This window comes from Tepidiphilus olei (genome assembly GCF_006980705.1).
GTDB lineage: Bacteria > Pseudomonadota > Gammaproteobacteria > Burkholderiales > Rhodocyclaceae > Tepidiphilus > Tepidiphilus olei.
On record NZ_SBHO01000001.1, the window covers coordinates 559,210 to 616,880 of the forward strand.

The window sequence follows — 57,671 nt, forward strand, 5'->3', positions numbered from 1 at the left end:
CGAAGCAGACACTTTTCGCCGATCTTACTGCAAAACCCGATACGGCAAACCCGCCGCCCTTCAGGGTTTCCAGGTCCGAGGATGATTCCAGACATCGAGCATTGCCGAGAACGTCTCGCCCGCCGTCCCAACGCCCGCTACTACAGCCTGCTGCTTCTGAAGGGCCCCCGGCGGGAGGCGCTTTTCGTACTCTACGCCCTCATCGACGCGCTCGAAGACGTCGTGCATTCCTGCCGTGAAACTCAGGTGACCCTTACGACCCTTGCCTGGTGGGCGAACGAAGTCGAAGCCGCCTTTGCCGGAACACCGACCCACCCCATCACGCGAGCGTTGCGCCTCGTGCTGGCGGACATGCCTTGGGAACGGGCTTTCTTCGACGAGCTGGTGCTCGCCGCGAGGCTGAGGGCGACGACGATGCGCTGCGCCTCCAGCGCCGAGCTGCAGCAACTGACCTATCGCCTGGGCGCGGTGCCCGCCTTGCTCACGGTGCGCGCCTTGGGCGGCATGGAGCGCGAGGCGCAACAGGCGGCCCAGGAATTGGGCATGGGACTGTCGCTTGCCGAACTCTTGCTCGGCGTCGGCGCGGACGCGCGCGCCGGCCGCATTCTGTTACCCGTGGAACAACTGCAGCGCCACGACGTGCCCGCGGAGCAGATCCTCGAGGGGCGCTGGAGCGAAGCCTTTGCGGCGCTGATGCGAGCCCAGGCCGAGCGGGTGCGGCACCACTTCCGTGCCGTCGACGAAATGGCCTCGCCGGGAATGCGCGAGGCGCTGCGCCCGCTGATGGCACGGCGTACGGTGACCGAAGCCCTGCTCGCCGAAGCCGAGGCTCTCGACTATCGGCTGCTCGATCGTCGCCTCGAGCTGCCTCCGCTGCGGCAGTTGTGGCTGACCTGGCGCGGCTGGCGGCGAAAGCCCGGCCGATGAGCGCTGGTGAAGAAATCGTCGCGAGCGGTTCGCGCGGGCGGCGCCCGGAGCGCGGCGACGAGACCTATCGGGCAGATCCGCAAGGAACACGCACCGCGCAACGAAGCAATCGGGCTGCGCGACGGAGTGATTCACAGGCTCTGCAGGTGGCGGTTATCGGCGCAGGGGTGGCAGGGCTGGTATGTGCACTGCGCCTGGCAGAAGCCGGAGCCAAGGTGGCGGTCTTCGAGCGCGCGCCGCGGTTGGACGCGGGAACGTCCTGCCTGAGCGCGGAGATTCTGCCCCTGTGGGGGGCGAGCCTTCATCTCTTTGCTTGTGCCCGCCGGCTGGGCCTGTCACCACGCCGCTTGAGGACGATCGCGCCGACATGGTCGGTGGCCGGTGCCGGGACGGTCATCCTGCGCACGCGCTGGAGCGGACTGGAAGTATGGGTCGAGCCAGAGGGGATGCTCTCTGGCGCGGCACGGCGCGCGGCCGGCCGAGCCCTGAGGCGGCTGCTGCGCGCCGGCCGGCACGGCGCAAGCACCCTGCCCGACGTGCCGCTTGCCCAGGCGGCGCTGCCTTGGGGCGGCGAGGAGGGACTTCGTCTGCTGTGGCGCCCATTGTGTCGTCTTCTGTGTCTCACGGCGGCCGAAGAAACCCCCCTGCCCCGCCTCGCCCGCCTTCTCGCCGCTGTGCTGGGTACGAGGCTCCAACGCCAATGGGTCCAGTTACCCGATTCCTTCGTCGAATGGTTCTCCGTACCGCTCACTCGTACTTTGGGGCGTTGCGGCAGCGAGGTGGCGATCGCCGCGCCGGTGCACACCCTGGAGCCCTGTGACGGCGGATGGCGCCTGCCTCAGACCGACGGCCGACGATTCGATCACGTCGTCCTCGCCGTCGCTCCTTGGGATGCGGCAGTTCTGCTCCGAGAAATCCAGGGGCTCGGTGCACTACGCCACCGGCTCTCGAACTGGCCGAAAACCTCACTCTGGAGCACGATCCTGTCACGCCCTTCCGGCGAATGGCGTTTCACCCCGGCAGCCGATGCCTGGTGTGCGCCAGCCGGAGGCGCCCGCACGGGATGGGCTAGCCTTGATCGGCCCTCTGCGGAACGTCTCGCACCCCTGGGTACGGCAGCGATCGAGGAACCCTGGCATGATTTCCTCCTGCCTCTGCCAGAGTCCTCTTCCCTGACCCCGGACATCGCTCCAGGTCTCTGGCTTGCTGGTGGATGGCTGGCGTCAGCGCCGACTTTTGCAGGGCCGGAAGCGTCGGCCGCGAGCGGCTGGCATACCGCCGATGCAATCTTGAACGCAGAAACGGTGGCAGGATAGCAAGCGGATGTTGATTCCTACTACCCCATGATGCGATTTTCCCGCGACCATTTCCTGCTCCTGCTCGTTGCCGCCATCTGGGGCAGTACCTTCGTTGCCCAGCGCCAGGCCATGACCACCATGGAGCCATTTTCCTTCAACATGGCCCGTTTTGCGCTGGCGGCGTCCTTTCTCCTGCCGATGTGGTGGTGGTATGAACGCCCTTGGGGCCGCGTACCCTTGCGACGCTGGATTCGGGCCTCGACGATCACGGGAACCCTACTCTTTGGTGGATTTGCCTTACAACAGATCGGTTTGCTCGAAACGACCGCCTCGAATGCAGCCTTCATCACCGCGAGCTACATCGTCTTCGTCCCCTTGTTCGGTTTGCTGCAAGGGATCCGCCCGCCAAAACTATTCTGGTATGCCCTATCCGCATGCATCCTCGGGCTCTATTTACTCTCGACCCAAGGAGGGTTGAAAATTCACCGTGGGGATGCGTTCGAATTGGCCGGTTCCTTTTTCTGGGCAGCTCACGTCATTGCCCTCAGCCGCTACGGCCGACATTTGTCCCCCATTGGCCTGACGGCGGGACAATTCCTCGTGGCAACGCTGCTGTCCGCGCCGGTGGCCCTTTTTTGGGAGCGTCCAACCATCGAGGACGTGACGGCAACCCTAGGCCCCATCCTTTGGGCGGGGATCCTCTCCAGTGCTCTGGCCTTTACCTTACAGGTGGTCGCTCTGCGCACCGTACGCCCGACACACGCGGTGCTGATCCTCTCGCTCGAGAGCGTATTTGCGGCACTAGCCGGTGCGCTCTGGCTCGGCGAGACGTTGAGCGCACGCCAATGGCTGGGGGCCGCCATTTTGCTGATGGGTATTTTTTTGGCTCAATGGCACGAAACGTCCCGCGAGGAAGCTCTGAAGCGTGCCGAGACGCGCATACCTCATTGAACGAGTCGTCCCGCGTGCATTTTCAGGACACGATCGCATCGTGCTGCCAAGCTGGGATCATGCGTGACGAGCACGAGCGTGGTGCCTTCCCGCGCCCGCAAGGAGAACATCAGTTCGATCACCGCCTCTCCCGTGGCCGTGTCGAGGTTACCCGTCGGCTCATCGGCGAGAATCACCTTGGGCGAAGTGACGAACGCGCGCGCCAGAGCCACACGCTGCTGCTCGCCGCCCGAGAGCGTGCGTGGGTCGTGATGCAACCGGTGCGCCAAGCCGACGCGTTCCAGCCATTCCCGGGCTTTCTCCTGCGCAGCCGCAACACCACCGAGTTCCAGCGGCAACGCGACGTTTTCCAGGGCGCTCAGGGTCGGCAGGAGCTGAAAATCCTGAAAAACGAAGCCGATCGTACGCCCCCGCAGAGCCGCGCGTTCGTCTTCGTCCAGTGCGAAGATCGACGCTCCAGCGAGTCGAACCTCGCCGCTGGTCGGCGAATCCAGTCCCGCGAGCAAGCCGAGTAAGGTAGACTTCCCCGAACCGGAGGAGCCGACGATCGCCACTGCCTCGCCCTGCGAGACGCTGAGATCGACGTCGTCGAGAATGACGAGAGGGGGGTCGTCCCGACGGGACACGACTTTACGGAGTTTTTCGGCGCTCAAGATCACGTTCTTCGTTTGCGGAGTTTGTTCACCCATGCCTTCCTTTCCTTCCTTGTCTCGAATTAGACGTCTTGTTGCCCACACGATTTTCCTGGCACTCGTCTGCGTCACTTCCCCCGTTGCCGCGGCCACCCTCCTCGTGTTCGGCGACAGCCTCTCGGCCGGTTATGGTCTACCCCCAAAGAGCGGCTGGCCACATTTGCTGCAGGACAAGCTCGATACCCTCGAACCCGGGATGCACCGGGTCATCGACGCGAGTGTCTCCGGGGAAACGAGCGCCGGAGGGGCTGCCCGCTTGCCGGCGCTCCTTGAGCGACACCGACCCGATGTGCTCGTCCTCGCACTGGGCGCCAATGATGGCCTGAGGGGGCTTCCCCCTGCAGCCATGGAGGCGAACTTAGAGCGCATGATCCGCATGGCGCGCCAAGCCGGCTGCGAAGTCGTGCTCGTAGGTATGAGGCTACCTCCCAACCTCGGGCCGGATTACACGGCCGAATTCGAAGCGGTCTATTCGCGCCTCGCGGCCCGCCATCCCGTGCATTTCGTCCCTTTCTTGCTCGAGGCGATCGCGCTCGACCCTGACGCGTTCCAGGAAGACGGACTGCATCCCGTGCTGGAGGCCGTGCCCAAGTTGCTCGAGACGGTGTGGCCGGCGATCGCCACGGCGCTGGAGGCGGTGCGCAAACGCAGCGCCACCTCCGGGCGTTGAAACACGGTGCATTTCAGCGCAGCATGACGCGCGGCACGGGCGCTTCGACGATCTCGCCGATCTTCCACCCGCCCAGCGCCTGATGGGCGCGGATCTCGGCGATCACTCCCTCGGCTGCCTCGGGCGAACAGGCGATCAGCAGCCCTCCGCTCGTTTGCGGATCGGTGAGCAAGGTACGCCACAGCGCTTCCTCGGATTCCTCTTCGGCGAGCGGCGACAGATCGACCTCCTCGCCGTAACTCGCCCAGTTGCGCTTGGAAGCCCCCGTGGCTACCCCCTCTGCGGCATATCGCCGGGCGCTGGCGAGCACGGGAATCGCCTCCCGGTCGAGCACCGCCGACGCGCCGCTCGCACGGCAGATTTCCAAGAGATGTCCTGCCAGGCCGAAGCCGGTGACGTCGGTCATGGCGTGCACCGCCTCGCGACTGGCGAGCGCCTGCCCGGCGCGGTTGAGCGTCATCGTCCACAGCCGCATCTCGGCGTATTCGCTGCCGGAGAGCCGACCCTGCTTGAGCGCCGCCGAGAGGATGCCGATGCCCAAGGGTTTGCTCAGGATCAGCACGTCGCCCGGCTGCGCCCCGCCGTTGGTCTTCACCTGCTCGGGATGCACCACGCCCAACGCCACCAGGCCGTAGATGGGTTCAACGGTGTCGATCGAATGCCCGCCGGCGAGCGGAATGCCCGCCTCGCGGCACACGCTCGCGCCGCCTTCCAGAATGCGCGTGATCGCCTCCTCGGGCAACTTGCCGACCGGCATGCCGACGATCGCCAGCGCCAAAATCGGCCGCCCCCCCATGGCATAGACGTCGGAGAGCGCATTGGTGGCAGCGATGCGGCCGAAATCGTAGGGGTCGTCGACCACGGGCGTGAAGAAATCGGTGGTGGCGACGATCGCCAAATCCTCGCGCACGCGGTAGACTGCCGCATCGTCGCTCGCCTCGGTGCCCACGAGCAGCTCCGGCGGACACAGCCCCGGTGGCAGCGAACCGAGCAGGCGCTGCAGCACCGCCGGCGCAATCTTGCAACCGCAGCCGCCGCCGTGGGCCCATTCGGTGAGCCGGATGCCGTGCACCGCCGCCTTCGTTCCTTCCGCTCGTTCCATATCGACCTCCTCGCTATCCATGGCCGCCAAAGACAAAGACAGGATTGTACCGCTCGAACGAATCGAGGAATTCGACACGATCATCGACGCGCGCTCCCCGTCCGAATTCCTCGAAGACCACCTCCCCGGTGCGATCAATCTGCCGGTGCTCGACGACACCGAACGGCGGATCGTCGGCACCATTTACAAGCAACGCTCGGCTTTCGAGGCACGCCGGCTCGGCGCCGCCTGGGTGGCCAAGAATCTCGCGCGCCACTTGCAGGAGCGCCTGCAGCAGTACCCTCCTTCATGGCGCCCCCTCATCTACTGCTGGCGCGGCGGGCAGCGCAGCGCCGCCTTCGTCACCTGGTTGCGCCTGATCGGCTGGCCAGCGGCACAACTGGCCGGCGGCTACAAGACCTATCGCCGCTGGGTGTTGGAGCGGCTCGTCGATCTGCCGGGGCGCTTTGCCTGGCGGGTGCTCGCCGGGCCCACCGGTTCGGGCAAGACGCGCGTGCTGCAGGCGCTCGCCCAACGAGGTCACCAGGTGCTCGATCTGGAGGCGCTCGCGCGCCATCGCGGCTCCATCCTCGGCACCTGGCCCGGAGGAGAATCACAGCCCTCGCAGAAAGCCTTCGACACGGCGCTCGTGGCGGCGCTGCGTCGGTTCGACCCACAAAAACCCGTCTTCGTCGAAGCCGAGAGCAAGCGCATCGGCCTGCTGCAGCTCCCCGATGCGCTCCACGAGGCGATCCGGCTCGCCCCGATGATCGTGCTCGACACCCCCCACGAGTGCCGCATGCAGCTCCTGCTCGAAGACTATGCCTGGCTGGGCGACAAGCCCGAGGCGCTCGCGCGGCGGCTCGAACGATTCAAAGGCTTCGTCCCGAACGAGACCTTGCGCCGCTGGCAGGAACTCGCCCTTCGCCGTGATCTGGCGACGCTCTTTGCCGAGCTCATCGCCCGGCATTACGACCCACTCTACCGCCGCTCGCTTGCCCGCCACCCCGAGCTTGGGCAAGCTCCAAAAGTGCGACTCGTCGGACTGAATGCCAGCGCACTGGATACTGCTTGCAGGGAGATCGAGATCTGGGGGGTGGATTTCAACCTCGCTGGATATCACCCAGCTTCCTGTCTCTGCGCTCCATCTGATCGATGAAAGTACGCTACACCCGCCCGCTCTGCAACGGCTTCTCTCCGGTTCTTGTCCATCGGCTCGCAGTTGCGCTTTGCTTCGTTCGCTGTGATCAACTTACGGAAGGACTTTCACCTCCAAGAGTGCGCCCGTGCCGGGCGCACACACATGAATAACCCGCGGATTACTCCGCGGGTTATTCTCGATTCAACGAAGCGCCAGCGTCAGCTTCATCGGAAAGGCGTATCAGCCGTTTTACTCATTCCACTTCCAGTCCTTGAACTGCTCGCGCAATTTAGTTTTTTGGAATTTGCCGACACTGGTTTTTGGTACTTCGTCGACAAAAACGATGGCATCAGGAATCCACCACTTGGCAAACTTCCTGCCTAGAAACTCTTGTAGCTCTTCGGGAGTGACCTTGCCGTGGTATTCCTCCTTCAGCACGACCGCTGCCAGAGGACGTTCCTGCCACTTCGGATGAGGAATGGCAACGACAGCCGCTTCGGCTACTGCTGGATGTGCCATCAGCGTATTCTCGAGGTCGACCGAACTGATCCACTCGCCACCGGACTTGATCAGATCTTTCGTGCGGTCGCGAATTTCGATGTAACCCTCGGGATCAATGCAGGCCACATCCCCTGTCTTGAACCATCCGTCTTCGGTCCAGCGATCCGTCGCATCGGGGTTGTTGTAATAGGAAGCTGCAACCCACGGGCCACGCACCTGCAGTTCGCCCATGGTTTGTCCATCCCAAGCCCCCTCTTCACCCGAGTCGGTCATGATGCGCGCCTCGACGAAAGGTGAGGGAAGCCCCTGTTTAGCGCGATAGGCGTACTTTTTGTCCTCGGGCCAATCCAACATATAACTCTTGAGTCGGCTTACCGAACCGAGCGGTGTGGTCTCGGTCATCCCCCAGGCGTGGATGATCTCGATACCATGGCGGTCCATCGACCGGATCAATGCTTCCGGCGTGGGTGCCCCTCCTACGGTCAGGCGCAACCCAGGAGCGAGCTTCCAACGCCCGGGGTTCTTTTCGAGCAACTGCTGCGCGCCCAGCCAAATCGTCGGCACGCCGGCGGCAAAGGTAACCTGCTCTTTTTCGAAGAGGTCGAGCAGACTCTGAGGATCGAGATGTGGCCCGGGGAAAACTTGTTTGGTTCCGACCATGGTGGCAACGAAAGGCACCCCCCAAGCATTGGCATGAAACATCGGGACCACCGGCAAGGCCACGTCATGTTGAGTCAAACCCATCGCTCCAGCCAAGCCTGCAGCGAAGGAATGCAGCACGACTGCTCGGTGAGAATAGGCAACTCCCTTGGGCTTTCCCGTCGTGCCCGACGTATAGCACATGCCCAGAGTATCGTGTTCGTCTAGGGCAGGATACTGGAAATCCCCCATCGCCGTTTTTAAGAAATCTTCATAATTTTCGTAGCCTTCAGGAATCGGTTTTCCTGTGAGTGGAACAACGAAGACGCGCTCGATCTTCACCCGATCCTTGAATTTTTCATACAGCGGCAACAGAACGTCGTCGACGATGAGGAAACGATCGTCCGCATGAGTAACAATATAGGTCAAATCGTCCGGATGCAGGCGCAGATTCAAGGTATGCAAAACCCCTCCAGCCACGGGGATGCCGAAATAAGCCTCGAGGTGGGCATAGTGGTTCCACATCAAGGTTGCGACACGATCGCCTTTCTTGAGGCCAGCACGATGAAGCGCTTCGGCCAAGGCCCGCGCACGCCGGTAAAAATCGGCATACGTGTGGCGATGTAGTGTCTTGTCGGGCAAGTTCGAGACAATCTCGACCTTACCAAACAATTTACCCGCCCGCTCAAGGATGGGAACCAAGGTCAAGGGATAATGATCCATCATCGTGCTACGCATAGGTCTCCTCCTTGTTGATAGGTCGAACCAAACAAAATTCATTATAAAACTCATTAGCTCTTATCGACAAGGGCGTTAGCCAAAAAGCGTTTCTGACTCGCAAAACCGCTACAAACGGCCATAGAACCAAGCCCCCAGCATAAAGTTGGGGGCTACTCGAAGAGAAGAGATACTCCTCCTATCCTCAAAAATTGCATCCTATGGCCGTGCGGCCCTTGCCCTTATGACTGAAAGCGGATCATTCCCCCCGCAACGCCCGTTTGTTGATCTTGCCAACGCTCGTCTTAGGAATCTCCTCGACGAGCCGAATCTGCTCCGGAACGGCGTATTTCGAGATGTGTCCCTCATCAGCTGCATGCTGTAAGGCCGCACGTACCGCTTCGGCCGTGACCGCACCTGGGCTAGTGGGTACGACGAAGGCCATCGGCCGCTCGCCCCAGCGCGCGTCGGGCACTCCGATCACGGCCGCTTCGGCCACCCCTGGCACTTTCAAGATCAAGCTTTCCAGTTCGAGCGAACTGATCCATTCTCCGCCCGACTTGATCACGTCCTTCAGCCGGTCGGTGATGCGCAGATACCCATCCGGATCGATGACGCCAATATCGCCCGTATGTAACCACCCGCCCCGCCACAGCCGCTCCGAGTTCTCTGGATCGTGTAAGTAGCCTTGCGTGAGCCAAGGGGCGCGCACGACGACCTCACCGGCGCTCTTGCCATCATGGGGCAAATCATTCATATCTGCATCGACGACGCGCAATTGCACCAGGGGGATGGGACGCCCCGTTTTCGAGCGCTGCGTTGCTTGACGGTCCAAATCCCATGAGAGCATCTCCTTGCGCAAGAAGGAGATCGTCAGCACGGGGCAAGTCTCGGACATGCCATAGCCGGTCACGACGTCGATGCCACGCTCCAGAGCCGCCTTGGCCAGCGCCTGCGGCAAGGCCGAACCTCCGATGATGATTTTCCAGCGCGATAGATCCACTGTCTTTGCGGCTGGGCTCATCAGCAGCATCTGCAAGATCGTCGGCACGCAGTGCGAAAAGGTGACGCCTTCCTCCGCATAGAGGCGCAGCAAACGGTCGGGCAAATAGCGGCCGGGATAGACCTGGCGCAAGCCAAGACTCGTCGCCACATAAGGCATCCCCCATGCATGAACATGGAACATCGGCGTGATCGGCATATAGACGTCGTCGGCATCGAGCCGACAGTGTGCCGCCTGTCCTAATGCGATCTGGCAGGCGAGGGTATGCAACACCAGCTGGCGATGGCTGAAGAATACCCCTTTGGGCAAGCCCGTCGTTCCGGTGGTGTAGAAGGTTGTCGCTCGTGTATCTTCCGAAAAATCAGGGAAGGCAAACTCCGGAGAAGCCTGCTGCAGCAAATCCTCGTATTCACCGACCAGCGTGAGCTTCGTCGTCGGCCTCGTGGACGCATCGTTGAGGAGGATGATTTTTTTGACGGTCGTGAGCTTGTCGGCAATGCTCTCCAAGATCGGCAAGAACTCGCCGTTGACAAGCAGCACGTCGTCGCGGGCATGATTGATGGTATAGAGAATCTGGTCTGCGGACAGACGGACGTTGATCATGTGCAAGACGGCGCCCATCATCGGTACGGCATAGAAGCATTCCAGGTACCGATGGGTATCCCAGTCCATCACGCCGACCGTGCATCCGGGCTCGACGCCGAGGCTGGCCAACACCCCGGCCAGACGGCCGACACGCTCGCGCATTTGCCGATAGCTCAGACAATGATCGGCATAGGCGATTTGTTGCTGGGGGGAATCTTCCACGGCGCGATCGAGCAGGTGCTTGATCAGGAGAGGATAAGGATAGGCGGACGCTGTCCGTTCGACGAGGCCAGTCTCAGTCATGACATTCCTTTTGAATTATTGGGATCGCCAAGAAAAAACAGAATTCAAGTATAAAGAGGCACCGACGGCAAAGCAACTACCGTCGGCGCTTCTTTCAGGAGAGATACATCCAGCGATACGCCCCTCAGTTGTCGCGCAGGAGGAAGGAAGCGCGCCCGAGCGCGGCCAGGCGCCCTTCGCTGTCGCTTACGCTGCCGGTACATACGGCAATGTTACGTCCCTTCTTGACGAGCTCCGCCGCCGCCGTGAGGCGACCGACTCCACTTGGCCGCAGAAAACTGACATTGAGATCGATCGTATTGGGTCGCACGTCGCGCTGATAACCTGCGCGTACGCTCGTACCCATGACAGTGTCTAGTAAAACACAATAGACGCCTCCATGTACCATGCCATAGGCTTGGAGCAAATGGGCATCGACTTCAAGCGAAACCACGGCATTTCCTTTATCGTCGAGCGCAGTAATCTCCATGCCAATGAAATTACGGAAGGGGTTGTTACGACTCCAGGCGATCTCGTCTTCCAAGGTCCAACTCATGGCTATTTCCCTTTTCGGCATATTCAACGGGGTAGATGAAGCACGTTCGTTGCCAGAATGTTGCGCTGGATCTCGTTGCTCCCTCCGTAAATCGTAGCCGGCCGCGCGTTGTAGAACGTCGAGAGCACGTCGACTTCACCTGCGGCCGTCGGCAAGGGCTCGGCGCTCGCCCCGGCTGTGCCGGCAATCTCGACCAGAAGATCAGCCAGACGCGAGAAAGTCTCCGTGGCGAAAATTTTCAGCATCGAGACATCCGGGCCGAGTGGCTCACCACGGCGTACCTGCTCGACGAACCGGCCATAGAGTGCGCTCAGATCTTCGACGTCGAGCGCGAGCTTGACATAGCGATCGACGAAGCCTTGATCAGCAAAGAGCCCCAAGCCCACCGCGGCATCGCGTAAGCGTTGCAGGGCATATTGGCTCTGTTTGGGACTACCAAGGAAGAGGCGCTCGAAGCCTAAAAGCGCCTTGGCGATGCCCCATCCCTGGTTGAGTTCGCCGACGAGGTTTTCCTTGGGCACGCGTACTTCGTCGAAGAAGACTTCGCAAAATTCCTCATGGCCCGCCAAGGTCCGGATGGGGCGCACACGAATGCCCGGCGTGTTCATGTCAGCCAAGAGAAAGCTGATCCCCTCTTGTTTTTTTGCCTGTTTATCGGTTCGCACCAACAAAAAAATGTGAGTGGCATCCTGGGCAAGCGTCGTCCAGATCTTCTGACCATTGACGACGAAATGATCCCCCTCCAATCTAGCCTCAGTCCGCAGACTGGCCAAGTCTGAACCGGCATTGGGTTCGGAATACCCTTGGCACCAGATATGCTCGCCCGCCAAAATCTTGGGAAGGTAATAGTCTTTTTGTGCCTGGGTACCATGGCGGATGAGCAGTGGTCCAACCATGACGATGCCCATGTCCGGAGCGCGTCCTACGCCATAGCGCTCCTGCTCTTCGATGAAAATGATGAGCTTGTTGGGCTCCAAACCCATGCCGCCGTATTCCACTGGCCAGTTGGGCGCAACCCAACCCTGCCGGTACAAAGTGAGGTACCAATCCTTGATCTCGTGCCAGCGCAGACGCCGCTTGGGATAACGCAAGTGCTGGGGATAGTGTTGTTCGAAGAAACGGCGCACGGTGAGGCGAAACGTTTCGTCATCGAGCGCATTCCAATCCGTGCTCATCTCATCGCTCTCCAGTCGGGACCAGTTCGTTATCCAAAGTCGCATAGCGCCGCCGTTGCTGCGCTGCATTACCCAACCAGGCAGACAGCACCAAGGCGCGTTGCACATAGAGACTCAAGTCGTATTCGTCGGTAAAACCGATGGCCCCATGCATCTGCACCGCTTCGCGCGCGACGTGTAAGGCCGCGTCGCTGGCCCTGGCCTTGGCGCGCGCCGCCAGTCGCGAACGCACCGATGGCGGCACCCCTTCAGCGAGCGCCTTGAGCGCCTCCGCCACCACGGCCTCGGTCAGCGAGCGCTGGATCCACAGATCCACCGCTCGATGTTGCAGGGCTTGAAAGCTGCCGATGGGACGGTCGAATTGGCGGCGAGTACATAGATACTCTAAAGTCATCGACACCATATTCCGAACGAGCGCAAGCAATTCTACGGCAGTCATTACCATGGCTACATCGTATGCGTAGGCAAACGCTCGTTGGGCCGCTTCACCACGGGCAAGTATCTGCCCATCGCTCACAGACACACGAGGGAAATTAACCCTGCCTTCAAAGGTTCCATCTGCCATGGGTACAGAGAAAACCTCGATTCCAGGGGTTTCACACGGCAAAAGGACGATCGCTGGTGTGCCATCATCAAAACGGGCTGTCACGATCAACGAAGTGGCTCCTGCCCCAGGTCGTACGTGATATTTAGTACCAGCAACCAAGAAGCCTGAATCATCGGAAGACAGAATCCGGGCAGATCCATCAAATGGATCTAAATTTCCAGTACGATCGTTTTGCCAAGCAACGACTGGCAGAGACTGCCCGGTAATCAAACGTTCGAGTTCCTTACGCGCCAATTCCACATCTGCGCTGTTTTGCAAAAGGGAAGCAGAAAAAATACCCACAGAGACATAAGGTTCTGGAGCTACATGTTCGGCTAAAGCGTCAACAACGCACGCCGTTTCAATTGGTCCCAACCCAAGTCCACCTAATGATTCAGGAACAAATAAACCTATCCATCCTTGTTCAGCTATGGAGGTCCATAATTCCATATCAAAACCAGGAACGACTGAACGCAAAGCTCTGACACGTGCCCTAGGCATATTTTTGATTGCAAAATCATGAACCGTATCATATATCAAGCGAGCTTGATCATCGCCCGAAGCATTTTTGGTTCCTAAGATTGAATCCACTTTCCCCCCCTTTAAAATCAACCAGATTTATAAATGCTTTTACCATTAATGCGTAAAAAACCACCTATTAAAAAAAGCACAAACAGGAAAATAGCAATAATATCAGTTTTCCAACCTGGCACCAAGAAACAAAGACCAGAAATACCTAAAATCAATCGTGACACATAACCCAATAATCCCACACGCCAGAAAAAACCTTCAACGGCAGCCGAAAGAAGAAAGACGGCCAGCGTTGTAGTCAATACAGCTTGAATCAAGGCAGACCAAGATCCACGCAGCAATAGAGCCGGCTCTAAAATAAAGATTACAGGAAGCAGGAACAATAGAGAACCGACACGTAAAGCATAAAAACCAGTGACTATAGGATTGGCTTTGGCTATAGTAGAGGCAGCAATGGCAGCTAAAGCAACCGGTGGCGTAATAAAAGAAACCATCCCCCAATAGAAAATATATAAATGAGCAGCCATGGGATCAATCCCAATTTGAACCAATGCTGGAGCAAGAACTATGGCTAAAAATATATAGCAAGCCGAAGCAGTCATTCCAATACCAAGCACAAAACTAGTAAACGCTCCTACAAGAAGCAATAACCATAAATTATCCCCTGCGATTTGCACGAGTTCACGAGAAAAAGAGTTGGCTACACCAGTGATCGACATCGAACCAATGATAAGCCCAATTCCTGCAATCAAACCCACAATTTGAGCAATTGATTGGCCAATCTCAACAACGAGAGTTACAAATCTCCTCATATCAAATCGCAGAGAATGTCGACGAAATAGAGCAATCACAATGAGAAAGAGGCTTACCCAATAAGGAACTTCGTTCTGAGCCGGCATCATCAACAACATGAAGGTCAAGATAATTAATGCTACTAAATAGTACCAACCACCCAACAAAGTGGTGCGCAAAGACGGCAATTCTTCAGTAGGTAAGCCGCGCAACCCCTTTCTTGCAGCATAGCAATCAGTTTGTAATATCAAAAAAACGTAATAAAATACTGCAGGGATAAACGCGGAAACAACCACGTGGCTATAAGGAACATTGAGGAAACTGGCCATGATAAAGGCTGCAGTTCCCATTACCGGGGGCATAATAGTGCCACCAGTCGAAGCACATGCTTCCACGGCAGCAGCATAAGTTGGCGAGTACCCGCACCGAATCATGGCCGGTATGGTGAGCGAACCAGTAGTCATCACGTTTGACGTGGGACTACCTGAAAGTGAACCAAACAAACCTGAGGAGACAATGGCTACCTTAGCCGGACCTCCCCTGCGACTACCCATCAATGAATTAGCAAAATCCATGAAGAATGCGCCACCTCCAGTACCTGCCAAAACGACACCAAAAACCAAGAATCCAATGAGAGTATCACAAACTACCTGCATAGGAACACCGATGATCCCCTCCATCCCAAAAACATGTTCACTAACGGTCTGGGAAAAAGTTAATTCAACACCCCAGAGAAAGCCAGGCATTTTCCCTGCATAAAGCGGAAAAGTAGCAAAGAGAAGACAAAATATAAAAAGAAATTTGCCGCCTGTACGCCTTAGCGCTTCGAGTGAAAGCGCAACGTAAATCGTTGCTATAACAACAGCTTCAATTGGAGCGCCTTGATTCCATCCGCGGTCTATTATGTATTGTGCTTTTATGGAAATCCATACGGAACAAAAAAACCACACAAATGTCATTAACCAGTCATAAATTTGAGGTCGATCTTGATTCTTTCTTGCCGGAAAGAAAAGAAAAACCAACCCTCCGAAAATACCAATCATCAAATAATAATAAGCTGTGCTAATAAGCTGAAATCCAGCAAAGCGTAAGTTGAAAACTTGATTGATGGTCAACAATAATCCAAAAATTGTCACAAAAAAAACCCACCAAAATGATAACCCACTCAACCTCCCAGACTTATAAATCTCTGCATTGATTATCCTTTCTCTGAATCGTTCCATCTCCCCCCCCCCGCTCAAACATCAAGTAATTTCAAGTTATGCTGTCAATTCTTGAATCATTAAAACGACATCAGAATGAATTTCATAATTAATGCATCTGCAGACAAAAATGGATGGAAGTATTTCAATCATTCAAGATCAAATTACCTTAAATGAAACAATACTTTCATGCAAAATCTGATCAAGTCAATTTTTTTCGATCGATCAATCAAATGAGAGAAAATAAATCAAAATCATAATTTTTATAAACATTAAATACTTTTTATTATTTCATTTCTACGGACCTGCCAAACCTGCGAAACACGTTCAGGATCTGCCGAGCGACTAAATTCTTTTTCCATCATTTCGCGCCACGCAGCCTGCAATGCGCGATGGCGTTCGATACGTTGTTCATTCCAAAGCTGGTATTCATTGGTCCAAATTCCTTTTTCACGAAAATAACGAACTGCGCCTTCGTGGAAAGCCGCCCCTGTTGGAGGCGTCCCACTCGTTTCTATAGCCCAACGCTTCATAATAGGGGCCGTTTCTTTGTATAAGTCATAAGTTTTATCAATCGCCTTGACAAGACTATATACGATACTCGGATCTACATCCGCGCGAGTAGAAATTTGCGGGTAACGGTATCCTACCAACCAAACCGGTGCGTCCTCTGACAAACCCGCTCCAATTGTTTCACGAATCGGCGCACAATACGGTACGATTTCTTGGAGTTTACGCCAACCTTCGGCATGATTGGGATCGAGTTCGATCCATTGCAAACCATAAGGACTAGCTTCGAGCTCCCGCAGCAACGGCGCTTGTGGCACTACACCAGTCACGTCAGCTCGCCCTTCTATCAAGGCTTTGTACGTGGCTGAATAACTCGGCACTTCCACTAATTCCAAGTCGTCCCATGTCAATCCCGCAAAAGCCAATATTCCTTCTGTTTTTGCATTTGCCGAAGTATTCGCTTTGGCAATAGCAAAGCGTTTTCCTTTTATATCTTCCAGTTTTTTTACATTGCTACGTTTTGTTGCAGCCAAACCATAAGAATGTGGTCTGCCCAGCAGCACTCTCACATCCTGAGGGCCAACATCAGGTGCAGCATATTCATATAACCCCTCTGAAGCGAAAAAAAGCTCGTCGGCCAGCCATGCAAAATCAAGCCTTCTTTCCAGAAGAGGTTTGATTCGTCCCAAAGAAGTACCAGATGGTTGGAGACGTACTCTGGTACCATAAACTTTGCCCAAAGCATCGGCCATGGCTGATGCTTCGACATAGCCTGTCGATCCCAGATCATATGTACTCCAAATCATCGTCGTAGGCAAAGTGGCATCACTCGCCGCAGATGCCGACCGAGCATAAAGCAATAAATTTGTCGAACCCAATGCAGTCGCTATGGACATCGTTTTGAGAAAATCCCTTCGATTCATGCTCATTACATTCTCCGAGAATTTCGTGACTAGCTCCAGAATTTTATGATTGTTCCTCTACCTTTCTGAATGAGTCCTCGCATCACACCGGATCCCAAGAAAACACGTCCGCGCTGCGCTCAAGGGGAACGAAGGAAGCCTGCAGCGCAGGCATACCGTGCTCGGCAATGAGGGATGGCGTCCAACCCTCGCCGCGGTGGATCGAGCGAATCGGTCGGTTTTGGCTGATGAGGAAGATCTCGTTCATGCGCGTGGCGAAGATCTGCCCCGTTACGTTTGCCGCTTTGTCGGAGGCGAGATAGACGGCAAGCGGTGCATTCTTGTCCGGCGTCATGCGTTGCAGTTTCTCCACCCGCGCTTTTTGCTCCGGCGTGTCCGTCGGAATCGAACTCGTCATGCGGCTCCAAGCAAAAGGAGCGATGCAGTTGGAGCGCACGTTGTAGCGCGCCATGTCAAGCGCGATGGATTTGGACAGGGCCGCGATGCCGAGCTTGGCTGCCGCATAGTTCGCCTGGCCGAAGTTGCCGATCAACCCCGAGGTACTCGTCATATGCACGTAGGCGCCGCTTTCTTGTTTGCGGAAATGCTCGGCCGCGGCGCGGCTGATGTAGAAACTGCCGTTCAGATGCACATTGATGACAGCGAGCCAATCCTCCGGCGACATCTTGTGAAAGATCATGTCGCGCAGAATGCCCGCATTATTGACCACGACGTCGATGTGTCCGAAGTGATCGAGCGCAGCCTCGACGCTACGCTTGGCCGCAGCCCATTCGGCAACGCTCTCCGTGCTGATCGCAGCCCGCCCCCCTTTTTCCTCGATGAGGCGTTTCGTCTCTTCGGCCGGCGTCTCAGAGCCGCCTTCGCCAGTCAAAGACACACCGATATCGTTGATCAGTACGTCCGCCCCTGCTTCGGCCATCGCCAGGGCGATCGCCCGTCCGATGCCGCCGCCCGCCCCCGTGACCAGCGCGACTTTCCCTTGCAGTAGTTTCTCTGTATTGCTTTGCATGATACTTCTCTCCTCGTCGTCAACGTCCCATGAATTTCGCGGTTCTTTTTTCCAGAAATGCTGCGCGCCCTTCGCGGTGATCTTCCGTGAGCATCAAGGCTGCTTGTACTTCACGCTCCCAGTCGAGTACCTCTTCCAGTCCGCGCAGAAAGTGCTGCTTCGTAAGCTGAAATGGCAGAGGGGCCACTTCACTGAGGCGGCGCGCGCACGCGCAGGCCACGGTCAAGACCGCGTCGTCCTCGACCATCCGATCGATCAAGCCGATCGCCAAGGCGTCCTGCGCCTCAATCGGTTCACCATAGAGCAGCATCTGTCGTGCCCGCCCATCGCCGATGCGCCGCGCAAGCGTGTGGAGTAATCCAAGATCGGCGATCAAGCCGACCCGACCGAAGGGCGCAGAGAATTTTGCTCCTCGACCTGCCACCACCGTGTCGCACAAAAGCGCCAAAGAAAGCCCGGCGCCCGCGGCCCACCCCTGGACGGCGGCAACGATCGGCTTGGAATAGGCGGCCAATGTGCGCACCAAGGCATGCGTCTCGGCGAAACGCGCCCGTGCCTGGGCCCAGGTTTCGACCTGCATCTGGGCAAGATTGCCGCCGGCACAGAAATGCCCCCCTGCCCCTGTGAGTACGAGGGCGCGGACTGCGGCATCGGCCACGTTGCGTTGCAGCGCTTCCTGTAGCTGCGCCCGCACCACCGGCGAGAAGGCGTTCCGGCTCGTGGGATCGTCCAGCGTCAACACGGCGATCCCTTCTTCGATCGTCTCATGGAGCATGTCAGGCAAACTCCGCTTTGCCATTGTTGATCACCACCACGTCCCGCTCGAGGACGCGGGCGCGGAAGGAACCATCGCGCCACATCTCGGTGCGAATCGTCTCCCCGGGAAATACGGGCGCAGAGAAGCGCAGGTCGAGCGCGCGCAAGCGTGTGGCGTCATAGTCGGCAAAGGTGCGGATGAGCGCGTGTGTTACCACGCCCAAAGTGCACAACCCGTGCAGAATGGGACGAGGAAATCCCGCTTTCGCCGCCACCGACGGATCCGAATGCAAGGGGTTGTCGTCCCCGTTGAGGCGATAATAGAGTGCCTGTTCCGGCCGAGTGGACAGATCGAGATGCAGCTCGGGTGCCGTGTCGGGCAAAGGATGCGGCTCTTTGACTGGCCCCGAGGGGCCACCAAATCCCCCGTCGCCGCGCAGGAAGGTCGTGGAAGTGGCCGTGGCATACAATGTGCCATCCGAGCCGCGCACCTCTTTCTCCGAATAGAGCAGTGCGCCTTTGCCCGCGCCTTTGTCGACGAGGCCGGTAACGCGGGTCTTGCCCACGAACTCCCCTTCGACCGGCAAGGGGCGATGGATGCGAAAACCTTGTTCCCCGTGCACCAAGCGCACTGCGTCCACCCCCGTTTCGGGGTTGCGCAACCAGAAACCCGGATGACCGATGACCACGACCATGGAAGGCATTGTCTTCATTTGCGGGCGCAAGGGGTCGACGAAATCGAGCTGTCGCTCGTCCAACGGATCCTGACCAAGACCAATGGAGAGGGCATAAAAGGCGGAATCGCGCTTGGTACGCCGTTCCCGCACTTCGGGAATGGGGAAATTGAGGAGCTTGTGATAATCAATGGCCATGGTTCTCTCCGATTTCGATCAAGGCATCGACCGCATAGGCCCCCTGCCCCGCAGGAAGCACGATCACGGGGTTGAGATCGATCGAGGCAAGCCGAGGTCCGGCTTGATGGGCAAACACCGACAGCCTGGCCAACATTTCAGCCAGCGCCTGAATATCGGCAGGCGGCCGACCACGCGCGCCTTCGAGAAGCGGCGCCCCTTGTAAACCACGAATCAATTCGAGCGCCACATCCACCCCAAAAGGACAGCGGCGGAAGGCGACGTCTTTGACGATCTCGACGAAGATTCCCCCCAAACCCACCATGGCCACCGGTCCGAACACGGGATCGCAATGGACTCCGAGGATGCATTCGACCCCATCACGCAACTGCTTGGCTACCAACACTCCTTCGATCCGTGCCTCGGGATGATGGGCTCTGGCCCGCTCCAACAAGGTCGAGAACCCCTGGCGCACGGCCTGGGCGTCCTCGACATCGAGCAACACTCCTCCGATTTCCGATTTATGGAGAATATCGGGCGAGGCGATTTTGAGGACGACGGGATAGCCGATGTGTTCGGCGGCTGCGACCGCTTCATCGGCACTGGTACATAGCCGCTCGGGCACGGTCGCGATCCCGATCTGCTGCAAGAGCGCCTTGGCAGCAGCCTCGCTGGGCGTCGCACCAGGAAGTGCGATGGAAGGGACCGACGGCGGGGCAGCGCGCGGTTTTTCTGCAAAGGCTTCGCCATAGCGCCCCATGGCTGCAATCGCGAGCGTTGCTTGCGCTGGATCGGCGAAGACAGTAAACCCTGCCGCTTCAAAAGGCCTGATACTCGCGTTGTCACCCACTGCACACAAGACATAGAGACGATCGGGATAAGTCTCTCGCAGCCGCTTCAATTCCTCGAGCAAGACGGCAGCCAGCTGCGGAGAGGAGATGGTGTAAGTCAGGAAGAAAATGATTGAGGGATAACCCCCTTCGGCCAGCACCGCCTGTGAGAAATTGCGCAAAATCGAGAGATCATTGACGAACTGCGCCGTACAATCGACCGGATTGCGCGGCGATGCGATCGGCAGCAGCGCTTTGAGCCGGCGCTGCGTCTCCTCGGGCATCGGGGGCATGGGCAGACCACATTCTTCGGCGGTGTCGGAGATGACGGCCCCACCTCCCCCGCTCACCGTGATGACGCCTAGGGAATTATTGACCGGGAAGATACGGCGTGTGGCCAAATGGGCGACGTCGAGCAGATCCGTGCTCGTATGGGCGCGATAGGCCCCCAGCTCGGCCAGCACCGCGCTCATCACCTTATCGTCGCCCGCGATCGAAGCCGTATGAGAGCGTACCGCCGCACTTCCGACTTGACTGCGACCGACTTTCATTACGGCCACGGGTTTTTTTGCCTGGCGCGCGGCCTCGAGGGCGGCGATGAACCCTTCGCCGTCATTGATCGCTTCGGCGTAGACCACGATGACGTCGATTCCATCGTCCTCGACCATGTAGGAGACGACGTCGGACACCGTAATGTCGCTCTCATTGCCGGTCATCACCGCGGCCGCCACGCCGATTTCTCGCTCTCGCAGCATCGCTACCAAGTGACAGCAATACGCTCCCGATTGGCTCGCAAAACCGATTCGTCCCAACGGGGGGAAACCCGAAATGAAGAGAGAAGGGAATGTGCCGAAAAAACCGCTGCGCAGATCGAAGACACCAAAGGCGTTGGGTCCGAGCAGACGCATACCATGCTCACGCGCTACGGCGACTAGTCGGCTCTGAGATGCCTCATCGCCGACTTCGGCGAATCCCGAGCTGAAGAGGATGGCGACTTTCGTTCCCCTCTTGGCCAGTTTTTCTACCGCTTTTTGGACTTGGACTGCCGGTACGGCGATAATGGCTGCTTCCGGCACCTCGGGCAGATCGTCGATACTCGGGTATGCGCGCAAGCCCTGGATCTCAGCGCGATTCGGATTGATGGGATAGATTTTTCCTTGGTACCCCATGGCCAAGGTCGACGCGATGGGTCGCCCTCCGATGCGGGTAGGATCGGCGGACGCACCGATGATGGCCACTGAACGCGGGGCCAACAATGCTCTGAGGTCTTGCTTGTTTATCTTTGGGATCACCCTACCCTCCTTGAACGTTTTCCAGCACCTATCAGCGTGAGAAATAAAGATCGTGCAACACGGCGAGGTCGACATCTCGGGCGGGAGCAGACCAGGCTACCTTGCCCGATAACATGAGGTACACCTCGTCGGCGACGCCGACCGCCTTGTGAGTATTCTGCTCGACCAAAACGATGGTCCTTCCTTCTGCCTTCAAATCGGCGATGATCTCGAACAGCTCATTGACGATGACCGGCGCAAGTCCCAACGAAGGCTCGTCGATCAACAGGAGCTGAGGCTCCGACATCAAACCGCGCGCCATGGCCAACATTTGACCCTCTCCACCCGAGAGGGTACCCGCCAGCTGACGGCGGCGCTCACGCAGGCGGGGAAACAGGGTATAGGCTCGTTCGAGGTTGCGCGCTACCCCTGCGCGCCGTGCCTTGGGAAACGCCCCAAGGATGAGATTGTCTTCCACGGTCATGTCGCGAAAGATCATCCGTCCTTCAGGAATCATCGCGATGCCGGCTTCGAGCAAATGCCACGGCGCCATCCCATGGATAGGACGATCCCGAAAAAGAATTTCTCCCTTGCGCGGCTGCAACAATCCCACGATGGCGCGCAACAGGGTGGTTTTCCCCGCACCGTTGGGGCCAATGATGGTGGTGACACGACCTTCGGCAATCGACAAGGAAACATCCCACAGGACATTGATCGGGCCGTATCCGGCTTCGAGGTTGCGTATTTCAAGCATGCTCGGCTCCGGTGTAACTTCGGATCACCTCCGGATCACGAAATACGTTCTCCGGGGTACCGTCGGCGATCACCTCGCCGAAATTGAGCACCACGACCCGATGACAAAGAGATGCGATCGTCTCGAGATCATGCTCGATGATGAGAATCCCCAAAGAAAAGCGCTCGTGCAACGATTTGAGCAGCGTCATGAAGTGCCGTTTCCCCACGCTTTCCAGACCCGCGAGTACCTCATCCAAGAGCAGAAGCGACGGAGCCGTGGCCAACGCCTTCGCCACCTCCAAGGACTTGAGCTCGGTGAGCGACAACTCACTGGATGCATCCCGTTCGGATTTGTCGTCCAAGCCCGTGATTTCCAGGATTTCGTCGATTTTCACGCTATCGAGCTTCCCGGCGCCGAAGCGCTGTGCGACGACCAGATTTTCTCGCACCGTCAGTTCATGCATTGGCTGAGGAATCTGAAAAGTTCGTCCGATTCCCAATCGAGCTCGCCGATAAACCGGCATACTTCCAAGATCGTGGGTGTCGAAGAGGATGCGTCCGCTCGTTGGTTTCACCAAGCCTGAGATCACGTTGAACAAAGTCGTCTTACCCGCCCCGTTCGGGCCAACCAGACCGACGATCTCGTTGGTACCCACACTCAGACTCACGTTATTCAGGGCAACCAACCCCCCAAAGCGAACGCTCACGTCTTCGAGTTTCAGCATGTCCGCTTCCTCGTCCGTACCGTCAGCAAAGGGAGCAATCCACCGGGGCTGAACAGGATCATTACCACCAAAATGATGCCGAGTATGATTTGATGGCCGCTCGGAAAGATGTTTTTGAAAAGCAGCTGATCGACGAGGTAGACCACGACCGCACCCACAAGGGGCCCCCAGATCGTACGGTAGCCGCCGAAAATCGCCGCCACGATGGGAATCACGATCCACACGCCGCCGAAGGCGTAATCTGGTTCGAGAAAATTGATGTAGTGGGCATTGAAGGCTCCTATCATCCCGGTCATGCAAGCCGACAACAGCAGCATTGCCGCCTTGAGGAGCGTACTATTGACGCCGACCACCCTCGTCGCGTCTTCGCTTTCGTGCATCGCCCGCAAAGCCAAGCCATAATGACTGTTCGCAACCCATCGATATACGAGAATGAACGCAAAAACGAGTGTCACCACGATCAGATAACTCGATATTTTGCTCCCCGACTCCCACCATAGAACGGCAGGAAGACTAGGAATGCTCGACAAACCAGCCACACCATTGGTGAGCGAGCGCCATTCCGTGGCGATGATGCGGAAAATCTGGGCATAGGCGAGGATGGCGATCGCAAAATAGGGGCCCTTCAAGCGCAAAGTCGGCAGCATGAGCACGGAGACAAGGAGGGCGCCGATCCCGCCGCAAACCATCGCCAGCCATATGGGAAAATCGGCGTTGATCGCCAACAAAGCCGACACATAAGCCCCTACTCCGAAGAAAGCGCTATGGCCGAAGCTGATCATCCCTCCGAGATTACCGAGCAAGGCCCAAGCCAAAGCAACCCCGCCGATCACCAAAGAGGCCACGATCAAACTCATCAGGTAGGCATTGGCACCGAAGAGCCAGGGAACGAAAAAGTAAGCCAATAGAACGACCACAGCCCATCTTAATAGCATGACCTTCATCCTCTTCCTCCTGTTACACCGAACAAACCGTTGGGTAACACGAACAAAACGATCAGCAATAGGATCATGCCCACCAAATCTTGGAGCGCAGAGCTGGCGAAAGTCACCGTCAAGGCCTCGGCGAGGCCAAGCAGAATCGAACCCAACATCACCCCTGGTATGGAACCCAACCCCGCCAGTACCGTGATCGTGAACGCTTTCAAGGTCAAGGCTTCGCCAAGGGGTGGGTGGATCACGCCATAGCTAAACAAGGCCACCCCAGCGAATGATGCCAAGATGCCGGCGACGACGAACGAGAGGATTTCAGTCAACCGCGGATCGATTCCCATCAATTTGGCCGCTTCCCGGTTGCTCGCCACGGCCCGCACGGCCCGTCCATACCAACTACGCGCCAGCCACCACCACAGAGCGCCCATCAGGATCAAAGAAACGAGAAAAAAAATTAGCTCGCTACGCATGCTTGCAAGCGGACCGAACACCAAGGCCTCTTGCAACCAGGGTGAAGTAGTGGCTCGCACGTCGGCCGACCAGATCATCAAGAGGGCATTCGTGAGCACGATCGCAATCCCATAAGTGAGGATGAGCGAATTGAGCTCACGATCCTTGCGAATGAAACTCAGAAGGTAATAGACGAGTACGGAACACAAACAAACCAAAACCAGCGCAAAAGGAATCGCAAAAACCGGATTGACATCCATTCTGGATTCTACTGTGTAGGCGATATAAGCACTCAAAAGCACCAGTTCGCCATGTGCTAGATTTATTATTTTCAAGGTACCAAAAACTAACGCCAAACCAAATGCGATCAGCGCGTAGGATCCTCCTTGAAGAAAACCCGAATACAGGGCTTGCAATACGAGTTCTATCATTTGATCGCGACTCCTCGGTCGAATAAATACGGCTCACCAAGATTCTACTGGAAAAATGATTTTACCAGTCTGATTTTATCGGTCGATGCCTCTTCGGGTCACAGCAATACGATTCCTCGGCTTTGATGCTGATCGACAAGCTGAGCGAAATTCGGATCGTTCTCTTTGTTGCCAAATTGGATACAACCAATGAGCTTTTCTCGACCTGTTTTTCAGTTATACTAAAACCATCTACTTGTCGAAGCGCAAAATCACTACGGACTTCGCTACCGCCGATCTGAATTCACTCAGGCAACCAAGCGAACCATACACTGCCATTACATTGGCGGTTGGCTTGGGAAACGCTTATAATAATTGGCTGCGTGGGCGAATCGCTGCGTTGCGCGGTGCTTGCTCCCTCGCCTATCTAGTTGATTTGTCTCGGTCGCTGCGTACCAAACGCCTTGCGCTTCATCCCGCTCGCTCATTTCTTCAGCGTCTCCCTTGCAACAACGAGCCGGCTTACCAAGGAACTCCAGGATAGATCATGGGTGCAGTGGCTTTCTCTTGCGGCCAGACGATAACGATTTTGCCATTTTGATGTTGCCCCATGTATTGCGTAAAGTATTGGTTATCGTTTTTCTCGTTGAATTTCACCCGACCTATCAAGGTTTCTCGATCGGTCTTCGCCAACTCAGCAACGATCTTCGCTGGCTCCAAGGCCCCCTGATCCAGAACCCGCGCAATCGCCTCGAACAGGATCATTGACTGGACATAACCAAACATTGCCAAATAGTCGGGTTCTTTATGAAAAATTTTGTCGAAATTCTGGGCAAAAACCTTTCCTTCATCCGTTTTGAACTCGGGAGGATAAGAAACCATACTGGTACCAAACGTATGGTTAAGGATTTCGCCATGGTTTTTGGCCATTGGCGCAGTTGCAATTCCCCAAGCACCGATGATCGCTTTGACCGGGGGCTTGAGAACCCTCGCCGCTCTGATGATATTGAGATAATCATTTTCATAACCACTGATCACCAATAATTCTGAACGATCGTTCAGTTTTATCTTGTTGATGATCGGTTTGAAATCTGTGGCCGCGGGATCGAATTCGTGCATCGTGACACGGTACCCTGTTCCCTGCAGTGACTGTTGTAAATCTTTCGCCAGGCCGGAAGTCGCTTCTCTGGCCGAATAAACGATCGAAACGGATTTTGCATCGAGCGATTCGATCAGACCTAGTATGGCCTTGCGATAGCCATCAGAATTAATTACACGAAAATAGGTCTTGAGTCCTTTTTCAGTGATCGAGTCGGAAAATACCCCGGTCGTGACATAGGGTAGCCCCAGTTTATCGGCTGCTTCGGCTGCGGGCGAAACGACGTTGGTACCATATCCCCCCGTAAAAGCGACGACACCCTGGGAAGCCATCTTCTCTACGCCGGCAATCGCCTTGGCGGGAGAAGATTCATTGTCCACGGTAATCAATTTGATCGTGTGCTTACCGTTGGTCTGATTGAACACCTCGACCGCGGTCTGGATCCCTTCGTGGGTGCTCGTCCCCACCCGCGCCAGTGAACCAGTAAGGGGAATATCCGAACCGACCAAGATTTCGGCAGCTGCGGCACTTCCAACGCCGAGTGCAGCAACCAGGAACGCTGTGATCCCTTTTTTCCATAGCATGATAGTCTCCTCCTTTCATTGGGCATGTATATAAATAAACCGACGACATGGCAACGTAACATGATGCGGATACTCGCCTATCTTGGTGACAGGTCTCGCATTCCGTGCTCTAGGCGCCTTGCCCTGCAACGCTCACGACGGTTTTTTTTGCAACGCCCTGTGGGTTCCTGTATAGCCCTAGTCGGGGGTGAAACAAGGCACCATCGTCCCATCGCTCGCTGCTTTGAAGACGACCCGTACGCGCTGACCGATCCGAAGATCGTCGAGATCGCAATCGACGAGGTTCGTCATCATACGCACCCCTTCGTCGAGGGTGACATAAGCGATCGCATAGGGAACGGGAACACCGCCGCGCGTGACACTGTAGCTGTAAATCTCGCCGCGTCCCGTAGCCGCAGTCCATTCGAGACGATCGCTGAAGCAGAAGGGACACAATGCCCGCGGGTAAAAATGGACCCGACCACAATCGGTACAACGCTTGAGCAAGAGTTTTCCTTCAGCGGCCGCGGTAAAATACGGTTCGTCGCCAGGGTTCGGTTTGGGTGGGGTCATTTCACGAGTTTGATAAGGCGTACTCATCGTCTCACCCCCTCTCGAGGATCAAAGTGGCGCTGCCATGCCTACTTGCAATCGAACCACCGGTCCCTTGAGCGAGTGCCAGTTGACAGTTGGGGACCTGCACTTTGGGATGGGCCTCTCCGCGCAGCTGGCGCACCGCTTCGATGATCTTGGTCATTCCCCCACGGTTGGCCGGATGGTTGTTGCACAGCCCACCACCATCGGTGTTGAACGGCAGTTTGCCCACTCCGGAGATCAGATTGCCCTCGGCGACGAATTTTCCGCCTTCGCCCTTGGGGCAAAACCCCAGATCTTCGAGCTGTAACAGCACCGTAATGGTGAAACTGTCGTAGATCGAGGCATATTGGATGTCGCCGGGTGTCACCCCTGCTTCTTCGAAAGCCGCCTTACCCGACCAAACGGCGCCGGTGTAGGTCAGGTCGATATGCCCGCCTTCGGTGTGCTTGGGCGATTCGCCAGCACCGAGGACATTGATGAGCGGACGCTTCAGGCTCTTGGCGATCTCAGGGCGAGCCACGATCACGGCCCCACCGCCGTCGCTGACCACGCAGCAATCGAGCCGATGCAGAGGATCGGAGATCAAGGGGGAGGAGATCACCTGTTCGACGGTAACGACGTCACGCAGCATGGCCTGGGGGTTGTACTGCGCATGGTGCGAAGCGGCAACTTTGATCCAAGCGAGCTGCTCGCTGGTGGTGCCATACTCATACATGTGGCGCATCGCCGCCATGGCGTATTGGTTGATCGTGACGGGCGCATAGGGCAATTCGAACGGCCCATCGGGAAGGTTCGCCCCCCAGTTGCGCACTTGTGTGCCGCTCGAACCTTCCGAGCGGGGACGACCCGCGAGCGTAATCAAGGCAACGTTACACTTGCCCATTGCGATCGCCTGGGCGGCATGGGCAACGTGGATCAAGTAGGAGGATCCGCCCGTCTCGGTCGTGTCGACATGGCGCACTTTGAGTCCCATGTATTCGACCATGCTGAAAGCGCCCAGCCCCGGAGCATCTCCCGCACAGAAGTAGCCGTCGATGTCCTCCTTGCTCAGCCCTGCGTCGGCGAGCGCTCCTTTGGCGCATTCGGCATGCAGTTGGGCCACGGATTTGTCCGGTGCCTTACGCGTTGGGTGCTCGTACGCGCCGACGATGCAGGCCTTTCGCTTGATACTCATGCCCCTCCCCTTTTACTGTTCTCTATGGGAGGGAAGATACCTGCTTATGAAAAGGGGTGCAATTTTTTATTGCTGAAGCGAGGCTTAAGAAGAGCTAAACTGCTTCTCCCTGCTCGGATGTCGTCAAAGGCAATGTTCTGGCCGGTTTCACCCCCAGTTCCCTGAGCGACTCGGCACGGTGCAGCAGATTTCCCTTACCGGTGGCGAGCTTGCCCATCGCCTTGTCGTACTCACTGCGCGCCTGCTCCAGGCGTTGCCCGAGCGCCTGCAAGTCGGCAACGAACCCGGCGAGCTTGTCGTAGAGCTCGGCGCCGCGCTTGGCGATTTCCTGCGCGTTTTGATTTTGTTGCTCCTGACGCCAGAGGTGCGCCACGGTGCGCACGACGAAGAGCAGCGTCGAGGGGCTCACCAGCAGCACGTTGCGCTGCCAGGCGTCCATGAAGAGGTCCCGGTCGTGCGTGACGGCGAGCATGAATGCGGGTTCGATCGGCACGAAGAGCAGCACGAAGTCGAGCGACCCCACGCCGTAGAGTTCTTCATAGCGTCGTTGCGACAATCCTTTCATGTGCATACGCACCGAATCGAGGTGCCGTTTGAGCGCCGCCTGGCGGGCATGCTCGTCCGTAGCGGCCGTGTAGTCTTCATAGGCATTGAGGGAGACTTTGGCGTCGATGACGAGGTGCCGCCCCTCGGGGAGGCGGATCACGACGTCGGGTTGCAGGCGTCGTCCTTCGCCATCGGTGTGCGACACCTGCACCTCATACTCCTCGCCGCGGCGCAAACCGGAAGCCTCCAGCACGCGTTCGAGCACGAGCTCTCCCCAGGTGCCCTGGGTCTTGCTCGACCCCTTGAGCGCCTCGGTGAGCTGACGCGCCTCCCGGCTCAAGGTCTGGTTGAGCGCCATGAGCTGACGCACCTGCTCGGCCAGTGCCGTGCGATCCTTGCCTTCATTGACGTAGGCTTCCTCGACCTTGCGCTGAAACTCGGTCAGACGCATCTTGAGCGGTTCGAGCAAGCCGGCGAGTTGCGCCTGATTTTGATCGGTGAAGCGGCGAGACTTCTCCTCGAGGATCTCATTGGCCAGGTTCTTGAATTGCTCGGTGAGCTGCTGACGGGCGTCTTCGAGCAAGCGCAATTTCTCCGCCGCTGCCCGGCGTTCGGCTTCGAGTTCCTGGGCCAGAGCCGCTTGACGTTCGGCCAAGCGCCGGTTTTCCTCCAAGGTTTGCTGCCAGCGGGTTTGCACTTCCGCGAGGCGCTGGTTGGTTTCGGCCAGGCGCTCTGCCAAGCCGGCGCGATGAGTCAGCTCGCCGCGCAGTTGCGCCACTTCTTCGTGCAGCAGGCGGCGCTCGCTCTCCAGGGACTCGATGCGCTGGCGCAATTCGCTCTGCAAGCGCAGTTCCGCTTCTTGCCGTTGGGCGAGCTCACGCTCGAAACTGGAGCGCTGAGCCGAGAGCGATAAACGCGCCCAGAAAAAGGACGACGCAACGCCGATGAGCATCGCCAAGAGAATGAGAAGAAAAAAATCCATGGAATCGACCCCCTCGCATCGAGTGAAAGTGCTAAGATGAAATGCGGAATCCCCCATCAACCAGGAGGAATAGCGCCATGAAACCAAATGTCGGAGGCGTCGACAAGATCGTTCGTATCGTCGTGGGCGTATTGTTGATCGTGCTCGCTTTGATGGGTATCGGCACGCCCTGGACGTGGATCGGGGTGCTGCCGCTTGCCACTGGGCTTTTCAACTGGTGCCCGCTCTATACCCTCATCGGGGTGAACACCTGCAAGACCAAGGAATCCGGCTCCGGCCAGAATTCCTGAGCCTCATGCCCCAGAGGCTGGCGCGTGCGCGAGCACGTTTGCCAGCCGCACGAAATCCTCGACCGCGAGGGTCTCCGCACGGGCGTTTGGATCGATCCCCGCCTGAACGAAGAGAGCCGGATCCGGAATCGACGCTTTCAAGGCGTTGCGTAACGTCTTGCGCCGCTGATTGAAGGCGGCGGCGACCAGCCGGGAGAATCGTTCGGGATCTTCGAGGGTATGCGTCCCCTCGGGCAAAGGAGTGAGGCGCACGATGCTGGAAGTGACTTTCGGCGTGGGCACGAATGCACCCGGCGGCACGTCGAAACACTTGCGCACGGCAAATCGCTGCTGCAGCATCACCGACAATCGCCCATAGGCAGCACTGTCCGGAGCGGCCGCCATGCGCTCCACGACTTCCTTTTGCAGCATGAAGGTCATGTCCGCGATGCGATCGGCGTAGTCCGCGAGGTGAAACAGTAGTGGCGTCGACACGTTGTATGGCAGATTTCCTACCACCCGCAAAGGGGCCGGCAGAGTGGCGAAATCGAAACGCAAGGCGTCGGCCTCGATGAGCCGCAGCCGCTCCGCGGGGAAGCGCTGCCGCAGGCGGGCGGCGAGATCGCGATCGAGTTCGATGGCCGTGAGCTGGCCGGCGGCTTCGATGAGCGGCTCGGTGAGTGCGCCGAGCCCGGGGCCGATCTCGACGAGGTGCTCGCCTGGTTTCGGGTCGATCGTGGCGACGATGCGCCGGATCACGTTGGGATCACGCAGGAAATTCTGCCCGAAGCGCTTGCGCGCCCGGTGGCCTTGTACTTCGGCGATCACGTGCCGCTTTCCCCCTGAGCGGCAAGACGCTCCTCGACGGAAGCAAGCAGACAGGCGAGCGTGACCGCCTCGAAGAGGCTGCCCGGATCCGCGCGCCCGGTACCGGCCAGATCGAGGGCCGTACCGTGATCGACCGAGGTGCGGATGAAGGGCAAACCGAGGGTGACATTAACGCCGTTGCCGAAACTGGCGTACTTGAGCACCGGCAAGCCCTGGTCATGGTACATGACGAGCTGGGCGTCACTGCCGGCAATCACTCGGGGCGTAAAGAGCGTATCGGCCGGCAGAGGGCCGACCAGGGTCATCCCCTCGGCGCGCAACCGCTCGAGCACGGGAGTGATGACCTCGATTTCTTCCCGTCCGATATGGCCGCTCTCGCCGGCGTGCGGGTTGAGGCCGGCCACGAGGATGCGCGGCCGGGCGATGCCGAAACGGCGACGCAGATCCCGATCGAGGATGCGCAGCACGGCTTCGAGCCGCTGCGGCGTGACGGCGGCAGGCACTTCAGTCAAGGGCAAATGAGTGGTGACCAGCGCGACGCGCAACCCCGCACCCACAAGCATCATCACCACGAACGGCGTGCCGCTACGCTCGGCAAGATACTCGGTATGTCCGGTGAAGGTGTGCCCCGATTCGGCGATGAGGCTTTTTTGGATCGGCGCCGTGACGATCGCGGCGAAGATGCCTTCGAGCACGCCGTCGATCGCCGTGTCGAGCACTTCGAGCACGTACGGCGCGTTGGCCGGTTCGAGGCAACCGGGCTTGGAAGGGGCGCGTAGCGGGACATGGCGTACCGACAAGGGCGCAGGATCGGCGGGATCGAATTCGGGCAGCGGCGGCGCACCGCGTTGGCGTAGCAATTCCCGATCGCCGATTAGCACGAGCGGCGCAGGCCACAGACGGTCGGCAAGCCGGGCGCAGAGCTCGGGACCGACCCCAGCAGGTTCGCCCGTGGTGAGGGCGATCGGTTTCATGTTCCCTCCAGTGCGTCGCGACGGATTTCGACGAAGGCCTCGGCGCGAATGGTTTGCAACCAAGCATTGTAGGCCTGCTCGAGTTTTTGGCGACGTAGGATCTGCCTGGCGTAGTTACGGCGATAGTCTTCGGAGGCAGTGAGCGGACGGCGCTCCAAAACCTGGATCAGGTGCCAGCCGAAGGGGGTTTTCACCGGTTGGGAAATCTCGCCCGGTTCGAGTCGGTTCATCGCTTCCTCGAAGGCAGGCACGGTATCGCCCGGGTTGATCCAGCCGAGATCTCCTCCTTTGAAAGCGGAGCCGTCGTCGGAATTGGCCCGGGCAAGCTCGGCGAAGTCTGCCCCATTGAGAATGCGTTCGCGCAACGCAAGGAGCCGTGCTCGAGCCGATTCGTCGTTGGTGGCCTGGTTGGTACGGATCAGGATGTGGCGTACGCGGGTCTGGATCACATTGCCTGCTTCCGCCTCGATGCGGCGCATCAGATCGGGGTTGTTGGCCAGAAAGTGGTCGACCTCGGTATCCGACACCGTCACCCGCCCCTCCATCTCTCGCTCACGCAGCCGAGCGATGGTCATTTCGCGGCGAATCTGCTCGCGAAACTGATCGAAACTGATCCCGTCGGCGGCGAGTGCCTGTTCCAAGGTATCCAAAGTGAGGGCATTGCGCTGGGCGATGTCCTCGATTGCCCGGGAAACGGCCGCATCATCGACGGAGATCCCCATGCGTTTGGCTACCTGCAGTTGCAGTTTCTCCAAAATCATCTGTTCGAGCACTTGCTGGCGCAAGTCGGATTCGGAGATCTGCAGGCCCTGTTTGGCCACTTGATTCTGAGCGCGGACGAGGTATTGGTTCAATTCGGTAGACGTGATGGGCTCGTTGTTGACCACGGCCACGACCCGGGTCAGCTCGAGCGCGGAGGCCGGCCACATCCAGAACACCAGAAGAAAGGGCAATAGCCCACGCAGCCCCCTTGGGCGTCGTTGTGCAATCATGCAAGCACCACGCAACCAAGCCATGTGGCTGCACAGTTGGCCAATCGAGATACCCATCACATCCCCCCTTCGGTTCCGAGCATCGTGCTGGTGGCGGTTGGTTGAATCTTGCCGTACCCGGGAACCGAGCGGCGCAATAGCGTTTCTGGGCTGGAACCGAGGCTACCCAATCCATTGAGTTCGAGTTGCACGAAAAATGCCGTGTTCTCGTCATCAGCAGACAAGGCATAACGGTGGAAGGCGGTGCGCAGCACCCAGCAGCCGCCGTCATACTCCAACCCCACGATGGCCTCGGTGAGGCGCTCTTCGAGCAAAGAGCGGCTCATGCGCGCCACTCCGACCCATCGTTTGGCCAGCGGCCACTGCACGCCTATGCCCACGTCTTCGAGGAGATCTCGAGTATAACGGTAGTCGAGATTGAGCACCCGGGCAAAACCTGGTTGGTAGCGCACGCCCGTATTCAGGCGCTGCGTCTGGTTCTCGTTGGGGTTGTATTGCCAGAAGGTTTTGAACTGCATCTGTCGGGTCAGGTGTACATCGGCTTCACCGAGCACGTCGGTTCGTCGATCGAGAATGGGGCTCTCATAGGGCATCAGCACTCGAGGCGTTTCGAAATAATAACGTTGACCCAAAGTAACGCGCAGGCGTTCCCAACCGGTTTCGGATTCGAGCAAACGCGACGTGACGGCAAAAGTGATCTGGTCGGCATCGGAAATCCGATCGTCCCCGACGTAGCGGTTGGGGTAGAAAATCTGGGCAAATCCGTAGCCGAAACGGCTCGAATCGAACAAGGGGATGTCCGACTGCCGTCGATAAGGAGTTTTCACGTAAAAAAGACGCGGCTCGAGGGTCTGTAACCAATCCCGGCCGAAGAAGGCCGCCTCACGCTCGAAAGCGAGCCCCATGTCGAGCGAGGTGATGGGGATGCTACGGGTGATCTGGGTCCTTCCCTGTTCAATGGCTGCCTGATCCAGGTCGTAGCGGCTGTAATGCCATTGAACCCTGGGTTCGAAATGCCACCAGCTGCGGTAGATCGGCAGGGAAAGACTCGGAGCGAGCACGAACCGGCTCCCGTCGACCCAGTTCATGCCATAGAGACCGGGCGAACCGGCCTGATCATGCCGGAATTCAGTATAGTGCCCGCCCAAATCGAGCTGAAGGCCGCCGGGAAGATTGAGCGGATCGTGCCACAAAGTCAGCTGAGGCAAACGGCGGTAAGGCTCGGTGACGTCTCGGTCGACCGTCTGGTATTCCTGCATCAACAGCGATCCACCCCAACCTGCCGGATTGTGGTAATTGAGCTGTCCCTGGCGAACTAGGTGCGAGATCGAAGACAATTCGATGCGACTACTCAGATCACGAAAATAGTTTTTGTCGCTGACGGCATTGAGGTCTAGTGAATACGACCAGCTGGGGGAAATCCATTGTTGATGCTGCAGGGAGCCCAACGCACGGTTACGATCGGCCTGGCGGTCGCTGGGCAGAAATTCCCCACGCAGCTGCCCCTGATAGCTTGGAGTGAGGTAGCGGTATTCCCCCCCCAGTTGTACCCCACGCTTGGCCATCAGACGCGTCGTCAGGGTGGCGTCGTAATTCGGGGCCAAGTTAAAGTAATACGGAACCGCCACGTCGAATCCGGACTGGGTGGACATCCCCGCGGTTGGCGTAAGGAAACCAGACTTTCGCTCTTTGCTCAGCGGAAATTCGGCGTAAGGCGCAGCCAGGATCGGCACTCCGTGCAGAACGAGCGACATGTTCCTTGCCTGCCCCTGGTTTCGGTCATAGTCAAGCTTTAGCTCATTGGCTTTGACGTACCAGGCCGGATCCGGGGCAGGACAGCTCGTCCAGGTGCCCCTGAGCAGGCGATACTGGTTTTCCCCTTCGAAGAAGAGCTTCTGCCCTTGACCGTGACCCGCGCGGCTCTGATCCTTGACGTGCTCCGGTGGGTCATAGCGATAGACCGGCTGCTCGATCTCGCCCTCTTTGGCCGTGACATAGAGACGCCCCCGCGGTCCCTCGACCTGGAAGCCCTTGGCCGTGTCCTGGATGACGACTCGTCCCTCGCCGCTCGCCTCATCGGTGAGCTCGTCGAAGCGCAAGCGATCCCCTCGGATGCGAAGACTGTCTCGTATGATTACAGCATTACCTATGGCTTCGACGGCAACCCCCCGCTCGCCGCGGATCTCGTCGGCTTCGACGATCGTTCCCTGAGGCAGGAGGGAGGTTTCGGTGCCACTCACCGCATCGGCAGGAAGGCGGATACGAGGCGCTTGCTGGGAGCTGGACGTCGCACCGGGCTGCACCGCGGGCAAAGAAGCCGGAGCGGGGCTCGATGACGTTTGGGGCGAGGCGGGAGGAGGAGTCGGGGTGAGCGGCGCAGCGTCCTCCGATGCGGATTCGGGCTCGACCGTGGCGGAAAGGGGAACAGGGGGCGGCGGTGTCGGCGAATCTTGCTGCGACACCGAGGGTCGTGGCGCGCTTACCGGCGGTAAAGGCTGAGCGGTTCCTTCCGTTGGCGAAGGAACGACGGTAACCGAGGCTCCAGAGGGCGTCGCCGTAGGCGAAGTTGGTGCGACGAGGACGGGCTTGGGCGCCGGTGGCAGGCCAAGGAGCTCCGGTTTCACCGGTAAAGGCGACAAGGGTTGGGCGATCGCTCGGGCACACGGCAGACTCCAGGCCAGGAACACCGCTGCCCAGGCAAGCAAACCAAAATTTTCCCCGTCACGCAAAATCGGACTCCCCCGAAGTCACGGGCACACAGCCTCGGCTTTGATAAAATCGTCCGCCATTGTACCGCAAGGAACCCGCCCTCATGGATCGCTTCGCGCGCCTGCGCCATTGGTTGGCCGATCTCGGCATTGCCGCCGAACCTCGTCCGGCGAGCGCCGATGCCAGCTTTCGCCGCTACTGGCGCGTTGCCCTGCCGGAAGGCGGCACGCGCATCGTCATGGATGCCCCGCCCGACAAGGAGCCTATCGGCCAGTGGCTCGCCGTGCAGAGGCTGCTGCATGATTCCGGCATCGCCGTGCCGCGCGTGGAGGCGGTCGATGCGAGCGAGGGCTTCGTTCTCATGGAAGATTTCGGCGATCGACCCTACGCCGGCAACGTTTCCCCAGAATCCGCCCACGAGCGCTACGCCCAGGCCATGGGAACGCTCGCCACCCTGCAGGCCCTGCCGCGCCCCGATTGGCTGCCGGAATATGATCGGGAAAAACTGCTCACCGAGCTGAGCCTCTTTCCCGAATGGTACGTGCGTCGCCACCTGGGTGTGACCCTCACGCCGAGCGAAGAAGCAATGCTCGAGCGCCTCTTCGCGGTACTGGTGGAACGGGCGCTCGCGCAACCGCGGGTCTTCGTGCATCGCGACTACCACGGCCGCAACCTGATGCTGCTCGACGAGGGGCGCGGTCCGGGCGTACTCGATTTTCAGGATGCGGTCTGGGGCCCGATCACGTACGACGCGGTCTCCCTCTTCAAGGATGCCTACGTCGATCTGACCGAAGAATTCGCGCTCGACCTGCTGGTACGCTATTGGCAGGTGGCCAAGCGCCTGGGGCTGCCGATCCACGCCGAGTTCGAGTCCTTTTATACCGACTACGAGTGGATGGGCGTACAGCGTCACCTCAAGGTGCTGGGCATCTTCGCCCGGCTCGCACATCGCGACGGCAAGACGAGCTACCTCGAAGACCTGCCGCGCGTGCGCCGTCATTTGTTGCTGGCGAGCCGCCGCTACGGGGAACTCGCCCCCTTGCGCCGATTGCTGGAGCGTCTGCATCCGGAGGATCTGGCTGTTGGGTACACCTTCTGAGGGATTCGTGGCGATGGTGCTCGCCGCCGGACGCGGTGAGCGCCTGCGCCCTCTCACCGACACCTGCCCCAAACCGCTGGTGGAGGTGGGCGGGAAAACGCTCATCGACCACTGGCTCGACCGGCTCGCCGACGCTGACTGCCGCCGCGCCGTGGTCAATCCCTGCTGGCTTGGCGACCGGATCGTTGCGCACCTCGCGCGGCGCGAAGCCCTCCCGCCATTGCGCTTCAGCCCAGAGCCGGCGCCGGGCCTGGAGACGGCCGGAGGGGTGCGCCAGGCGTTGGCGCTGCTCAATGCCGAGTCGTTTCTCGTCGTCAATGCCGACGTCTACTGCCCGCTCGACGTGGCCGCTTTCGTACGCCGCGCCCGGCGCCGGCTCGAAGCCGGGTTCCTCGCACATCTTCTGCTCGTCCCCAATCCGGTACACCACCCCCAAGGAGACTTTGCCCTGGGAGCAAATGCCTTGGTGTATCCTGATGCCAAGGAGGCTCGCGGCGAACCGCTCACGTTTGCCGGTATCGGCTTTTACCGCGCGGATTTCTTCCGGCCGCTGCCTGCCGGAGTGCGCGCACCGCTCGCGCCTCTCTTGCGCGCAGCGATGCAAGAGAGCAAGGTGAGCGGGGAGCGCTACGATGGCCTGTGGGTCGACGTCGGCACCCCCGAACGATTGCACGCCCTGCGCCGCCAGTTGTCGGCAGCACCCGAGGAGAGCGAATGAACCCCGATTTTCCCGTCGGCCGTTACCACGAAGACCTGAGTGCCTTCGCCAAGCGCCGTGCGAGTCTCTTGCATCAACTCGAAGCCGCTGGCGGCGGTGCGTTGCTCTTGCCCACGGCCCCCGAGCGCATCCGCAACGGCGGTACCACCTATCCTTACCGCTTCGACAGCGATTTCTACTACCTCACCGGCTACATCGAACCAGACGCCTGGCTGTTGCTGCGTACCTACGAAGAACCGCGCAGCGCGCTTTTTTGCCGCGACCGCGACCCGGAAAAAGAGTTGTGGGAAGGGCGTCGTCTGGGCGTGGCCGCCGCCCCCCAGGCATTGGGGTTGGAAGCGGCTTTCCCGCTCGCCGAGCTCGACACGAAGCTGCCGGAACTTCTCGCCGGCACGCCGGCGCTGTGGTTGCCGCTGGCGGAGAGCGAGGAGATCGACGCCCGCCTGCGGCGGCTGCTACCGAATCTGCGCACCAAGGCCCGCCTCGGCCCACCGGCACCGGCCACGCTGCACGACGCCCGCGCGCTCATCGGACGCATGCGCCGCGTCAAGGATGCCTTCGAGCTCGACCTGATGCAGCGCAGTGCGAGCATCGCCGCCCATGCCCACCGCCGCGCCATGCGCGTCTGCCGCCCCGGCGTGCATGAATACACGCTGGAAGCGGAACTGATCGCCGAATTCCGCCGCCACGGCGCCCAAGGCCCCTCCTACCCCTCCATCGTCGCCGGCGGCGCCAATGCCTGCATCCTGCACTACACCGACAACCGCTCGCGGCTGAAAGCGGGCGAGCTCGTACTCATCGACGCGGGCTGCGAATACGACGGTTACGCATCGGACATCACCCGCACTTTCCCCGTGGATGGGCGATTCCGCCCGCCGCAGCGCCTACTCTACGACCTCGTGCTCGCGGCGCAGGAGGCGGCGATCGCCGCGATCCGCCCCGGCGCCACCTTCGACGAACCCCACCAGGCGGCGGTGCGCGTGCTCACTCAAGGGCTACTCGACCTGGGGCTCCTCTCCGGTACGCTCGACGAAGCGCTCGAACGGCAGACCTACAAGCGCTTCTACATGCACCGCACCGGTCACTGGCTGGGTCTGGACGTACACGACGCCGGGCCCACGCACGAGCACGGCCAGCCGGTCACGCTCGTGCCCGGCATGGTGCTCACCGTCGAACCGGGGCTCTACGTGCCAGAGGCCGACGACGTACCGCGCGACTTCTGGAACCTCGGCATCCGCATCGAGGACGACGCCCTCGTGACCGAAGAAGGCTGTCGGCTACTCACACGCGACGTGCCGGTTGCGCCCGAGGCGATCGAAGCGCTGATGCAGCACGAAACGGCTTGACCCGAGGACGATCGCCATGCCCCATTCCTCCTCTGCCCCGGAAGTCGCCATCGTCGGTGGCGGCCCCGTAGGGCTGACCCTCGCCCTGTGGCTACACGAGCTCGGGCGCGATGCCCTCGTTTTCGATGCCCGGCCACTCGCGAGGCTCACCGATGATGCCCGGGTGCTGGCGCTCTCGCTCGGCACCTGGCGTCAGTTCGAACGGTTGCAGATCGCCGAGCGGCTCCCGGCCACGCCGATCCGCACAATTCACGTCTCGCAGCGAGGTTTCGGCCGCGTGCGCTTGGAGGCGCACGTACTGGGAGTTCCCTTCTTCGGTGCAGTCGTGCGCGCCTCGGATCTCATCACCGCCCTGCTCGACGCGGCACAAACCCGCGGCATCGCCGTGCTCGACGAGACTCCGGTCGAGTCGGCAGACGCGCAGGGCGAGCGCATCGCCCTGCGCACGCCCAAAGGAGCCTTCCATGCCCGGCTCTGCGCCCGCGCCGAGGGACGGCTTCCCGCCGAGGCCGAAGGGGTCGTGTCCCACGACTATGGCCAGAGCGCCCTCATCGGCTGGGTGCACGCCGAGGGGCTCGCGCCGGAGACCGCCGTCGAGCGCTTCACTTCCCAAGGACCCGCGGCGCTCCTGCCCGATCACGGCCAATGGACCTTCGTCCACGTGATGCCGCATGGCGAAGCCGAACGCGCCCTGGCGCAGCCCGACGCCGATTACCTGAACCGCTTGGAACATACCTTCGGCAACCGCTGGCGCCTGAGCGAAATCCACGGCCGCGCCGCCTATCCTTTGGTGCTGCGCTGGCGCCGCCGACCGGTGGCCGAGCGTACGGTCTGGTTGGGCAACGCAGCGCAGACCCTGCATCCGGTGGCCGGCCAAGGCTTCAACCTCGCCGCGCGCGACCTCGCCACCCTAGTGGAGCTGCTGCGCGAGGCCGATGATCCCGGCAGCGCCTGGACGCTCGAGCGCTACGCCCGGCGCCGCGCCCTCGATCGACGGCTCACCATCGGCCTCACCGACGGCTTCGTGCGCGGATTCCTGCCCCAGGAAGGCCTGCTGCCGCTTACGCGCGGCGCCGCCCTGCTCGCACTCGATGCCTGCCTGCCGCTCAAGGCGCGCTTCGCGCGGCAAATGATGTTCGGGTGGCGATGATCATTCGTAGTTAGCCAGAATCCTTTCGGCTCGGAGAATCACTGGCCGATCGACCATTTTTCCGTCCACTGCCACGGCTGCGCCGCCGGATCGCGCCACTGCCTCGAGCACGCGGCGCGCCCACGCCATCTCCTCGGCGCTCGGCTGGAAAGCGGCCCGCACGATCGGTATCTGGCGCGGATGGATACACAGCTTTCCCCCAAACCCCAGGCGTCTTGCGCGTAATGCTTCCGCACGGATACGCTCTTCGTCGTCGATCGCAGGGGTTACGCCGTCGACCGGCGCGGCGATTTCCGCCAAACGTGAAGCCAAGACGAGGCCGGAGCGAAAGGCAAGGAGCGCCTCTTCCTCGCCCTCGATCCCTAGATCGACCTGGAAATCGAGCGAACCGAAGACGAGCCGTTGGACACCCTCGGTTCGCGCCAGAGTCTGCGCAGCCGCGTAGCCGAGCGCCGTCTCGATGATGGGCAGAACCGGAAGCGGTCGCTGCGCCCGGCTACGCACCAAGCCGATGTCTTCGCTCCGCTCCGCCTTGGGCAAGATCACAGCGCTCACCGCGGGCTGCGAGAGTAGACTCAAGTCGTCCTCGAACCAGGGCGTCTGCGCTGCGTTGATGCGCACGGCGACGGGACGGGCCGGATCGAGCCATTCGCGGACGGCGCGGCGGGCTTCCGCCTTTTCTTCCGGCGGAACGGCATCTTCGAGGTCGAGGATCACGACGTCGGCACGCGCCGACAGCGCCTTGGAGAAACGCTCTGGCCGATTGCCGGGAACGAAGAGGTAGGTACGGGCAAGCTTCATCGACCTCACTCCCAGAATCGCGCCACGCGTGGCGCCTGGGCGATGGCCCACAGCCGCGGCAGCAGGCGATCGACCTCGTTGCCCGTGGCGGCCTTGCCATACTCGGTCAGCCGGCGGAATTTTTCCTCGATCTCGGTCCGCGACAAGGTATTGCCGGGATCGCCCTTGGGTTCATCGACGCGACCGCTCAAAGTTCGTCCATCGACGGTCTCGACGACGACTTTGCCGATCCAGCGCTGCGGGTAGGCCGAGTCGACCTCCGGGTCGAGCACCATGTTCACCTTGCCACGGAAGGCGACGACGCGCGGATCGCGGAAAGCGGTTTCGAACTCCTGCAGCCCGGCGCGACCGAACACCGCGATGAGTCCGAGGACCGTCCCCATGGAGAATTTCGCCTGATGCACCGTCTGCGGCTCGACCACTGGTCCCAGGACGTCGATCGCCGCCTGATGTACGTAGGCGCGCACCCGCGCGATGTCCTCGGCCTCGAGGCCATGTTGTCGCATCACGTGCAGCAGCGCATCGGCCGCCGGGTGCGTGTGGCGGCAGGAAGCGTGGTATTTGAACGAGGTCTCGGCCAAAGCCCAACGGCTGCCGAGCCGATCGGTGAGGCGAGCGGGGTCGGCATCGCGCGACATGCCGGCGCCCATTCCCTGTGGTCCTTCGAGAACGTGTTTCGCGCCGGTAAACCCCTTGGCCGCGAGCAGGGCAGCGGCCAAGCCGGCCGAGGCCGCATGCGCCGTATGCAGTTGCTTGGAGTCGGCGGCATCGCGCAGGAATTCCCACAAGCCGGCGGCCTGCGTACCGGCCGAGCCGAAGGCATCCAGCATCTGAGTAGGGGTGAGGCGCAGAAGCCTGCCGGCCGCGGCCGCCGCGGCGAGCGTACCGGCCGTTCCGGTCGTATGAAAAATCTTGTAGTGCGATCGGCCGAGGAACTCGCCGACGCGGATCCCCACTTCATAGCCTGCCACCACCGCCGTGAGAAATTCCTCGCCGCTGCGCCCCAAGCTTTGGGCCAAGGCGAGCGCCGGCGGAAACACCACCGCTGCCGGATGGAACACCGAGCCATTGTGCACGTCATCCTGTTCGGCATAGTGCGACGCCGCGGCATTGACCATGGCAGCGAAATAGGGGCTGGTACGGCGGCGCGAGATCAGCACTTCGGCCTCCCCTGCCCCGGGCCCCATCTCTCGTGCCAAGGATTCGATCGCCTCGACCGGGCGGGCGCCCTTGCCGGCGAGCGCCGAGCCGAACCAGTCGACGAAGAGCTCTTCGGCCCGGCGCAGCACCGTTTCCGGGATCGCCTTGGGTTCAAGGGTGGCCGCGAACTCGGCCAGAGTCTTGCTCGGATGCGCATCCATCGTCATTTCCCCGCGTCAAATCACCTCGTGTTCGCGCAGCCGGGCGATCGCCGGTGCATCGAACCCCAATTCACCCAACAAGGCTTCCGTATGCTCCCCCAGCGCCGGCACCGGATCCATGCGCACTTCCTGCGGCGTGCGCGCCGTGGGCGGCAAGAGCGCCGGCAAGGTCCCAACGGGAGAATCGATCTCCACCCAGCGGCGGCGCGCCTCGAGCTGGGGATGGCGCCAGACGTCGTGCATGGTGTTCATCTGGGCGTTGGCGATCTGCGCGGCTTCGAGTCTGTCGACCACCTCTTCGGCGCTCAAACCGGCGAAAACGTTCTCGATGATGGCAGTGAGCTCGGCGCGGGCCGCGCTGCGTTTGGAATTCGAGGAAAAGCGCGAATCGCTCGCGAGCTCCGGCCGACCGAGGACGAGCTCGCAAAACTTCACCCATTCCCGCTCGTTTTGGATGCCCAACATCACCGTACGCCCGTCGCCGGCACGGAAAGGGCCATAAGGGAAAATCGAGGCATGGAAAGCGCCGGTGCGCGGCGGCGGTGGGGCGCCGTCGAAAGCATAGTAGAGGGGAAACCCCATCCACTCGACCATGGTCTCGAACATCGAGATCTCGATCGCCTTCCCCTTGCCCGTGCGTTCGCGCTCGTAGAGGGCGGCCAGGATGGCGCTATAGGCGTACATGCCGGCGGAGATGTCGGCGATCGAACAGCCCGCTTTCGCCGGTTGCTCAGCAGTGCCGGTCACGGACAGGAACCCCGATTCACTCTGAATGAGCAAATCGTAGGCTTTCTTGTCGCGGTAAGGACCCTCGGCGCCATAGCCGGAGATGTCGCACACGATGAGGCGAGGAAAGCGCGGCTGCAGCGCGGCAAAGGACAATCCCAGACGCGCCGCCGCTCCGGGGGCGAGATTTTGTACCAGCACGTCGGCGCGCTCGAGCAGCCGATCGAGCACCGGTTTCGCCTCGGGATGCTTGAGATCGAGGGTGAGACTTTCCTTGGAACGGTTGGTCCACACGAAGTGCGAGGACATCCCCCGCACCCGCTCGTCGTAAGCCCGGGCGAAATCGCCCACGCCGGGGCGTTCGATCTTGATGACCCGCGCACCGAGATCGGCGAGTTGCCGGGTGCAAAACGGGGCGGCGATGGCGTGCTCCAACGTGACGACGGTGATTCCTTCGAGCGGCCGCATCACGCATCCCCTTCAGAAAGAACGCGGTAGTCCGAGCACGTGCTCGGCCACGTAAGAGAGGATCAGATTGGTCGAGATCGGCGCCACTTGATAGAGGCGCGTCTCGCGGAACTTGCGTTCGACGTCGTATTCGGCGGCAAAACCGAACCCGCCGTGCGTCTGCAGGCAGACGTTGGCCGCCTCCCACGAGGCTTTGGCCGCCAGATACTTCGCCATATTGGCTTCGGCGCCGCAAGGCTCGTGCGCGTCGAACAAGGCACAAGCGCGAAAGCGCATGAGATTCGCCGCCTCGATCTCGATGTAGCACTCGGCGATGGGGAATTGCACCCCTTGGTTCTTGCCGATGGGCCGGTCGAAGACCACACGCTCGGCCGCATAGCGCCGTGCCTTGTCGATGAACCAGTAGCCGTCGCCGATGCACTCGGCCGCAATCAGGGTGCGTTCGGCGTTCAAGCCGTCGAGGATGTATTTGAAGCCCTTGCCTTCCTCGCCGATGAGATTCTCGGCCGGGATCTCCAGATTGTCGAAGAAGAGCTCGTTCGTCTCGTGATTGACCATATTGCGGATCGGCCGCACGGTGAGGCCGTGCCCGATCGCCTGGTGCAGATCGACGAGGAAGATCGACATACCCTCGGACTTCTTCTTCACTTCGGTGACGGGTGTGGTACGCGCGAGCAGGATCATCAGATCGGAGTGCTGCACACGCGAGATCCACACTTTCTGGCCATTGACCACGTAGCGGTCGCCTTTTTTTACGGCGGTCGTCTTGATCTTGGTGGTATCGGTACCGGTGGTAGGTTCGGTCACCGCCATCGACTGCAGGCGCAGTTCGCCGGAAGCGATCTTGGGAAGATAGCGCCGTTTCTGCTCCTCCGAACCATGGCGCACCAGCGTACCCATGTTGTACATCTGCCCGTGGCAGTGCCCGGCATTGCCGCCGCAGCGGTTGATCTCCTCCATGATCACCGATGCCTCGGCCAGCCCCAACCCGGCTCCGCCATATTCCTGAGGGATGAGCGCGGCGAGCCAGCCGGCACGGGTGAGGGCGTCGACGAATTCTTCCGGATAGGTGCGCGCCTCGTCGTGCGCGCGGAAGTATTCAGGGGAAAACTGGGCACATACGGCCCGCACGCCGTCGCGAATGTCGCGGTAAGGATCATCGGGTCGATCGAGTTCGTTCATCTTGTTCCTTCTCCTCACGGGCACTCAGGCGAGGGTGGCACTGGCTTCCATCGTCACCCAGCCGTCAGCATCCCTCGTCCACAAGGTGGCCGTCTTGCCGTCGGCCTCCAGTTTGCCGCACACGGTAAAAGGCCGTGGCGCGTAGAGCGGCCGCACCGCACGGAACGAAAAGCGCTCCAGCCGCATGTGCGGCAAATGGCGGCGCAGCAGATCGACGAGAAGCGTTGCCGTGAGCGGCCCGTGCACCACCAATCCCGGGTAGCCTTCGACCTGAGTCGTGTAAGGATGATCGTAGTGGATACGGTGCCCGTTGAACGTCAGCGCCGAATAGCGAAAGAGCAACACCGGATCGGGCACGATCTCGCTGTGCCACGCGGCATCGAGCGGCGCCGCTTTGGGCGCGGGCGGGGTCTCACCCGGGCGTGGTGCCTCGCGATAGACGATGTCCTGCTCCTCCGCCAGCGCCACCCCGGCGTCGTTGCTCACTTCATGGCGCACGCGCACGAACACCAGGGTGCCGCTGCGTCCCTCCTTGAGGCTCACGTCGGCAATGCGCGAGGTGCGCCGGATGGATTCCCCCACACGCAGCGGGTGGAAGAACTCGAATCGCCCGCCCGCCCACATGCGCCGCGGCAAAGGCACCGGCGGCAAAAACCCGCCTCGCCGCGGATGCCCATCGGGCCCGAGTTCGGAATGCCGCACGAGCGGCAGGAAATAAATCCAGTGCCACAGCGGGGGCAGTTCGTCTCCGGGTTGCGGTAGAGGATCGTCGCGATCGAGGGTAGCGGCCAACGCCGCCACCGGCACCGGAGTCACCGTATCGTCCTGGGTCTGACTGCGGCCGATCCATCGCCGCAATTCATCGAAATTCACGTTCATGATGACGGCTCTCATCCCAAGGAAAGCCATCGCAGTTTGCCTCAGCTTGACGCCCGAGACAATTCGTATCTGCCAAACCCCCCTTTCACCTAGATTGAACCTCGTCCGAAGGCATACGGTACAATGTTCTCGATTCTCAAGACGCACCCACACCGAGCATGCATTTCGATCTCGCGGATTTTCGGCTGCTCGTGCATATCGCCGAAGCCAATAGCCTCACCGGCGGGGCCGAGCGCGCCCATCTCTCCCTGCCGGCCGCGAGCATGCGCATCAAGAACCTCGAAGAAAGCCTCGGCCTCAAACTATTTACGCGCACCAACCGCGGCGTCTGCCTCACTCCGGTTGGCCAAGTATTCCTGAACCACGCCCGTCAGGTGCTTGGTCAAATCGAGAACTTGTGCGGCGATCTCCTGGAATATGCTAATGGGGTAAAAGGACAGGTACGCATTTTTGCCAACACCACGTCCACCGAGTTTCTGCCTGAAGTCTTGCGCACCTATCTGACACGACACCCCAACGTGAACGTCGAGCTGCGTGAGCGCCTCAGCCAAGAAATCGTACGCGCCGTCACCGAAGGAATGGCCGACATCGGGATCGTCGCCGGCAACGTGCGCACCGAAGGACTGGAAGTTTTGCCCTATCGCCGTGATCGGCTCGTCCTTGCCGTCGCCCCTGCCCACCCACTGGCTGCCAAGCCCGCGGCGGACTTTGCCGAAACGCTCGATTACGGCTTCATCGGCCTGACCGAGACGAGCGCGATCCACGGTTTTCTCGTCGAAGCAGCGACCCGCCTGAACCGGCGACTCAAGATTCGCATCCAAGTGGGCAATTTCACCGCCGTCTGTCGCATGATCGAGGCCGACATCGGCATCGGCATCTTGCCGGAGTCGGCTGCCCGGCGCCATGCCAAATCGATGAACATTCGTCTGATACGTCTCAACGACGAGTGGGCCAAGCGCGACTTGCAGATCTGCGTGCGCAGCCTCGACCTACTACCGGTCTTCGGCCGCGATCTCGTCGAGCTGCTGCTCGCCGATGCCGCTGCCGCTGAACGGCCGCAGTGATACACTGATTCCTTTGCCGCCCCTCGCGTGCCTCGAACGATGCCCTCCTCGCCCGTCGATCTCGCCAAAGAAACCCTCTTGCGTCTGTCGCAGTTGCGACAACCCCCGACTCCGGAGAACTATACCCGTGTCTACTGCGAACTGGCCGGAGAACCGGAGCCGCTGCCGCCGAGGTTCGTTCGCCTGCTCGAACAGCTCGTGGCCAAACTTCCCCGCGCGGGAGAGAAGGCCTGCGCGGCACTCGGGCGAGCACGGGATCACCTCAAGCGCAACGAAACGGCCCAAGCGCTGGCCGACGTCGAAGAAGCTTTGCTCGTCCTGCCGCCGTCCCACGAAACGGACGTCTCTTGGGGGGACTTGATCCGTCAACTGATCGATGCCTGGGAGCATGCCGCTTCCGGTTGGACGCCGGAGCGCAAACTTCACGCCTTGGAATCGATCCTCGCGGAAGGACAAAGCCGTTGGTTTCCCCGACGGCTCGAGCGTTTCATCTCTGGGCTGCGCCAACCGCCCGGGGAGACTGCTCCAACTCCGATTACTGCGAATCAAGAGGTCGATACCGCTGCCCTCATCGGGGCACTCCTCGAGCTGCTCGGTCGCTCCCTGCAAGCGCTCGAACTCGTCGGCAGCGATAACGACGGCATCCGGGTCGAGTTGGCCCACCTGCGCGCTGAACTTCTTGAGCCGGCCACCACCTTCACACCGCAGTTGGTGCGCCTGCTGCAAGAACGGCTCGACGCCCTGCTCGACCCTTTGCAACGCGCCCTCGAGCGCAAGCGCCAGGCCGAAGCCGAACTCAAACGCCTGCTGGCGGATTTTCTCTCGCACCTGGGGCGTATGAGCCGAGAGACCGAGCAGTACCAGAGCCAGCTCCAGCAGGCGGCAACGGCCATCGAACAGGCCGACGATCTCGCCTCCGTCGCGGGCGAGCTCCGCACCTTGCTTCAGGCGACGCGCCACATGAGCGAGACCACACGCCAGGCGCACGAAGCGCTCGAACGCACCCGCCGTGAAGCCGAGGATGCCGATGCCAAGGTACGTGAATTGGAAGCGCAGCTACAGTCGCTCAATGAACGACTCGTGCGAGACTCCCTCACCGGTCTCTATAACCGCAACGGCTTGGAGGCCGCTTTTTCCCGCACGATCGAGACCCTGCGCCAAGGATCCATCCCTGCGCTCGCGCTGGGAGTGATCGATCTCGACGACTTCAAACGCATCAACGATCTCTTCGGTCATCAAGCCGGCGACGATTCCCTCAAATTCCTCGCCGAGATCGCCCGCAGGCACCTGCGCGAGCACGATGTCATTGGTCGCTACGGTGGAGAAGAATTCGTCGTCATCCTACCGGGCACGACCGCCGAGAATGCCGCCGAAATCCTGCGTCGGCTGCAGCGCATCCTCACGCGCGAGATTTTCTTCCACGACGAGCGCCATCGGGTGGTCACCTTCAGCGCCGGCGTCACCGAAGTCTACCCCGACGACGGTTGGGAGAGCGCCTTCGAGCGTGCCGATCAGGCGATGTACCGCGCCAAGCGCGCCGGCAAGAACCGCGTCTTCGTCGCCGACACCTGAAGCCCACCCGCGGTATACTTCTCTTCCGATAGATGGACCCCCGTTTCGACGTGCGACCGAGGGCAGGCGCACGCATCCAACCGTTCTGGAGAGCTTTCAATGGACAAGAACTTCCGCGACGCCGCGCTCTACTATCACCGCCACCCTACGCCGGGCAAGATCTCGGTGGTCCCCACCAAGAGCCTGAGCAACCAGCGCGACCTCTCGCTGGCCTATTCCCCCGGCGTCGCGGCCGCCTGTGAGGAGATCGTGCGCGATCCGCTCACTGCGCGGGAATACACCTCGCGCGGCAATCTCGTAGCCGTGATCACCAACGGCACCGCCGTCCTGGGGCTGGGCAACATCGGGCCCCTCGCCGCCAAACCGGTCATGGAAGGAAAAGGGTGTCTCTTCAAGAAATTCGCCGGTATCGACGTCTTCGACATCGAGCTCGACGAGAAAGACCCGGATCGCATCATCGACATCATCGCCGCCATGGAGCCGACGCTGGGCGGCATCAACCTCGAGGACATCAAGGCGCCCGAGTGCTTCTACATCGAGAAGAAACTGCGCGAGCGCATGAAGATTCCGGTCTTCCACGACGACCAGCACGGAACGGCCATCATCTCGGCCGCGGCGCTCCTCAACGGCCTCATGGTCGTCGGCAAGAAGATAGAAGAAGTCAAGCTCGTGTGCTCGGGCGCCGGAGCCGCGGCCATCGCCTGTCTCGATCTGATGGTGCGCCTGGGGCTGAAACGCGAAAATGTTTATGTGTGTGATTCCCGTGGCGTGATTCGCGTCGGGCGCGAACCGGACATGGAACCGAACAAGGCGCGCTACGCCCAGGTGACCGACGCGCGCACCCTCGCCGAAGTGATCGACGGCGCCGACGTCTTCCTCGGCCTCTCTTCGGCCGGGGTGCTCAAGCCCGAGATGGTCGCCAAGATGGCGCGCGACCCGCTCATCTTCGCGCTCGCCAACCCCATCCCCGAGATCATGCCGGAAGTGGCCAAGGCCGTGCGGCCGGACGCGATCATCGCCACGGGGCGCTCCGATTATCCCAACCAGGTCAACAACGTCCTGTGTTTCCCCTTCATCTTCCGCGGGGCGCTCGACGTGGGCGCCACCACCATCACGGAAGAGATGAAGCTCGCCTGCGTGCACGCCATCGCCGATCTCGCGCGCGCCGAACAGAGCGACATGCTCGTGGGCGCCTACGGCGAAACCGCCCTAACTTTCGGGCCGGACTACCTCATTCCCAAACCCTTCGACCCGCGCCTCATCGTGCGCATCGCTCCGGCGGTGGCCAAGGCAGCGATGGACTCGGGCGTGGCCACCCGGCCGATCGAGGATTTCGACGCCTATCGCGCCACCCTGCAGAACTTCGTCTACCACTCCGGCGTGGTGATGAAAACCATGTTCTCGGTGGCCAAGCGCATCCCGCTCGAACAAAAACGCGTGCTCTACGCCGAAGGCGAGGACGAACGGGTACTGCACGCGGCGCGCGCCGTGATCGACGAGAAACTCGCCCGCCCCATCCTCATCGGCCGCCCGGCGGTGATCGAGATGCGCATCAAGCGCCTGGGGCTCAACCTCGTGCCCGAGCGCGACTTCGACGTCGTCAATCCCGAATCCGACCCGCGCTACAAGGAATTGTGGCAGCAATACCTCGAACTGATGTGCCGCAAGGGAGTGACGCCCGAAATCGCCAAGGTGCGCATGATGAGCGACACGACCCTCATCGGCTGCATGCTGCTCAAGAACGGCTATGCCGATGCGCTGGTGTGCGGCACGTTCGGCACTTACCACGCCCACCTGCAGCACGTGCGCGACGTCATCGGCCTCGCCCCGGACGCGCGTCTCTTCGCCGCGATGAACATCCTCATGCTGCCCAAACGCACCGTCGCCATCACCGATACCTACGTCAACTACGACCCCAGCGTCGAGGACGTGGCCGAAATCGCCCGCATGGCCGCGGTCGAGCTCACCCGATTCGGCTACGAGCCGGCCGTGGCGCTACTGTCGCACTCCAACTTCGGTTCGGCCGACACCCCATCCGCGCGCAAGATGCGTGAAGCCCGGGATCTACTGCGCACCCTGTGCCCACAGCTCAACATGGACGGCGAGATGCATGGCGATTCGGCCCTTTCTCCCGAGATCCGCCAGCGGCTGATTCCGACGTGCACCCTCGAGGGCGAAGCGAATCTGCTGGTGATGCCCAATTTGGACGCCGCCAACATCGCCTTCAACCTGATGAAAGTCGCCAACGGCGACGGCGTCACCGTCGGCCCCATGCTGCTCGGTGCAGCCATGCCCGTCCAGATCCTCACCCCTTCGGCCACCGTGCGCCGCTTGGTGAACATGACGGCCGTGTCGGTGGTCGATGCGCTCGAACTGCGCAACAAACTCGAAACAGAATGATTGGAGAAAGCAGGCCATGTTGACGCACGCGATCCGTTTCTCCGCTCATGGCGGTCCCGAAGTGCTGCGCTGGGAGGCGTTGGAACTCCCTGATCCCGGTCCGGGAGAAATCCGCATCCGCCACCATGCCATCGGGGTCAACTTCATCGACACCTACCACCGTACCGGGCTTTATCCGGTTTCTCTTCCCTCCGGACTCGGACAAGAAGGGGCCGGCGTGGTCGAGGCCGTCGGCCCCGGCGTGACCGAATTTCGCCCGGGCGATCGCGTCGTCTACTGCGGCGGGTCTCTGTCGCCCGTAGGTGCCTATAGCGAAGTGCGCAACTTCCCGGCCGAGCGGGCGGTGCGCCTGCCCGACGACATTTCCTTCGAAACCGCCGCCGCGGTAATGCTCAAAGGTCTGACGGCGCAATTCCTCGTGCGCCGTACCCACCGCGTGCAGCCGGGCGACACGGTCCTCATCCACGCTGCCGCCGGCGGGGTGGGACTGCTCCTCGTGCAGTGGGCCAAGCGGCTCGGCGCCACGGTGATCGCCACCGCAGGCAACGACGAAAAGGCCGAACTCGTGCGCGGGCACGGCGCCGATCACGTCATCGTCTATACGCGGGAGGATTTCACCGAACGCACCCGGGCGCTCACCAACGGGCGCGGCGTCGACGTGGTCTACGATTCGGTGGGCCGCGCCACCTTCCTCGGCTCGCTCGATTCGCTCCGCCCCCTGGGGCTGATGGTTTCCTTCGGCAATGCCTCGGGCAAGGTCGAGCCTTTCGACATCGGCTTGCTGGCCCAGAAGGGGTCGCTCTTCCTCACGCGCCCGACGCTCTTCACCTACATCGCCGAGCGCGAGGATCTGCTCGCCATGGCCGAAGAGCTCTTCACGGCGCTGCGCGACGGCTGGCTGGAGGTCAAAATCGGCCAGCGTTTTCCCCTTAGCCAAGCGGCCGAAGCCCACCGCGCGCTCGAATCCCGTCGCACCACCGGTGCCACCCTTCTGCTGCCCTGATGACGCCCTACGTCCATCTACGCCTGCACTCGGAATACTCGCTCACCGACGGCATCTGCACCCTACCGGAGGCCGTCGCCGCAGCCGCCGACGACGGAATGCCCGCCCTGGGCATCTCGGACGCCATGAACCTCTTCGGCATGGTGAAGTTCTACAAGGCCGCGCGCGCCAAGGGCATCAAGCCCGTGATCGGCGTCGACGCCTGGATCAGCAACGAAGAAGATCGCGCCCATCCGTGGCGGATGCTGCTGATTGCCCGCCACCGCGAGGGTTACCGCCAGCTGTGCGAACTGCTCACCCGCGCCTATCTGGAAAACCAATACCGCGGCCGCGCCGAGATCCATCCGGCCTGGCTCGAACGGGAATCCTGCAGCGGCCTCATCGCCCTCTCCGGGGCGATGGAGGGCGAAGTGGGACGCTTGCTGCTCGCCCAGAAAGAAGCGGAAGCCGAGGCGGCGGCGCGGCGCTGGGCCGAGATTTTCCCCGACGCGTTCTACCTCGAGCTGCAACGCGCCGGACAGCCGGACACGGAGGTCTACATCGACGCCGCCGTCGAGCTCGCCGCTCGTCTGGGGCTGCCGGTGGTGGCGACGCACCCCATCCAGTTCATGCGCCCCGAGGATTTCGAGGCGCACGAGGCGCGCGTGTGCATCGCCCAGGGCACGGTGCTCGCCGACCCCCGTCGCCCCAAGCCCTTCACCCCGGAGCAGTACTTCCTCAGCCGCACCGAGATGGCCGAGCGGTTTGCCGATCTGCCCGAGGCGCTGGAGAACGCCGGTGAGATCGCGCGCCGCGCCTCGCTCTCCATCACGCTGGGCAAGAACTTCCTGCCGCCCTTCCCCACGCCGCCGGGCATGACGCTGGACGACTACCTCGTCGCGCGCGCCAAGGAAGGGCTGGAAGTGCGTCTGCGCGAACTCTACCCGATCGAGGCCGAGCGCGAACGCCAGCGCCCGCGCTACGAAGAGCGGCTCGCCTTCGAGACCGGAACCATCGTCCAGATGGGCTTTTCCGGCTACTTCCTCATCGTGGCCGACTTCATCAACTGGGCCAAGGAAAACGGCGTGCCCGTCGGCCCGGGACGCGGTTCGGGCGCAGGCTCGCTCGTCGCCTACAGCCTGCGCATCACCGACCTCGACCCCCTGCGCTATGCGCTCCTCTTCGAGCGTTTCCTCAACCCCGAACGGGTGTCCATGCCCGACTTCGACGTCGACTTCTGCCAGGATCGGCGCTACCGAGTGATCGAGTACGTGCGCGATCGTTATGGGCACGACGCGGTGAGCCAGATCGCCACGTTCGGCACCATGGCCTCCAAGGCGGTGGTGCGCGACGTGGGGCGCGTGCTCGACCTGCCCTATGGCCTGTGCGACCGCCTCTCCAAACTCATCCCGCTCGAGGGCGTCAAACCCGTCTCGCTCGACAAGGCGCTCGAGCTCGAACCGCAGCTGCGCGAGCTGATGGAAGATGCCAACGATGGCGAGGCGATCCAGCAACTGTGGCAGCTCGCCCGCCCGCTCGAGGGGCTGACGCGTAACGTGGGCATGCACGCCGGCGGAGTGCTCATCGCCCCGGGCAAGCTCACCGACTATTGCCCCCTGTATTTGGCCGACGGCGAGGACGCCGTGCCCGTGTCGCAGTTCGACAAGGACGACGTCGAGGCGATCGGGCTCGTCAAGTTCGACTTCCTGGGGCTGCGCAACCTCACCATCATCGACCTCGCCCTCGACTACGTCGAGCGGCTCACCGGCAGCCGTCCCAAACTCGAAACCCTGGGCTACGAGGATCCGGCCACCTACCAGATCCTGAAAGACGCGAACACCACCGCCATCTTCCAGCTCGAATCGGAAGGGATGAAGAAGCTGCTCAAGAAACTGCAGCCCGACCGTTTCGAAGACATCATCGCCGTACTCGCCCTCTACCGCCCAGGCCCCCTCGGGTCGGGCATGGTCGACGACTTCATCCTGCGCAAGAAAGGCGATCAGGCCATCGATTACTTCCACGAGGATCTCAAGCCCTGCCTCGAACCCACCTATGGTGTCATCGTCTATCAAGAACAGGTGATGCAGATCTCGCAGATCATCGGCGGCTATACGCTGGGCGGCGCCGACCTGCTGCGCCGGGCGATGGGCAAGAAAAAACCCGAGGAGATGGCCAAGCACCGCGAGATCTTCCGCGAAGGGGCGCGCAAGAAAGGCTACGACGAGTCCCTTGCCATGCGCCTCTTCGACCTGATGGAGAAATTCGCCGAATACGGTTTCAACAAGTCCCACACTGCCGCCTACGCCGTGGTCACCTACCAGACCGCCTGGCTGAAGGCACATCACTGCGCTGCGTTCATGGCCGCGACGCTGTCTTCCGACATGGACGATACCGACAGCGTCAAGATCTTCGTCGAGGACGCGCGCGCCAACGGCCTCGAGATCCTGCCGCCGGACGTCAACGCCTCCGCCTATCGCTTCGAACCGGTCGACACCCGCACCCTCCGCTACGGCCTGGGGGCGATCAAGGGGGTGGGTCGCCCCGCGGCCGAGGCCATCGTCGCCGAGCGTGAACGCAACGGTCCATTCCGCGACCTGTTCGAACTGTGCGCGCGCATCGACCGGCGGGCGGTCAATCGCCGTGTGCTCGAGGCGCTGGTACGCGCCGGGGCGCTGGACAGCTTGCCGGGACATGCCGGTCGCGACCGGGCGCAGTTGCTCGCCACCGTCGGGCTTGCGATGGAAGCGGCCGAGCAGGCGCAGGCGAACGTCCTGCAAGGGGGGCTCTTCGACGACCTGCCCCAGGCCGAGGCGATGCAGCCGGCCTTCGCCGCCGTTCGCCCCTGGACCGAGCGCGAACGGCTCAAGGAAGAGAAGACCGCCATCGGTTTCTTCCTCTCGGGGCACCCCTTCCATGCCTGGGCCGAGGAAGTGCGCCGTCTGGTCTCGAGACCGCTCGCCAGCCTCGAACCCGGCTGGGAGCCGGTGTGGATCGCCGGGGTGGTCACCAACCTGCGCACCAAGATGGGCAATCGCGGCAAAATGGCCTTCGTCGAGTTCGACGACGGCACGGCCCAGGTCGAGGTACTCGCCTATAGCGAAGTCTTCGAAGCCCATCGCAGCGCGATCGTGCTCGACGAGCCGCTCTTTGCCGAAGTCAAGGTGAGCCCCGACGACTATTCCGGGGGCTTGAGGGTGGTGGCCGAGCGATTCACCACGCTCGCGCAGTTGCGCGAAGAACGCGCCCGGGCGATCGCGCTCACCGTAGCGCTCGAACAGACCACGCTGGAATTCACCGCCGAATTGGAATCCGCGCTGCGTCCCTACCTCGGTGGTCGGCTGCCGCTCGCACTCACCCTGCGCCTCGACGGCACCGAGGGAACGCTGCGATGCTCCTCCCCGTGGACCCTGCATCCGCAAGAGACTTTGCTCGCCACCCTGCGGACGCTCCCGGGAGTGGAGCGCGTCGAGGTGCGCTACGAATGATCCACGCGCCCTGCGGCCAACCAGCCTCGTGGATATATGACAAATTCCTTATATGTCCGGATGTTCGTCCGCCTCCTTCCGCGCCCGCTCAACGCCCCGCGGGCAAGCGCTCGAGCCCTTCGACGCGCATACCCGGCGCGATGCCGCGCTCGCGGAACCACCCGCCCGGCATCTCCAGCGCATAGCGCGCCGGCGCCACGGCACAGTGCGAATCCAGGGTACGCGGCGCCATCTCCTCTATGTTGAGGATGCGCCCCGCCTCGTCGAGGAAAGCCACCGACAAGGGGATGAGCGTATTCTTCATCCACATGCACTGACGCCCCGCCACGGGAAAGACGAACACCATCCCCTCGTTCGCCCCCAGGTGCTCGCGAAACATCAGGCCGCGCGCCCGAGAGGGCTCGTCGGCCGCCACTTCGGCCACGATTCGGTACATACCGACCGTCAGCTGCGCGCGCGGCTGAGCCAAGACGCTCAATGGCATCAGCACGAGCCCGAAAAGCATGGCCCACAAGCAGGACTTCAACGACATCTTTCCTCCTCGGGCAAGATGGGGTCAAACCCTCTTGACCCTCACCGGCTTTGCCCCCATAGTTCGATCGAACTTCTTCGTGGAGCCATCCCCATGAGCGATACCCTGCATATCGTCTGCCCGGCCTGCTTCGCCGTCAATCGCGTCCCTGCCGAGCGCGTGCACGAAGGGCCCAACTGCGGCAAATGTCACCAACCGCTCTTTCCCGGTCACCCCGTCGAACTCAGTGAGGCGCACTTCGACACGTATCTGACGAAGAACGATCTGCCCGTGCTGGTCGATTTCTGGGCTCCCTGGTGCGGCCCCTGCCGCATGATGGCGCCCGCCTTTGCCCATGCCGCCAGCCAGCTCGCCCCGCGGGTTCTCTTCGCCAAGCTCAATACGGACGAAGTTCAACAAACGGCCGCCCGTTACGGCATCCGCAGCATCCCGACGATGATCCTCTTTCACCAGGGGCGGGAAGTGGCGCGGCATTCCGGCGCCGTCGGCACGGCCGAGATCGTGCGTTGGGTCCAGAGCCATCTCCGACAAACCTGACGATCCCGGCCTTCGGATGCCGACTCAGGGCCGCTCGATGAGCTCGATCTTGTAGCCGTCCGGATCCTCGACGAAAGCGATCACGGTGGTGCCGTGCTTCATCGGCCCGGCCTCGCGGATCACTTTCCCGCCACGGGCGCGGATCTCGTCGCAGGCGGCTTTGGCGTCGGGCACGGCGATGGCGATGTGCCCAAACGCGTTGCCCATTTCGTAATGATCGACCCCCCAGTTGTAGGTGAGCTCGATCACCGCCCCTTCGCTCTCGTCCTGATAGCCGACGAACGCCAGCGTGAATTTCCCGTCGGGATAATCTTCACGGCGCAGCAGCCGCATGCCGAGCACTTTGGTATAGAACTCGATCGAACGGTCGAGATTGCCGACCCGGATCATGGTATGCAAAATACGGGGCATGACGTCTCTCCTTCTTCTGGTTGGGGAATCAACTGTGAGGGCGTTCCCAGGGCAAACCTCGCTTCTCGAGCGCGGCGACGATGTCGCGCATCGCCGCCTCCACGATCGCCCTGGGGCCCTTGAAACCCAGCTCGAGCCGACGCCGGCCGCCCGTCTCCTCGGGTACCGACGGCAGCGAAAAGAGCGTTCCTTCAGGATAGCGCGCGGTGAGCGCCTGCATCAGATCGACCAGATCGCCCTCGTGCGCGTCCCACACGTAGACGGAATCCTCGACGTAGTCCTCGCGATGGAAGAGGTGCGCGTATTGGGTGTCGAGCACCCATTCGATCATGGGCCAGGCCATCACGGGAAAACCCGGCACGAAATGGTGATTGCCGACGGAAAAGCCCGGGATCTGGTTGTAGGGATTGGGGATGATGCGTGCGCCCCGGGGAAAACGCCCCATTTCCAGACGCTGCGCCGTGGTACGCTCGCCGAAACGCGCGCGGATCAGGGCCTCGGCCTCGGGATGCAGCTCGAGCGGCACGCCCAAGGCCTGCGCCACGCACTGCCGCGTATGATCGTCGGGCGTGGCCCCGATGCCGCCGAAACTGAAGACGATGTCTTCGCTCGCGAAACTGTGGCGAAACGCCTCGGTGAGCCGCCGCGGATCGTCTCCCAGGTAGTGCACCCAGGCAAGGCGCAAGCCGCGCGCATGCAATAGCGCGCGCAGCTTGGCGAAGTGTTTGTCCTCTCGACGGCCCGAGAGGATTTCGTCACCGATGATGTAGGCTCCGAACGCGCTCATGGCTTCCCCTTGGGCAGATGAGGGTACGAGGTCGCTTCGCCGGAAGGAACGTCCGCCTCCACGATCCATTCCCCGCGCTCGGCGCGCAAGCGCCGCAACGCCTCCAGCCCGGCATGCACGAAGAGCAAGCCCGTGATCGCCGGGGCGAAGAGGTTGAGCAGCGGCACGTAGGCGAGCGCCGCACCGATCGCTCCGAGCCAGAAGAAGGTTCCTCCTTCCCGTGCCTCCAGCGCCCGCAGCTCTTCGGCGTCGGCGTGTTCCATCAGGCAATCATAAGTGAAAGTGCGCCTGTTGAGCCAGGCCGTCAAGATCCAGGGTAGCACCAGCGCAGCGCCGGGAATCCACCAGAAAATCATGCTCACGAGAAAACCGATCAGGAAGAGGCCCGAGGCGCTGAGGGTGTTCCACAGGCTGCGGGCAAAATTCCCGCCATGGCGCAATTCGAGGTCGGCGTATTCCTCGCGGCCCACCAAGGCGACGACACGCGGCATCACCCAGATGCCCACGATCACCAGCATGGTGACGTACATGAGCGGCAACACGCTCAACACCAGCAACACCTTGAGCGCGAAGAACCCGGCCATCGCCAGCATCCCTGCTTGCGCACCTTCCGGCGAGGCGTCGAACCAACCCGCAAGCCAGGCCGTGAGCGGCTCCCAGGCGAGTACGAGCGCCACGATCCAGACCAAGCCCGCCGCGAGCAGCGG

50 protein-coding genes (1 of these 50 running past the window's edge) are annotated in these 57,671 nt (G+C 60.9%); 16 read left to right on the forward strand and 34 right to left on the reverse strand.

Annotated elements, in window-relative coordinates:
* Positions 1-81 precede the first annotated feature (81 nt).
* From EPD80_RS02690 to EPD80_RS02700, 3 genes are read left to right on the forward strand one after another with little or no spacing between them, the layout of a single operon-like run.
* Positions 82-927, forward strand: coding sequence for a squalene/phytoene synthase family protein (locus tag EPD80_RS02690; protein ID WP_185957677.1), 846 nt, complete (start codon positions 82-84; stop codon positions 925-927).
* Positions 924-2,243: an FAD-dependent oxidoreductase gene (locus tag EPD80_RS02695; protein WP_142809181.1), complete on the forward strand. Its 1,320-nt coding sequence runs from the start codon at positions 924-926 to the stop codon at positions 2,241-2,243. Before EPD80_RS02690 ends, EPD80_RS02695 begins: the two co-directional genes overlap by 4 nt.
* A gap of 27 nt (positions 2,244-2,270) precedes the next feature.
* A complete protein-coding gene (locus EPD80_RS02700; RefSeq protein ID WP_142809183.1) occupies positions 2,271-3,176 on the forward strand; it encodes a DMT family transporter in 906 nt (301 codons plus the stop codon).
* Here the strand turns inward: EPD80_RS02700 and EPD80_RS02705 are convergent.
* Positions 3,170-3,865 (reverse strand): ABC transporter ATP-binding protein, encoded by a 696-nt coding sequence (locus tag EPD80_RS02705; protein WP_142809185.1) that lies wholly within the window; start codon positions 3,863-3,865, stop codon positions 3,170-3,172. The two genes, EPD80_RS02700 and EPD80_RS02705, sit on opposite strands and share 7 nt — an antisense overlap.
* Between EPD80_RS02705 and EPD80_RS02710 the strand changes: the two genes are divergently transcribed.
* Positions 3,864-4,538: an arylesterase gene (locus EPD80_RS02710; protein WP_142809187.1), complete on the forward strand. Its 675-nt coding sequence runs from the start codon at positions 3,864-3,866 to the stop codon at positions 4,536-4,538. The two genes, EPD80_RS02705 and EPD80_RS02710, sit on opposite strands and share 2 nt — an antisense overlap.
* 13 nt (positions 4,539-4,551) lie before the next feature.
* On the opposite strand, the gene selD is transcribed toward EPD80_RS02710, so the two are convergent.
* A complete protein-coding gene (gene selD / locus EPD80_RS02715; protein ID WP_142809365.1) occupies positions 4,552-5,610 on the reverse strand; it encodes a selenide, water dikinase SelD in 1,059 nt (352 codons plus the stop codon).
* Between the two features lie 49 nt (positions 5,611-5,659).
* Here selD and mnmH point away from each other — a divergent pair, with 49 nt between their 5' ends.
* Positions 5,660-6,778, forward strand: a complete 1,119-nt coding sequence (gene mnmH / locus EPD80_RS02720; protein WP_142809189.1) for a tRNA 2-selenouridine(34) synthase MnmH — start codon at positions 5,660-5,662, stop codon at positions 6,776-6,778.
* A 231-nt stretch (positions 6,779-7,009) separates the two neighbouring features.
* Here the strand turns inward: mnmH and EPD80_RS02725 are convergent, their stop codons facing one another.
* The 19 genes from EPD80_RS02725 to rmuC form a co-directional block, all read right to left on the reverse strand.
* Positions 7,010-8,638 (reverse strand): long-chain fatty acid--CoA ligase, encoded by a 1,629-nt coding sequence (locus EPD80_RS02725; RefSeq protein WP_142809191.1) that lies wholly within the window; start codon positions 8,636-8,638, stop codon positions 7,010-7,012.
* A gap of 238 nt (positions 8,639-8,876) precedes the next feature.
* Positions 8,877-10,508 (reverse strand): fatty acid--CoA ligase, encoded by a 1,632-nt coding sequence (locus EPD80_RS02730; protein WP_142809193.1) that lies wholly within the window; start codon positions 10,506-10,508, stop codon positions 8,877-8,879.
* 124 nt (positions 10,509-10,632) lie between these two features.
* Positions 10,633-11,043: a PaaI family thioesterase gene (locus EPD80_RS02735; RefSeq protein WP_142809195.1), complete on the reverse strand. Its 411-nt coding sequence runs from the start codon at positions 11,041-11,043 to the stop codon at positions 10,633-10,635.
* 23 nt (positions 11,044-11,066) lie between these two features.
* Entirely contained in the window at positions 11,067-12,218 is a 1,152-nt protein-coding gene (locus EPD80_RS02740) for an acyl-CoA dehydrogenase family protein (RefSeq protein ID WP_142809197.1), read from the reverse strand.
* Position 12,219: 1 nt separating this feature from the next.
* Positions 12,220-13,395: an acyl-CoA dehydrogenase family protein gene (locus EPD80_RS02745; RefSeq protein WP_142809199.1), complete on the reverse strand. Its 1,176-nt coding sequence runs from the start codon at positions 13,393-13,395 to the stop codon at positions 12,220-12,222.
* A gap of 17 nt (positions 13,396-13,412) precedes the next feature.
* Positions 13,413-15,350 carry a TRAP transporter permease gene (locus EPD80_RS02750; RefSeq protein ID WP_142809200.1) on the reverse strand — a complete coding sequence of 646 codons (1,938 nt, stop codon included), beginning with the start codon at positions 15,348-15,350 and terminating at the stop codon, positions 13,413-13,415.
* Positions 15,351-15,601: 251 nt separating this feature from the next.
* Positions 15,602-16,768: a TAXI family TRAP transporter solute-binding subunit gene (locus EPD80_RS02755; RefSeq protein WP_142809202.1), complete on the reverse strand. Its 1,167-nt coding sequence runs from the start codon at positions 16,766-16,768 to the stop codon at positions 15,602-15,604.
* 76 nt (positions 16,769-16,844) lie between these two features.
* Positions 16,845-17,771: an SDR family NAD(P)-dependent oxidoreductase gene (locus tag EPD80_RS02760; RefSeq protein ID WP_142809204.1), complete on the reverse strand. Its 927-nt coding sequence runs from the start codon at positions 17,769-17,771 to the stop codon at positions 16,845-16,847.
* Positions 17,772-17,790: 19 nt separating this feature from the next.
* Positions 17,791-18,546, reverse strand: a complete 756-nt coding sequence (locus tag EPD80_RS02765; protein ID WP_221928787.1) for an enoyl-CoA hydratase/isomerase family protein — start codon at positions 18,544-18,546, stop codon at positions 17,791-17,793.
* Position 18,547: 1 nt separating this feature from the next.
* Entirely contained in the window at positions 18,548-19,399 is an 852-nt protein-coding gene (locus EPD80_RS02770) for a MaoC/PaaZ C-terminal domain-containing protein (protein WP_142809208.1), read from the reverse strand.
* A complete protein-coding gene (locus EPD80_RS02775; protein ID WP_221928788.1) occupies positions 19,389-21,500 on the reverse strand; it encodes an acetate--CoA ligase family protein in 2,112 nt (703 codons plus the stop codon). Before EPD80_RS02775 ends, EPD80_RS02770 begins: the two co-directional genes overlap by 11 nt.
* A 31-nt stretch (positions 21,501-21,531) precedes the next feature.
* On the reverse strand, positions 21,532-22,233 hold the full coding sequence (locus EPD80_RS02780; protein ID WP_142809212.1) for an ABC transporter ATP-binding protein: 702 nt from the start codon (positions 22,231-22,233) through the stop codon (positions 21,532-21,534).
* Entirely contained in the window at positions 22,226-22,939 is a 714-nt protein-coding gene (locus EPD80_RS02785; protein WP_142809214.1) for an ABC transporter ATP-binding protein, read from the reverse strand. The genes EPD80_RS02780 and EPD80_RS02785 overlap by 8 nt, the downstream gene beginning before the upstream one ends.
* Positions 22,933-23,883, reverse strand: a complete 951-nt coding sequence (locus EPD80_RS02790) for a branched-chain amino acid ABC transporter permease (protein ID WP_221928789.1) — start codon at positions 23,881-23,883, stop codon at positions 22,933-22,935. The genes EPD80_RS02785 and EPD80_RS02790 overlap by 7 nt, the downstream gene beginning before the upstream one ends.
* Positions 23,880-24,752, reverse strand: a complete 873-nt coding sequence (locus EPD80_RS02795) for a branched-chain amino acid ABC transporter permease (protein ID WP_142809216.1) — start codon at positions 24,750-24,752, stop codon at positions 23,880-23,882. The genes EPD80_RS02790 and EPD80_RS02795 overlap by 4 nt, the downstream gene beginning before the upstream one ends.
* 501 nt (positions 24,753-25,253) lie before the next feature.
* Positions 25,254-26,414 carry an ABC transporter substrate-binding protein gene (locus EPD80_RS02805; protein ID WP_142809218.1) on the reverse strand — a complete coding sequence of 387 codons (1,161 nt, stop codon included), beginning with the start codon at positions 26,412-26,414 and terminating at the stop codon, positions 25,254-25,256.
* Between the two features lie 177 nt (positions 26,415-26,591).
* Positions 26,592-26,993, reverse strand: coding sequence for a Zn-ribbon domain-containing OB-fold protein (locus EPD80_RS02810; protein WP_142809221.1), 402 nt, complete (start codon positions 26,991-26,993; stop codon positions 26,592-26,594).
* A 4-nt stretch (positions 26,994-26,997) separates the two neighbouring features.
* A complete protein-coding gene (locus EPD80_RS02815) occupies positions 26,998-28,164 on the reverse strand; it encodes a thiolase domain-containing protein (protein ID WP_142809223.1) in 1,167 nt (388 codons plus the stop codon).
* Between the two features lie 94 nt (positions 28,165-28,258).
* Positions 28,259-29,692, reverse strand: a complete 1,434-nt coding sequence (gene rmuC / locus EPD80_RS02820) for a DNA recombination protein RmuC (protein ID WP_142809225.1) — start codon at positions 29,690-29,692, stop codon at positions 28,259-28,261.
* A gap of 77 nt (positions 29,693-29,769) precedes the next feature.
* On the opposite strand from rmuC, the gene EPD80_RS02825 reads away from it, so the two are divergent.
* Positions 29,770-29,982 (forward strand): YgaP family membrane protein, encoded by a 213-nt coding sequence (locus EPD80_RS02825; protein WP_142804640.1) that lies wholly within the window; start codon positions 29,770-29,772, stop codon positions 29,980-29,982.
* A gap of 3 nt (positions 29,983-29,985) precedes the next feature.
* Here EPD80_RS02825 and rsmA read toward each other — a convergent pair whose 3' ends face one another.
* From rsmA to EPD80_RS02845, 4 genes are all read right to left on the reverse strand, one after another.
* On the reverse strand, positions 29,986-30,789 hold the full coding sequence (gene rsmA, locus EPD80_RS02830) for a 16S rRNA (adenine(1518)-N(6)/adenine(1519)-N(6))-dimethyltransferase RsmA (RefSeq protein ID WP_255446495.1): 804 nt from the start codon (positions 30,787-30,789) through the stop codon (positions 29,986-29,988).
* Positions 30,786-31,763, reverse strand: a complete 978-nt coding sequence (gene pdxA / locus EPD80_RS02835) for a 4-hydroxythreonine-4-phosphate dehydrogenase PdxA (protein ID WP_142809227.1) — start codon at positions 31,761-31,763, stop codon at positions 30,786-30,788. Before pdxA ends, rsmA begins: the two co-directional genes overlap by 4 nt.
* Complete coding sequence (locus EPD80_RS02840; RefSeq protein ID WP_185957679.1) at positions 31,760-32,692, reverse strand: peptidylprolyl isomerase; 933 nt, start codon at positions 32,690-32,692, stop codon at positions 31,760-31,762. The genes pdxA and EPD80_RS02840 overlap by 4 nt, the downstream gene beginning before the upstream one ends.
* 119 nt (positions 32,693-32,811) lie before the next feature.
* Positions 32,812-34,995: an LPS-assembly protein LptD gene (locus EPD80_RS02845; protein WP_221928790.1), complete on the reverse strand. Its 2,184-nt coding sequence runs from the start codon at positions 34,993-34,995 to the stop codon at positions 32,812-32,814.
* A gap of 572 nt (positions 34,996-35,567) precedes the next feature.
* Here EPD80_RS02845 and EPD80_RS02850 point away from each other — a divergent pair.
* From EPD80_RS02850 to EPD80_RS02865, 4 genes are read left to right on the forward strand one after another with little or no spacing between them, the layout of a single operon-like run.
* Positions 35,568-36,563, forward strand: coding sequence for an aminoglycoside phosphotransferase family protein (locus EPD80_RS02850; RefSeq protein ID WP_142809231.1), 996 nt, complete (start codon positions 35,568-35,570; stop codon positions 36,561-36,563).
* A 13-nt stretch (positions 36,564-36,576) separates the two neighbouring features.
* Complete coding sequence (locus tag EPD80_RS02855; protein ID WP_142809371.1) at positions 36,577-37,281, forward strand: nucleotidyltransferase family protein; 705 nt, start codon at positions 36,577-36,579, stop codon at positions 37,279-37,281.
* Positions 37,278-38,627: an aminopeptidase P N-terminal domain-containing protein gene (locus EPD80_RS02860; RefSeq protein WP_142809233.1), complete on the forward strand. Its 1,350-nt coding sequence runs from the start codon at positions 37,278-37,280 to the stop codon at positions 38,625-38,627. The genes EPD80_RS02855 and EPD80_RS02860 overlap by 4 nt, the downstream gene beginning before the upstream one ends.
* A gap of 16 nt (positions 38,628-38,643) precedes the next feature.
* On the forward strand, positions 38,644-39,777 hold the full coding sequence (locus EPD80_RS02865; RefSeq protein WP_142809235.1) for an FAD-dependent monooxygenase: 1,134 nt from the start codon (positions 38,644-38,646) through the stop codon (positions 39,775-39,777).
* On the opposite strand, the gene EPD80_RS02870 is transcribed toward EPD80_RS02865, so the two are convergent.
* The 5 genes from EPD80_RS02870 to EPD80_RS02890 are packed head-to-tail and all read right to left on the reverse strand — an operon-like array spanning position 39,778 to position 45,194.
* Positions 39,778-40,578, reverse strand: coding sequence for an HpcH/HpaI aldolase/citrate lyase family protein (locus EPD80_RS02870; RefSeq protein WP_142809237.1), 801 nt, complete (start codon positions 40,576-40,578; stop codon positions 39,778-39,780).
* A gap of 5 nt (positions 40,579-40,583) precedes the next feature.
* Positions 40,584-41,945: an MmgE/PrpD family protein gene (locus EPD80_RS02875; RefSeq protein ID WP_142809239.1), complete on the reverse strand. Its 1,362-nt coding sequence runs from the start codon at positions 41,943-41,945 to the stop codon at positions 40,584-40,586.
* Positions 41,946-41,954: 9 nt separating this feature from the next.
* On the reverse strand, positions 41,955-43,133 hold the full coding sequence (locus EPD80_RS02880) for a CaiB/BaiF CoA transferase family protein (RefSeq protein ID WP_142809241.1): 1,179 nt from the start codon (positions 43,131-43,133) through the stop codon (positions 41,955-41,957).
* 12 nt (positions 43,134-43,145) lie between these two features.
* Complete coding sequence (locus EPD80_RS02885; protein ID WP_142809243.1) at positions 43,146-44,315, reverse strand: acyl-CoA dehydrogenase family protein; 1,170 nt, start codon at positions 44,313-44,315, stop codon at positions 43,146-43,148.
* 24 nt (positions 44,316-44,339) lie between these two features.
* Complete coding sequence (locus EPD80_RS02890) at positions 44,340-45,194, reverse strand: FAS1-like dehydratase domain-containing protein (protein WP_142809244.1); 855 nt, start codon at positions 45,192-45,194, stop codon at positions 44,340-44,342.
* 158 nt (positions 45,195-45,352) lie between these two features.
* Between EPD80_RS02890 and EPD80_RS02895 the strand changes: the two genes are divergently transcribed.
* The 5 genes from EPD80_RS02895 (at position 45,353) to dnaE (ending at position 54,697) form a co-directional block, all read left to right on the forward strand.
* Complete coding sequence (locus EPD80_RS02895) at positions 45,353-46,258, forward strand: LysR substrate-binding domain-containing protein (RefSeq protein ID WP_142809247.1); 906 nt, start codon at positions 45,353-45,355, stop codon at positions 46,256-46,258.
* A 39-nt stretch (positions 46,259-46,297) separates the two neighbouring features.
* Positions 46,298-47,830: a GGDEF domain-containing protein gene (locus EPD80_RS02900; protein WP_142809249.1), complete on the forward strand. Its 1,533-nt coding sequence runs from the start codon at positions 46,298-46,300 to the stop codon at positions 47,828-47,830.
* A 99-nt stretch (positions 47,831-47,929) separates the two neighbouring features.
* Positions 47,930-50,230, forward strand: coding sequence for an NADP-dependent malic enzyme (locus tag EPD80_RS02905; protein ID WP_142809251.1), 2,301 nt, complete (start codon positions 47,930-47,932; stop codon positions 50,228-50,230).
* Between the two features lie 19 nt (positions 50,231-50,249).
* Entirely contained in the window at positions 50,250-51,233 is a 984-nt protein-coding gene (locus EPD80_RS02910) for a quinone oxidoreductase family protein (RefSeq protein ID WP_185957687.1), read from the forward strand.
* Complete coding sequence (gene dnaE / locus EPD80_RS02915) at positions 51,233-54,697, forward strand: DNA polymerase III subunit alpha (protein WP_142809255.1); 3,465 nt, start codon at positions 51,233-51,235, stop codon at positions 54,695-54,697. The genes EPD80_RS02910 and dnaE overlap by 1 nt, the downstream gene beginning before the upstream one ends.
* Before the next feature lie 88 nt (positions 54,698-54,785).
* Here dnaE and EPD80_RS02920 read toward each other — a convergent pair whose 3' ends face one another.
* Complete coding sequence (locus EPD80_RS02920; RefSeq protein ID WP_221928793.1) at positions 54,786-55,229, reverse strand: DUF192 domain-containing protein; 444 nt, start codon at positions 55,227-55,229, stop codon at positions 54,786-54,788.
* A gap of 93 nt (positions 55,230-55,322) precedes the next feature.
* Here EPD80_RS02920 and trxC point away from each other — a divergent pair, with 93 nt between their 5' ends.
* On the forward strand, positions 55,323-55,766 hold the full coding sequence (trxC, locus tag EPD80_RS02925; protein ID WP_142809257.1) for a thioredoxin TrxC: 444 nt from the start codon (positions 55,323-55,325) through the stop codon (positions 55,764-55,766).
* 24 nt (positions 55,767-55,790) lie between these two features.
* Here the strand turns inward: trxC and gloA are convergent, their stop codons facing one another.
* The 3 genes in view from gloA to EPD80_RS02940 are tightly spaced (at most 28 nt apart) and all read right to left on the reverse strand, a layout consistent with a single transcriptional unit that may run on beyond the window.
* Entirely contained in the window at positions 55,791-56,177 is a 387-nt protein-coding gene (gloA, locus tag EPD80_RS02930; RefSeq protein WP_142804624.1) for a lactoylglutathione lyase, read from the reverse strand.
* Positions 56,178-56,205: 28 nt separating this feature from the next.
* Positions 56,206-56,964, reverse strand: coding sequence for a competence/damage-inducible protein A (locus EPD80_RS02935; protein ID WP_142809258.1), 759 nt, complete (start codon positions 56,962-56,964; stop codon positions 56,206-56,208).
* A protein-coding gene (locus tag EPD80_RS02940; RefSeq protein WP_142804622.1) for an EI24 domain-containing protein crosses the window boundary here: on the reverse strand, positions 56,961-57,671 show its 3' portion. The gene runs 81 nt beyond the window's last position; the window shows 711 of its 792 coding nt (coding positions 82-792); its start codon lies beyond the right edge, outside the window; the stop codon is at positions 56,961-56,963. Before EPD80_RS02940 ends, EPD80_RS02935 begins: the two co-directional genes overlap by 4 nt.

Bases quoted from the DNA above. Each gene is read 5' to 3' on its own strand.
- EPD80_RS02890 (WP_142809244.1), bottom strand. From the start codon at position 45,194: ATGAACGTGAATTTCGATGAATTGCGGCGATGGATCGGCCGCAGTCAG.
- EPD80_RS02850 (WP_142809231.1), top strand. From the start codon at position 35,568: ATGGATCGCTTCGCGCGCCTGCGCCATTGGTTGGCCGATCTCGGCATT.
- EPD80_RS02730 (WP_142809193.1), bottom strand. From the start codon at position 10,508: ATGACTGAGACTGGCCTCGTCGAACGGACAGCGTCCGCCTATCCTTAT.
- EPD80_RS02690 (WP_185957677.1), top strand. From the start codon at position 82: ATGATTCCAGACATCGAGCATTGCCGAGAACGTCTCGCCCGCCGTCCC.
- pdxA (WP_142809227.1), bottom strand. From the start codon at position 31,763: ATGAAACCGATCGCCCTCACCACGGGCGAACCTGCTGGGGTCGGTCCC.
- EPD80_RS02860 (WP_142809233.1), top strand. From the start codon at position 37,278: ATGAACCCCGATTTTCCCGTCGGCCGTTACCACGAAGACCTGAGTGCC.
- EPD80_RS02705 (WP_142809185.1), bottom strand. From the start codon at position 3,865: ATGGGTGAACAAACTCCGCAAACGAAGAACGTGATCTTGAGCGCCGAA.
- EPD80_RS02810 (WP_142809221.1), bottom strand. From the start codon at position 26,993: ATGAGTACGCCTTATCAAACTCGTGAAATGACCCCACCCAAACCGAAC.
- EPD80_RS02725 (WP_142809191.1), bottom strand. From the start codon at position 8,638: ATGCGTAGCACGATGATGGATCATTATCCCTTGACCTTGGTTCCCATC.
- EPD80_RS02700 (WP_142809183.1), top strand. From the start codon at position 2,271: ATGATGCGATTTTCCCGCGACCATTTCCTGCTCCTGCTCGTTGCCGCC.
- EPD80_RS02865 (WP_142809235.1), top strand. From the start codon at position 38,644: ATGCCCCATTCCTCCTCTGCCCCGGAAGTCGCCATCGTCGGTGGCGGC.
- EPD80_RS02695 (WP_142809181.1), top strand. From the start codon at position 924: ATGAGCGCTGGTGAAGAAATCGTCGCGAGCGGTTCGCGCGGGCGGCGC.
- gloA (WP_142804624.1), bottom strand. From the start codon at position 56,177: ATGCCCCGTATTTTGCATACCATGATCCGGGTCGGCAATCTCGACCGT.
- EPD80_RS02735 (WP_142809195.1), bottom strand. From the start codon at position 11,043: ATGAGTTGGACCTTGGAAGACGAGATCGCCTGGAGTCGTAACAACCCC.
- EPD80_RS02815 (WP_142809223.1), bottom strand. From the start codon at position 28,164: ATGAGTATCAAGCGAAAGGCCTGCATCGTCGGCGCGTACGAGCACCCA.
- EPD80_RS02770 (WP_142809208.1), bottom strand. From the start codon at position 19,399: ATGGCCATTGATTATCACAAGCTCCTCAATTTCCCCATTCCCGAAGTG.
- EPD80_RS02790 (WP_221928789.1), bottom strand. From the start codon at position 23,883: ATGAAGGTCATGCTATTAAGATGGGCTGTGGTCGTTCTATTGGCTTAC.
- EPD80_RS02920 (WP_221928793.1), bottom strand. From the start codon at position 55,229: ATGTCGTTGAAGTCCTGCTTGTGGGCCATGCTTTTCGGGCTCGTGCTG.
- EPD80_RS02855 (WP_142809371.1), top strand. From the start codon at position 36,577: ATGGTGCTCGCCGCCGGACGCGGTGAGCGCCTGCGCCCTCTCACCGAC.
- EPD80_RS02875 (WP_142809239.1), bottom strand. From the start codon at position 41,945: ATGACGATGGATGCGCATCCGAGCAAGACTCTGGCCGAGTTCGCGGCC.
- mnmH (WP_142809189.1), top strand. From the start codon at position 5,660: ATGGCCGCCAAAGACAAAGACAGGATTGTACCGCTCGAACGAATCGAG.
- EPD80_RS02795 (WP_142809216.1), bottom strand. From the start codon at position 24,752: ATGATAGAACTCGTATTGCAAGCCCTGTATTCGGGTTTTCTTCAAGGA.
- EPD80_RS02900 (WP_142809249.1), top strand. From the start codon at position 46,298: ATGCCCTCCTCGCCCGTCGATCTCGCCAAAGAAACCCTCTTGCGTCTG.
- dnaE (WP_142809255.1), top strand. From the start codon at position 51,233: ATGACGCCCTACGTCCATCTACGCCTGCACTCGGAATACTCGCTCACC.
- EPD80_RS02755 (WP_142809202.1), bottom strand. From the start codon at position 16,768: ATGAGCATGAATCGAAGGGATTTTCTCAAAACGATGTCCATAGCGACT.
- rmuC (WP_142809225.1), bottom strand. From the start codon at position 29,692: ATGGATTTTTTTCTTCTCATTCTCTTGGCGATGCTCATCGGCGTTGCG.
- EPD80_RS02740 (WP_142809197.1), bottom strand. From the start codon at position 12,218: ATGAGCACGGATTGGAATGCGCTCGATGACGAAACGTTTCGCCTCACC.
- EPD80_RS02785 (WP_142809214.1), bottom strand. From the start codon at position 22,939: ATGCTGAAACTCGAAGACGTGAGCGTTCGCTTTGGGGGGTTGGTTGCC.
- EPD80_RS02825 (WP_142804640.1), top strand. From the start codon at position 29,770: ATGAAACCAAATGTCGGAGGCGTCGACAAGATCGTTCGTATCGTCGTG.
- EPD80_RS02710 (WP_142809187.1), top strand. From the start codon at position 3,864: ATGCCTTCCTTTCCTTCCTTGTCTCGAATTAGACGTCTTGTTGCCCAC.
- EPD80_RS02750 (WP_142809200.1), bottom strand. From the start codon at position 15,350: ATGGAACGATTCAGAGAAAGGATAATCAATGCAGAGATTTATAAGTCT.
- EPD80_RS02935 (WP_142809258.1), bottom strand. From the start codon at position 56,964: ATGAGCGCGTTCGGAGCCTACATCATCGGTGACGAAATCCTCTCGGGC.
- EPD80_RS02880 (WP_142809241.1), bottom strand. From the start codon at position 43,133: ATGCGGCCGCTCGAAGGAATCACCGTCGTCACGTTGGAGCACGCCATC.
- EPD80_RS02780 (WP_142809212.1), bottom strand. From the start codon at position 22,233: ATGCTTGAAATACGCAACCTCGAAGCCGGATACGGCCCGATCAATGTC.
- EPD80_RS02895 (WP_142809247.1), top strand. From the start codon at position 45,353: ATGCATTTCGATCTCGCGGATTTTCGGCTGCTCGTGCATATCGCCGAA.
- EPD80_RS02765 (WP_221928787.1), bottom strand. From the start codon at position 18,546: ATGCTCCATGAGACGATCGAAGAAGGGATCGCCGTGTTGACGCTGGAC.
- EPD80_RS02870 (WP_142809237.1), bottom strand. From the start codon at position 40,578: ATGAAGCTTGCCCGTACCTACCTCTTCGTTCCCGGCAATCGGCCAGAG.
- EPD80_RS02885 (WP_142809243.1), bottom strand. From the start codon at position 44,315: ATGAACGAACTCGATCGACCCGATGATCCTTACCGCGACATTCGCGAC.
- EPD80_RS02840 (WP_185957679.1), bottom strand. From the start codon at position 32,692: ATGTGGCCGGCCTCCGCGCTCGAGCTGACCCGGGTCGTGGCCGTGGTC.
- EPD80_RS02760 (WP_142809204.1), bottom strand. From the start codon at position 17,771: ATGCAAAGCAATACAGAGAAACTACTGCAAGGGAAAGTCGCGCTGGTC.
- EPD80_RS02805 (WP_142809218.1), bottom strand. From the start codon at position 26,414: ATGCTATGGAAAAAAGGGATCACAGCGTTCCTGGTTGCTGCACTCGGC.
- EPD80_RS02905 (WP_142809251.1), top strand. From the start codon at position 47,930: ATGGACAAGAACTTCCGCGACGCCGCGCTCTACTATCACCGCCACCCT.
- trxC (WP_142809257.1), top strand. From the start codon at position 55,323: ATGAGCGATACCCTGCATATCGTCTGCCCGGCCTGCTTCGCCGTCAAT.